This window comes from Micromonospora sp. CA-248260 (genome assembly GCF_050942205.1).
GTDB classification, from domain to species: domain Bacteria; phylum Actinomycetota; class Actinomycetes; order Mycobacteriales; family Micromonosporaceae; genus Micromonospora; species Micromonospora antibiotica.
Genome location: NZ_CP192021.1, coordinates 3,193,240 through 3,248,363 on the forward strand (window position 1 = coordinate 3,193,240; position 55,124 = coordinate 3,248,363).

General features: G+C 72.5%; 59 protein-coding genes and 1 riboswitch (1 of these 60 running past the window's edge). Of the genes, 43 read left to right on the forward strand and 16 right to left on the reverse strand.

Going from position 1 to position 55,124, the window contains the following annotated elements; genetic code table 11:
• The 3 genes from ACQP2H_RS14125 to ACQP2H_RS14135 all read left to right on the forward strand — a co-directional run.
• Window positions 1-87, forward strand: the end of a protein-coding gene (locus ACQP2H_RS14125; protein WP_308290713.1) for a site-2 protease family protein. The gene continues 1,068 nt to the left of window position 1, outside the view; only the last 87 of its 1,155 coding nucleotides appear in the window; its start codon lies beyond the left edge, outside the window; it ends in the stop codon at window positions 85-87.
• A 65-nt stretch (window positions 88-152) separates the two neighbouring features.
• Window positions 153-1,106 carry a tRNA (adenine-N1)-methyltransferase gene (locus tag ACQP2H_RS14130; protein ID WP_219469942.1) on the forward strand — a complete coding sequence of 318 codons (954 nt, stop codon included), beginning with the start codon at window positions 153-155 and terminating at the stop codon, window positions 1,104-1,106.
• Between the two features lie 81 nt (window positions 1,107-1,187).
• Window positions 1,188-1,760 carry a hypothetical protein gene (locus ACQP2H_RS14135; RefSeq protein WP_091239677.1) on the forward strand — a complete coding sequence of 191 codons (573 nt, stop codon included), beginning with the start codon at window positions 1,188-1,190 and terminating at the stop codon, window positions 1,758-1,760.
• A 109-nt stretch (window positions 1,761-1,869) separates the two neighbouring features.
• Here the strand turns inward: ACQP2H_RS14135 and ACQP2H_RS14140 are convergent, their stop codons facing one another.
• Entirely contained in the window at window positions 1,870-2,166 is a 297-nt protein-coding gene (locus ACQP2H_RS14140) for a ferredoxin (RefSeq protein ID WP_208566160.1), read from the reverse strand.
• A 177-nt stretch (window positions 2,167-2,343) separates the two neighbouring features.
• Here ACQP2H_RS14140 and arc point away from each other — a divergent pair, with 177 nt between their 5' ends.
• The 7 genes from arc to prcA all read left to right on the forward strand — a co-directional run bounded on the left by arc (window position 2,344) and on the right by prcA (window position 10,607).
• Entirely contained in the window at window positions 2,344-4,125 is a 1,782-nt protein-coding gene (gene arc, locus ACQP2H_RS14145; RefSeq protein ID WP_208566159.1) for a proteasome ATPase, read from the forward strand.
• Between the two features lie 151 nt (window positions 4,126-4,276).
• Complete coding sequence (locus ACQP2H_RS14150) at window positions 4,277-6,346, forward strand: hypothetical protein (RefSeq protein ID WP_357533677.1); 2,070 nt, start codon at window positions 4,277-4,279, stop codon at window positions 6,344-6,346.
• Between the two features lie 58 nt (window positions 6,347-6,404).
• Entirely contained in the window at window positions 6,405-7,922 is a 1,518-nt protein-coding gene (gene dop, locus ACQP2H_RS14155; protein WP_357017429.1) for a depupylase/deamidase Dop, read from the forward strand.
• Between the two features lie 110 nt (window positions 7,923-8,032).
• The gene (locus ACQP2H_RS14160) at window positions 8,033-8,245 is read left to right on the forward strand and encodes a ubiquitin-like protein Pup (RefSeq protein ID WP_204924405.1); all 213 of its coding nucleotides are present in this window, start codon (window positions 8,033-8,035) and stop codon (window positions 8,243-8,245) included.
• 226 nt (window positions 8,246-8,471) lie between these two features.
• Window positions 8,472-8,954, forward strand: coding sequence for an endonuclease VII domain-containing protein (locus ACQP2H_RS14165; RefSeq protein WP_433233538.1), 483 nt, complete (start codon window positions 8,472-8,474; stop codon window positions 8,952-8,954).
• Entirely contained in the window at window positions 8,873-9,712 is an 840-nt protein-coding gene (gene prcB, locus ACQP2H_RS14170; RefSeq protein ID WP_219461492.1) for a proteasome subunit beta, read from the forward strand. The genes ACQP2H_RS14165 and prcB overlap by 82 nt, the downstream gene beginning before the upstream one ends.
• Window positions 9,713-9,773: 61 nt before the next feature.
• Complete coding sequence (gene prcA / locus ACQP2H_RS14175; protein ID WP_363819292.1) at window positions 9,774-10,607, forward strand: proteasome subunit alpha; 834 nt, start codon at window positions 9,774-9,776, stop codon at window positions 10,605-10,607.
• A 119-nt stretch (window positions 10,608-10,726) separates the two neighbouring features.
• Here prcA and ACQP2H_RS14180 read toward each other — a convergent pair whose 3' ends face one another.
• Genes ACQP2H_RS14180 through rfbB form a run of 6 tightly spaced genes read right to left on the reverse strand, consistent with a single transcriptional unit; the run spans window position 10,727 to window position 16,049 of the window.
• The gene (locus tag ACQP2H_RS14180; protein WP_208566154.1) at window positions 10,727-11,755 is read right to left on the reverse strand and encodes a glycosyltransferase family 2 protein; all 1,029 of its coding nucleotides are present in this window, start codon (window positions 11,753-11,755) and stop codon (window positions 10,727-10,729) included.
• Window positions 11,756-13,066 carry a lipopolysaccharide biosynthesis protein gene (locus ACQP2H_RS14185; RefSeq protein ID WP_357533667.1) on the reverse strand — a complete coding sequence of 437 codons (1,311 nt, stop codon included), beginning with the start codon at window positions 13,064-13,066 and terminating at the stop codon, window positions 11,756-11,758.
• Window positions 13,066-13,767 (reverse strand): glycosyltransferase family 2 protein, encoded by a 702-nt coding sequence (locus ACQP2H_RS14190; protein WP_145920205.1) that lies wholly within the window; start codon window positions 13,765-13,767, stop codon window positions 13,066-13,068. The genes ACQP2H_RS14185 and ACQP2H_RS14190 overlap by 1 nt, the downstream gene beginning before the upstream one ends.
• Window positions 13,760-14,167 carry a DUF2304 domain-containing protein gene (locus tag ACQP2H_RS14195; protein WP_244251851.1) on the reverse strand — a complete coding sequence of 136 codons (408 nt, stop codon included), beginning with the start codon at window positions 14,165-14,167 and terminating at the stop codon, window positions 13,760-13,762. Before ACQP2H_RS14195 ends, ACQP2H_RS14190 begins: the two co-directional genes overlap by 8 nt.
• Window positions 14,164-15,051, reverse strand: coding sequence for a dTDP-4-dehydrorhamnose reductase (gene rfbD / locus ACQP2H_RS14200; RefSeq protein ID WP_433233127.1), 888 nt, complete (start codon window positions 15,049-15,051; stop codon window positions 14,164-14,166). The genes ACQP2H_RS14195 and rfbD overlap by 4 nt, the downstream gene beginning before the upstream one ends.
• A complete protein-coding gene (gene rfbB / locus ACQP2H_RS14205; protein WP_208566151.1) occupies window positions 15,048-16,049 on the reverse strand; it encodes a dTDP-glucose 4,6-dehydratase in 1,002 nt (333 codons plus the stop codon). The genes rfbD and rfbB overlap by 4 nt, the downstream gene beginning before the upstream one ends.
• 88 nt (window positions 16,050-16,137) lie before the next feature.
• On the opposite strand from rfbB, the gene rfbA reads away from it, so the two are divergent.
• The 17 genes from rfbA (at window position 16,138) to ACQP2H_RS14290 (ending at window position 33,839) form a co-directional block, all read left to right on the forward strand.
• A complete protein-coding gene (gene rfbA, locus ACQP2H_RS14210; RefSeq protein WP_208566150.1) occupies window positions 16,138-17,055 on the forward strand; it encodes a glucose-1-phosphate thymidylyltransferase RfbA in 918 nt (305 codons plus the stop codon).
• Window positions 17,052-17,675, forward strand: coding sequence for a dTDP-4-dehydrorhamnose 3,5-epimerase (gene rfbC / locus ACQP2H_RS14215; RefSeq protein WP_208566149.1), 624 nt, complete (start codon window positions 17,052-17,054; stop codon window positions 17,673-17,675). The genes rfbA and rfbC overlap by 4 nt, the downstream gene beginning before the upstream one ends.
• 68 nt (window positions 17,676-17,743) lie before the next feature.
• On the forward strand, window positions 17,744-19,102 hold the full coding sequence (pafA, locus tag ACQP2H_RS14220) for a Pup--protein ligase (protein WP_208566148.1): 1,359 nt from the start codon (window positions 17,744-17,746) through the stop codon (window positions 19,100-19,102).
• A gap of 58 nt (window positions 19,103-19,160) precedes the next feature.
• Entirely contained in the window at window positions 19,161-19,358 is a 198-nt protein-coding gene (locus ACQP2H_RS14225) for a hypothetical protein (protein WP_208566147.1), read from the forward strand.
• Window positions 19,359-19,491: 133 nt separating this feature from the next.
• Window positions 19,492-20,037 carry a carboxymuconolactone decarboxylase family protein gene (locus ACQP2H_RS14230; protein WP_219461514.1) on the forward strand — a complete coding sequence of 182 codons (546 nt, stop codon included), beginning with the start codon at window positions 19,492-19,494 and terminating at the stop codon, window positions 20,035-20,037.
• A 291-nt stretch (window positions 20,038-20,328) separates the two neighbouring features.
• Window positions 20,329-20,916 (forward strand): hypothetical protein, encoded by a 588-nt coding sequence (locus ACQP2H_RS14235; RefSeq protein ID WP_219461518.1) that lies wholly within the window; start codon window positions 20,329-20,331, stop codon window positions 20,914-20,916.
• Window positions 20,913-22,205, forward strand: coding sequence for a ThiF family adenylyltransferase (locus ACQP2H_RS14240; protein ID WP_433233131.1), 1,293 nt, complete (start codon window positions 20,913-20,915; stop codon window positions 22,203-22,205). Before ACQP2H_RS14235 ends, ACQP2H_RS14240 begins: the two co-directional genes overlap by 4 nt.
• A gap of 1 nt (window position 22,206) precedes the next feature.
• Window positions 22,207-22,875 (forward strand): ubiquitin-conjugating enzyme E2, encoded by a 669-nt coding sequence (locus tag ACQP2H_RS14245; protein ID WP_219461526.1) that lies wholly within the window; start codon window positions 22,207-22,209, stop codon window positions 22,873-22,875.
• Window positions 22,862-23,419, forward strand: a complete 558-nt coding sequence (locus tag ACQP2H_RS14250) for a hypothetical protein (RefSeq protein ID WP_219461529.1) — start codon at window positions 22,862-22,864, stop codon at window positions 23,417-23,419. The genes ACQP2H_RS14245 and ACQP2H_RS14250 overlap by 14 nt, the downstream gene beginning before the upstream one ends.
• Window positions 23,416-23,730 carry a hypothetical protein gene (locus tag ACQP2H_RS14255; protein ID WP_219461533.1) on the forward strand — a complete coding sequence of 105 codons (315 nt, stop codon included), beginning with the start codon at window positions 23,416-23,418 and terminating at the stop codon, window positions 23,728-23,730. Before ACQP2H_RS14250 ends, ACQP2H_RS14255 begins: the two co-directional genes overlap by 4 nt.
• The gene (locus ACQP2H_RS14260; RefSeq protein ID WP_219461546.1) at window positions 23,730-25,379 is read left to right on the forward strand and encodes a Mov34/MPN/PAD-1 family protein; all 1,650 of its coding nucleotides are present in this window, start codon (window positions 23,730-23,732) and stop codon (window positions 25,377-25,379) included. Before ACQP2H_RS14255 ends, ACQP2H_RS14260 begins: the two co-directional genes overlap by 1 nt.
• Window positions 25,380-25,381: 2 nt before the next feature.
• Window positions 25,382-27,880, forward strand: coding sequence for a hypothetical protein (locus ACQP2H_RS14265; protein ID WP_219461549.1), 2,499 nt, complete (start codon window positions 25,382-25,384; stop codon window positions 27,878-27,880).
• On the forward strand, window positions 27,880-29,574 hold the full coding sequence (locus ACQP2H_RS14270) for an AAA family ATPase (protein WP_219461551.1): 1,695 nt from the start codon (window positions 27,880-27,882) through the stop codon (window positions 29,572-29,574). The genes ACQP2H_RS14265 and ACQP2H_RS14270 overlap by 1 nt, the downstream gene beginning before the upstream one ends.
• A gap of 2 nt (window positions 29,575-29,576) precedes the next feature.
• Complete coding sequence (locus tag ACQP2H_RS14275) at window positions 29,577-30,389, forward strand: SIR2 family protein (protein ID WP_208566137.1); 813 nt, start codon at window positions 29,577-29,579, stop codon at window positions 30,387-30,389.
• Window positions 30,386-32,173, forward strand: coding sequence for a hypothetical protein (locus ACQP2H_RS14280; RefSeq protein ID WP_219461554.1), 1,788 nt, complete (start codon window positions 30,386-30,388; stop codon window positions 32,171-32,173). Before ACQP2H_RS14275 ends, ACQP2H_RS14280 begins: the two co-directional genes overlap by 4 nt.
• Window positions 32,170-32,964, forward strand: coding sequence for a hypothetical protein (locus ACQP2H_RS14285; RefSeq protein ID WP_219461557.1), 795 nt, complete (start codon window positions 32,170-32,172; stop codon window positions 32,962-32,964). The genes ACQP2H_RS14280 and ACQP2H_RS14285 overlap by 4 nt, the downstream gene beginning before the upstream one ends.
• 86 nt (window positions 32,965-33,050) lie before the next feature.
• A complete protein-coding gene (locus ACQP2H_RS14290; protein ID WP_433233135.1) occupies window positions 33,051-33,839 on the forward strand; it encodes a hypothetical protein in 789 nt (262 codons plus the stop codon).
• Between the two features lie 167 nt (window positions 33,840-34,006).
• On the opposite strand, the gene ACQP2H_RS14295 is transcribed toward ACQP2H_RS14290, so the two are convergent.
• Window positions 34,007-35,104 (reverse strand): DUF3866 family protein, encoded by a 1,098-nt coding sequence (locus ACQP2H_RS14295; protein ID WP_433233137.1) that lies wholly within the window; start codon window positions 35,102-35,104, stop codon window positions 34,007-34,009.
• A 204-nt stretch (window positions 35,105-35,308) separates the two neighbouring features.
• Window positions 35,309-36,361, reverse strand: coding sequence for a cation diffusion facilitator family transporter (locus tag ACQP2H_RS14300; protein WP_433233139.1), 1,053 nt, complete (start codon window positions 36,359-36,361; stop codon window positions 35,309-35,311).
• A 220-nt stretch (window positions 36,362-36,581) separates the two neighbouring features.
• Between ACQP2H_RS14300 and ACQP2H_RS14305 the strand changes: the two genes are divergently transcribed.
• From ACQP2H_RS14305 to tatC, 5 genes are all read left to right on the forward strand, one after another.
• A complete protein-coding gene (locus tag ACQP2H_RS14305; protein WP_219461573.1) occupies window positions 36,582-37,580 on the forward strand; it encodes a helix-turn-helix transcriptional regulator in 999 nt (332 codons plus the stop codon).
• Complete coding sequence (locus tag ACQP2H_RS14310) at window positions 37,577-38,575, forward strand: helix-turn-helix transcriptional regulator (RefSeq protein WP_219461576.1); 999 nt, start codon at window positions 37,577-37,579, stop codon at window positions 38,573-38,575. Before ACQP2H_RS14305 ends, ACQP2H_RS14310 begins: the two co-directional genes overlap by 4 nt.
• Window positions 38,576-38,585: 10 nt before the next feature.
• Window positions 38,586-38,834, forward strand: a complete 249-nt coding sequence (locus ACQP2H_RS14315; RefSeq protein WP_357533646.1) for a hypothetical protein — start codon at window positions 38,586-38,588, stop codon at window positions 38,832-38,834.
• Window positions 38,835-39,072: 238 nt separating this feature from the next.
• Window positions 39,073-39,417, forward strand: coding sequence for a Sec-independent protein translocase subunit TatA (gene tatA / locus ACQP2H_RS14320; RefSeq protein ID WP_208566128.1), 345 nt, complete (start codon window positions 39,073-39,075; stop codon window positions 39,415-39,417).
• Between the two features lie 18 nt (window positions 39,418-39,435).
• On the forward strand, window positions 39,436-40,389 hold the full coding sequence (gene tatC / locus ACQP2H_RS14325; RefSeq protein ID WP_219461582.1) for a twin-arginine translocase subunit TatC: 954 nt from the start codon (window positions 39,436-39,438) through the stop codon (window positions 40,387-40,389).
• Window positions 40,390-40,465: 76 nt separating this feature from the next.
• Here tatC and ACQP2H_RS14330 read toward each other — a convergent pair whose 3' ends face one another.
• The 5 genes from ACQP2H_RS14330 to ACQP2H_RS14350 form a co-directional block, all read right to left on the reverse strand.
• A complete protein-coding gene (locus tag ACQP2H_RS14330; RefSeq protein ID WP_219461586.1) occupies window positions 40,466-41,215 on the reverse strand; it encodes an amino acid ABC transporter ATP-binding protein in 750 nt (249 codons plus the stop codon).
• Window positions 41,212-42,009 (reverse strand): amino acid ABC transporter permease, encoded by a 798-nt coding sequence (locus ACQP2H_RS14335; protein WP_433233143.1) that lies wholly within the window; start codon window positions 42,007-42,009, stop codon window positions 41,212-41,214. The genes ACQP2H_RS14330 and ACQP2H_RS14335 overlap by 4 nt, the downstream gene beginning before the upstream one ends.
• A gap of 41 nt (window positions 42,010-42,050) precedes the next feature.
• Complete coding sequence (locus ACQP2H_RS14340) at window positions 42,051-42,950, reverse strand: ABC transporter substrate-binding protein (RefSeq protein WP_433233145.1); 900 nt, start codon at window positions 42,948-42,950, stop codon at window positions 42,051-42,053.
• 96 nt (window positions 42,951-43,046) lie between these two features.
• Complete coding sequence (locus tag ACQP2H_RS14345) at window positions 43,047-43,190, reverse strand: hypothetical protein (RefSeq protein WP_433233147.1); 144 nt, start codon at window positions 43,188-43,190, stop codon at window positions 43,047-43,049.
• A gap of 35 nt (window positions 43,191-43,225) precedes the next feature.
• Window positions 43,226-43,337, reverse strand: a riboswitch (SAM riboswitch).
• Window positions 43,338-43,404: 67 nt separating this feature from the next.
• A complete protein-coding gene (locus ACQP2H_RS14350; RefSeq protein ID WP_433233149.1) occupies window positions 43,405-43,821 on the reverse strand; it encodes a winged helix-turn-helix transcriptional regulator in 417 nt (138 codons plus the stop codon).
• Window positions 43,822-43,940: 119 nt separating this feature from the next.
• Here ACQP2H_RS14350 and ACQP2H_RS14355 point away from each other — a divergent pair, with 119 nt between their 5' ends.
• The 3 genes from ACQP2H_RS14355 to ACQP2H_RS14365 all read left to right on the forward strand — a co-directional run bounded on the left by ACQP2H_RS14355 (window position 43,941) and on the right by ACQP2H_RS14365 (window position 46,344).
• Window positions 43,941-44,789, forward strand: a complete 849-nt coding sequence (locus tag ACQP2H_RS14355; protein WP_433233151.1) for an SDR family oxidoreductase — start codon at window positions 43,941-43,943, stop codon at window positions 44,787-44,789.
• 91 nt (window positions 44,790-44,880) lie between these two features.
• Window positions 44,881-45,417, forward strand: coding sequence for an RNA 2'-phosphotransferase (locus ACQP2H_RS14360; RefSeq protein WP_363819249.1), 537 nt, complete (start codon window positions 44,881-44,883; stop codon window positions 45,415-45,417).
• A 198-nt stretch (window positions 45,418-45,615) separates the two neighbouring features.
• Window positions 45,616-46,344: a GAF and ANTAR domain-containing protein gene (locus ACQP2H_RS14365; RefSeq protein WP_219461604.1), complete on the forward strand. Its 729-nt coding sequence runs from the start codon at window positions 45,616-45,618 to the stop codon at window positions 46,342-46,344.
• Here ACQP2H_RS14365 and ACQP2H_RS14370 read toward each other — a convergent pair.
• Entirely contained in the window at window positions 46,338-47,069 is a 732-nt protein-coding gene (locus tag ACQP2H_RS14370) for a GAF and ANTAR domain-containing protein (protein ID WP_219461607.1), read from the reverse strand. The genes ACQP2H_RS14365 and ACQP2H_RS14370 overlap by 7 nt on opposite strands.
• Before the next feature lie 287 nt (window positions 47,070-47,356).
• Here ACQP2H_RS14370 and ACQP2H_RS14375 point away from each other — a divergent pair, with 287 nt between their 5' ends.
• The 7 genes from ACQP2H_RS14375 to ACQP2H_RS14405 all read left to right on the forward strand — a co-directional run bounded on the left by ACQP2H_RS14375 (window position 47,357) and on the right by ACQP2H_RS14405 (window position 52,945).
• Window positions 47,357-47,989: an SGNH/GDSL hydrolase family protein gene (locus ACQP2H_RS14375; RefSeq protein ID WP_357533634.1), complete on the forward strand. Its 633-nt coding sequence runs from the start codon at window positions 47,357-47,359 to the stop codon at window positions 47,987-47,989.
• A gap of 258 nt (window positions 47,990-48,247) precedes the next feature.
• Window positions 48,248-48,550, forward strand: coding sequence for an urease subunit gamma (locus ACQP2H_RS14380; RefSeq protein WP_208566118.1), 303 nt, complete (start codon window positions 48,248-48,250; stop codon window positions 48,548-48,550).
• Window positions 48,547-48,906 (forward strand): urease subunit beta, encoded by a 360-nt coding sequence (locus ACQP2H_RS14385; protein ID WP_219461627.1) that lies wholly within the window; start codon window positions 48,547-48,549, stop codon window positions 48,904-48,906. Before ACQP2H_RS14380 ends, ACQP2H_RS14385 begins: the two co-directional genes overlap by 4 nt.
• Window positions 48,903-50,606 carry an urease subunit alpha gene (locus ACQP2H_RS14390; RefSeq protein WP_219461631.1) on the forward strand — a complete coding sequence of 568 codons (1,704 nt, stop codon included), beginning with the start codon at window positions 48,903-48,905 and terminating at the stop codon, window positions 50,604-50,606. The genes ACQP2H_RS14385 and ACQP2H_RS14390 overlap by 4 nt, the downstream gene beginning before the upstream one ends.
• A complete protein-coding gene (locus ACQP2H_RS14395; protein WP_433233155.1) occupies window positions 50,606-51,289 on the forward strand; it encodes an urease accessory protein UreF in 684 nt (227 codons plus the stop codon). Before ACQP2H_RS14390 ends, ACQP2H_RS14395 begins: the two co-directional genes overlap by 1 nt.
• Window positions 51,279-52,016: an urease accessory protein UreG gene (ureG, locus tag ACQP2H_RS14400; protein WP_219461638.1), complete on the forward strand. Its 738-nt coding sequence runs from the start codon at window positions 51,279-51,281 to the stop codon at window positions 52,014-52,016. The genes ACQP2H_RS14395 and ureG overlap by 11 nt, the downstream gene beginning before the upstream one ends.
• Complete coding sequence (locus tag ACQP2H_RS14405) at window positions 52,016-52,945, forward strand: urease accessory protein UreD (RefSeq protein WP_357533627.1); 930 nt, start codon at window positions 52,016-52,018, stop codon at window positions 52,943-52,945. The genes ureG and ACQP2H_RS14405 overlap by 1 nt, the downstream gene beginning before the upstream one ends.
• 110 nt (window positions 52,946-53,055) lie before the next feature.
• Here ACQP2H_RS14405 and ACQP2H_RS14410 read toward each other — a convergent pair whose 3' ends face one another.
• A complete protein-coding gene (locus ACQP2H_RS14410; protein WP_219461640.1) occupies window positions 53,056-53,496 on the reverse strand; it encodes a MarR family winged helix-turn-helix transcriptional regulator in 441 nt (146 codons plus the stop codon).
• A 95-nt stretch (window positions 53,497-53,591) separates the two neighbouring features.
• On the opposite strand from ACQP2H_RS14410, the gene ACQP2H_RS14415 reads away from it, so the two are divergent.
• The gene (locus tag ACQP2H_RS14415) at window positions 53,592-54,731 is read left to right on the forward strand and encodes a substrate-binding domain-containing protein (protein ID WP_433233158.1); all 1,140 of its coding nucleotides are present in this window, start codon (window positions 53,592-53,594) and stop codon (window positions 54,729-54,731) included.
• Window positions 54,732-55,124: the final 393 nt, after the last annotated feature.

Consider the following 55,124-nt stretch of genomic DNA (forward strand, 5'->3'; position numbering starts at 1 on the left):
GTGACGGCAGGCGAAGATGTGGTCGGCGTTCTGCACACCGCGGATCTCGCCCAGGTCCTCGAACCCACACGGAAGATGAACAGGTGACCGCAGCACATCCCCCCACCCTCCCGGCCCGCAACGGCACACCGACGCCCACCGCCCCAGCGGAGCTGCCCCCGGTGCACCGGGGACCGTTCCGCCCCGGTGACCGGGTGCAGCTGACCGACCCGAAGGGGAGGATGCACACCGTCACCCTGGAGCCCGGCAAGGAGTTCCACACCCACCGGGGCATCCTGGCGCACGACGCGTTGATCGGGCAGCCCGACGGCAGCGTGGTCAGCACCGCCGGCGGCGGGACGGCGTTCCTGGCGCTGCGTCCCCTGCTCTCGGACTACGTGCTGTCCATGCCGCGCGGCGCCCAGGTGATCTACCCGAAGGACTCGGCGCAGATCGTCGCCATGGGCGACGTCTTCCCCGGTGCCAAGGTGCTGGAGGCCGGTGCCGGCTCCGGGGCGCTGAGCTGCTCGCTGCTGCGCGCCGTCGGCACCGGCGGCGAGCTGCACTCCTACGAGGTGCGCGACGACTTCGCCCAGATCGCCCGGCGCAACGTGGAGGCGTTCTTCGGTGCGCCGCACCCGGCCTGGCGGTTGCACGTCGGCGACGTCGCCGACTGCCCGGAGACCGGGTTCGACCGGATCATCCTGGACATGCTCACCCCGTGGGAGACCCTGGACATGGTCGAGCGGGCGCTGCTGCCCGGCGGCGTGTTCATCGGCTACGTGGCGACCACCCCGCAGCTGTCCGAGCTGGTCGAGGCGCTGCGCGAGCGGGGCGGCTGGACCGAGCCGCGGGCCTGGGAGTCGCTGGTGCGCGACTGGCACGCCGAAGGGCTCGCCGTCCGCCCCGACCACCGGATGATCGCGCACACCGCGTTCCTGGTCTCCGCGCGTAAACTCGCTCCGGGTGTCACCGCCCCGCCGCGTCGCCGCAAGCCCAGCAAGGGCGCGGAGGCGTACGCCGAGCGCAAGCAGGCGCTGCGCGAGGCAGCGGCGGCCCGGGAGGCGGCGGCGCAGGCCACCGCAGCCGCGTCGGCCGCCGGAGCCGACGAGGTGGACCGGCCGTGACGGCGGAGCGGAGCAGCTGGGCGTGAACGGGCAGAACCCGACGGCCGGTGCGGGCCGACGGTGCGACCGCAGGGAGTGGGCATGAGTCGGCCGGGGTTCGGCGGCGGTGAACTGCCGGCCGTGTTCCCGGACTGGTCGCCGTACCAGGACCTGGAGTCGGCGGCGCGGGCCTACCTGCGTGACCCGGACATCGCCCTGGAGGCGCTCGGCGGGGTGCTGCGCGGCGCCTCGGTGCTCGGCTTCACCCTGGAACGCTTCGTCAACGAGGTCAACGGGGTATGGCAGGAGGTCGTCGTCTGCGACGGCAGCCGGCTGGTGCTCTGGCACGGCGAGGACGTGCCGCCGGGGGAGGGTCCCCCCGGGTCGATGACCTCGTCGCTGCGGGTGGTGCCGGTCTCCACCGTCACGGAGGTCGGCTGCCGACGCCGCTTGACCCGGGCCGACAACGGTGAGGTACGGGTCGACAGCATCGACGTCTACCTGCTGCTCACCTCACTGGACGAGGCCCCACCCGGCGACGAGATGGTCGGTGCGCCCCGGCACGACGCGCTGCGTTTCGGCAAGACCCTCGACGACGGCGGTGCCGGTCAGATCGCCCGGTTGGAGGAGTTCGCCCGCCTGGTCGCCTCGGTGGTCGGCCGTCCGCTGCTGTGACACCACCGCCGGGCCGGGGCGACGGTCGCCCGCCCCGGCCGCTCCGCCGACCGGCCCGCCCCGCCGGGTGTCGGCTGGCCGGGTGGCGGTGCGTTCTGTCGGGAAGTGGTCAGTCGTCCGCGGCCTCGGGGCCGGCCACCTCGACGCCGTCGCTGCCGCGTACCACGTGGATGCAGTCACCCGGGCACTCCTTCGCGGAGTCGATCACTTCCAGCCGCAGGTGTTCCGGCACGTCGACCCGGCTGCCGGGGGCCAGCCGCAGCTCACCGTCGGTGCCCTTGACGTACGCCAGGCCGTCGACGTCGAACTCGAAGACCTCCGGCGCGTACTGCACGCAGAGCCCGTCACCCGTGCAGAGATCCTGGTCCACCCAGACCTGCAACTGGTCGGTCGCGACGTCACTCACCCGGCACCCCCCATGTTCTCCCGTCCCACCCCACGACGGTACCCGAACGGCCGGACCTGCCCCTCAGGCGTACCTTGGCGATCAAGGTTCAGTGACGAGGGCGTTGCGTGGGACCGAATCGGCCTCATAGCGGCTAGTGTTAGGGCAGAACGTTCAAGCCCCCCGGGGAGGTGGGACGTGGCACGCAGCGACGACGCGGACTCGCGCGCCGCACGGTGGGAGAAGGAGGCCCACGATCTCTCCACGCAGGTCGCGTTCCTTCAAGAGGAACTCGCTCTGGTGCGGCGCAAGTTGACCGAAAGCCCCCGACACGTCCGGCAGCTCGAAGAGCGGCTGGCGGCCACCCAGGCACAGTTGGCGCGGCTCACCGAGAACAACGACCGGCTCGTGAGCACCCTCAAAGAGGCTCGCGCGCAGATCGTGACGCTCAAGGAGGAGATCGACCGGCTGGCGCAGCCGCCGTCCGGCTACGGTGTCTTCCTCGCGCGACACGACGACGGCACGGTGGACATCTTCACCGGCGGACGCAAGCTCCGAGTAGCCGTCTCACCCTCACTGGACGCCGAGGAATTGCGGCGTGGCCAGGAGGTCCTGCTCAACGACGCGCTCAACATCGTCGACGCGTTCGGCTACGAGCGGGTCGGCGAGGTGGTGATGCTCAAGGAGATCCTCGCGGGTCCCGAGGGCAGCCCGGGCGACCGGGCGCTGGTGGTCTCGCACTCCGACGAGGAGCGCATCGTCCACCTGGCCGACACCCTGATCGGCACCGCGATCAGGGCCGGCGACTCGCTCATGATCGAGCCCCGCTCGGCGTACGCCTACGAGCGGATCCCGAAGAGCGAGGTCGAGGAGTTGGTGCTGGAGGAGGTGCCCGACGTCGACTACACCGACATCGGCGGCCTCCAGTCGCAGATCGAGCAGATCCGCGACGCGGTGGAGCTGCCCTTCCTGCACGCCGACCTGTTCCGCGAGCACCAGCTCCGGCCGCCGAAGGGCATCCTGCTCTACGGTCCGCCGGGCTGTGGCAAGACGCTCATCGCCAAGGCGGTGGCCAACTCGTTGGCCAAAAAGATCGCCGAGCGGCTGGGCAAGGACCGGCACACCAGCTTCTTCCTCAACATCAAGGGTCCGGAGCTGCTCAACAAGTACGTCGGTGAGACCGAGCGGCACATCCGGCTGATCTTCCAGCGGGCCCGGGAGAAGGCCGGGGAGGGCACCCCGGTCATCGTGTTCTTCGACGAGATGGACTCGATCTTCCGGACCCGTGGCTCCGGTGTCTCCTCCGACGTGGAGAACACCATCGTCCCGCAGCTGCTCAGCGAGATCGACGGTGTCGAGGGCCTGGAGAACGTCATCGTGATCGGCGCCTCCAACCGGGAGGACATGATCGATCCGGCCATCCTGCGCCCCGGCCGGCTCGACGTGAAGATCAAGATCGAGCGTCCGGACGCCGAGGCGGCCAAGGACATCTTCTCCAAGTACATCCTCGTCGGCCTGCCCCTGCACGCCGACGACCTGGCCGAGCACGGCGGCGAGCCCCAGGCCACCGTGGCCGCCATGATCGACGCGGTCGTGCTGCGGATGTACTCGGAAACCGAGGAGAACCGCTTCCTCGAGGTGACCTACGCCAACGGTGACAAGGAAGTCCTCTACTTCAAGGACTTCAACTCCGGCGCGATGATCCAGAACATCGTCGACCGGGGAAAGAAGATGGCGATCAAGGAGTTCCTCACCTCGGGGCGCAAGGGGCTGCGGTTGCAGCACCTGCTCGACGCCTGCGTCGACGAGTTCCGGGAGAACGAGGACCTGCCCAACACCACGAACCCGGACGACTGGGCCCGCATCTCCGGCAAGAAGGGCGAGCGGATCGTCTACATCCGCACGCTCGTCTCCGGCGGCAAGGGCACCGAGGCCGGCCGCTCCATCGAAACCGCCAGCAACACCGGCCAGTACCTCTGACCGGCCGACCGGACGGGCCCGCGACGCGACGCGTCGCGGGCCCGCTCGTGTACGTCACCCACTGTTAACCGCACCACCCCGCGTCGGGTGGGTGGAATGCCGGCCGCGTCGCTAGACTTCCCCGACCGCGTAGTCGACTCCGAGGAACCGCGTGCCGCCCGAGCTCACCGTCGCCGATCCGCCGCTGTCCCCGGCGGTGGATCAGACACCCCCCACCGTCGCGCCGCGCCGGCCGGCCCGCCGTTGGCGGTGGATCCCGCTCCTGCTCGCCGCGCTGGTCGCCGCATGGGCCGTACCCCTCGCCGGACACGCCCTGCACCGGGACTGGCTCCTGCCCCCGGTCGTGCTGATCGCCACGGCCAGCCTGCTGCGCGGCGGCCGTACCCTGCTCGACCGGCTGATGCTCGCCCTGGGCCTGCTGCTCGGCCTGACCGCGATCGGTGGCCTGGTCTTCCCGGTCTGGCCCTGGGGGATGCGGCCGGTGCCGCTCACCGGGACCGCCCTCACCGGGCTCGTCCTCGCCGCCGCCGTGCTACGCCGCCGCCCCCGGTTGCCCCGGCCCGGCTGGGCCGACCTGTTCCCGCTGGCCGGCGCCGCCGCCATGGTGGTCTACCTGCGGCAACCCTGGCAGCGAGCCACCGACCTCGCCGACCGGCTCACCGTCCTCGGCGCGGGCGAGGACAACTGGCGGCACCTGGCGCTGTTCGACGCCATGGGCCGCCTCGACGGCTACACCTTCGTCGACCCGGCCGCCGCCCGGGAGCAGATCACCGCCCAGCTCATCTACTATCCGCAGGGCTGGCACCTGGTCACCGCCCTGCTCGACGGCTTCCTGACCCCCACCGGGCCGCGCGTCGACGCCCTCGTCGCCCACTACTTCGGCTGGACCATCGCCGGCTTCGGACTGTTCACCCTCGTGCTGATCTGGGCAGCCCAACGGCTGGCCGGCCCGATCCACCTGCTGCACCGCACGGTGCTGACCGTGGTCGTCGGCGCGCTGGTGCTCGGCACCCAGCTGCCCCGCCTGCTCAACGCCGGCTACCCCACCGAGGTGCTCGGGCTGACCCTGACCGTCCTGATCGCCACCCTGGTCGCCCGGCCCGTCCCCGGCACCCGGGAGCAGGTCGTGCTGCTGTGCGCCCTGCTCGCCGCCGTCGGGTTCACCTACTACCTCTTCCTGCCCGCCGCCGCCGTGCTGGTCCTGTGCTGGGTGCTCACCCACTGGCGGGAGGCACTGCGCCGGTGGTTCACCGTGCTGACCGTCGGCCTGGCCGGCGCCGCTCTCGCCCTGATCGCCCCGCTGCTCGGCGTGCTGCGGGCCGGGCAGACCGAGGCGCTGGTCATCGGCTCGTCCCAGGCCGTCGAGGGCTGGCGGGCGCTGATCTGGCTCGGCGGCATCGTCGGGGTGGCCCTGCTCGTCCAGGTCGCCCGCGCCGATCCGGCCTGGCGGCGCTGGCTGCTGGTCTGCGTCGTCGGCGCGGCCCTGCCGCTGACCATCGCGCAGATCAACACCGACGCCGGGGTGACCCCGGGCTACTACTTCGTCAAGGGCACCCACCTGGCCACCGCGTTGCTCATCGTCGGCACCGCCGGGGTGGTCCGGTTACTGCCGGTGCCCCGGCCCGCCCTGAGTTGGCGGGGGGCCGGCAGCACCACGGCGGGGGTGCTGGCCGCCGCACTCACCATGACGGTCGCGGTGGCGCTCTGCGGGGTCACCGGCTGGCACCGCAGCCTGCTCGTGGTCGACGAGCAGACCTGGGCGCAGCGGTGGGTCCACCAGGACCTCGCCCTGCCGTCCAGAGTGGCCTGGGTGTGCGCCGACGCCCAACAGCGCTATCCCGAGGTGCCGGGCACCACCACCCTGGTCATCGACCGGGGGCCGATGCGGTCCTACCTGATCTCGCTGTGCCTGTCGGCCCTGCACGGCACCACGGCGGCCACCGATCCGGGCATCTACAGCCTGCCGTTCCTCGAACCGGACCGCACCGACATCATCGTCCGCCGGGTGGCCGGCCCCGTCCGGTTCATCACCTCCGACCCCAAGGGCGAACGTCGGGTACACCGGATGCTGCGCGACGAGCCCGCCTTGCGGCACCGGCTCAGCTGGGTGCCGTTGACGGTCCCCGAGTGCGACGTGGCCCCCTCCGACGAGCCGCCCCCGCCCACCCTGGAGACCGCCACTCCCGACCCGGCCGAAGCGGCGTGCCCCCTTCCCCGGTGAGGCGGACTACGCTCGACATGACGGCGGACCGGGTGAGGCGAGCGAAGCGGGTAGGTCGATGAGCGTCAGAAGGATCATGGGCACCGAGGTCGAGTACGGGATCTCCGTGCCCGGCCAGGCCGGAGCCAACCCGATGGTCACCTCGTCCCAGGTGGTCAACGCGTACGGCGCGCGCCCGGAACTCAACCGTGGCGGCCGGGCCCGCTGGGACTACGAGGAGGAGTCGCCGCTGCGCGACGCCCGGGGGTTCACCTACTCCGGGGCCGCCTACGACCCGGCGGAGGCGCTCGCCGACGAGGACCTCGGCCTGGCCAACGTGATACTCACCAACGGCGCCCGGCTCTACGTCGACCACGCACACCCGGAATACTCCACCCCCGAGGTGACCAACCCCCTCGACGTGGTGCGGTGGGACAAGGCGGGGGAGCGGGTGATGGCCGAGGCGGCCCGGCGGGCGGCCACCATCCCCGGCACCCAGCCGATCCACCTCTACAAGAACAACACCGACAACAAGGGCGCCAGCTACGGCGCGCACGAGAACTACCTGATGCGGCGGCAGACCCCCTTCGCCGACATCGTGGCGTACCTGACGCCGTTCTTCGTCACCCGGCAGATCGTCTGCGGCGCGGGCCGGGTCGGCATCGGGCAGGACGGCGGCCAGAGCGGCTTCCAGATCTCCCAGCGGGCGGACTTCTTCGAGGTCGAGGTGGGGTTGGAGACCACCCTCAAGCGGCCGATCATCAACACCCGCGACGAGCCGCACGCCGACGCCGACAAGTACCGCCGATTGCACGTCATCATCGGCGACGCCAACCTGTCGGAGATCTCCACCTACCTCAAGGTGGGCACCACCGCGCTGATCCTGACCATGATCGAGGAGAAGGCGCTCGGTGCCGACCTGGGCATCGCCGACCCGGTCGCCGAGCTGCGCGCGGTCAGCCACGACCCGTCGCTGACCCACCGGATGCGGTTGCGCGACGGCCGTCGGCTGACCGCCCTGGACCTGCAGTGGGCCTACTACGAGCGGGTGCGTTCCTTCGTGGAGGAGCGGTACGGCGCGGACGCCGACGCGCAGACCCTGGACGTGCTGGAGCGCTGGGAGCAGGTGCTGGACCGGCTGGGCCGCGACGTGTTCCTCTGCGCCGACGAGCTGGACTGGGTGGCCAAGCTGCGGCTGCTGGAGGGTTACCGGGAGCGGGAGAAGCTGGGCTGGGGCTCGCACAAGCTTCAGCTGGTCGACCTGCAGTATTCCGACGTCCGGCCGGAGAAGGGTCTCTACCACCGGCTGGTGACCCGGGGCTCGATGAAGACCCTGCTGGACGACGAGCAGACCCGCCGGGCGATGACCGAGCCGCCGGAGGACACCCGGGCCTACTTCCGGGGCCGCTGCCTGGCCCAGTACGCCTCCGAGGTGGTGGCGGCGAGCTGGGACTCGGTGATCTTCGACGTGGGTCGGGAGTCGCTGGTGCGGGTGCCGATGATGGAGCCGGAGCGGGGCACCCGCCAGCACGTCGGAGCGCTGTTCGACAGGTGCGACACCGCCAAGGATCTGCTGGAGACGCTGACCGGCGGCTGAGTCGACGCGGTGACGGCGGCCCGTCGTGCGTCGGATGCCGGCGCGCGACGGGCTTTTCGTCGTCTCCGCGAGGTAAGTTCATCGCAGACGATCGTGGAGGAGGCAGCGAGATGGCTTCACAAGAGGGCGGTCAGACCCAGTCGGGCAAGTCGCACCAGGCCGAGGAGATCGACGACGTCACCACCGAGGTCAATCCCGAGGTCGCCGAGCGGCACGCCGAGATCACCGAGGACGTCGACGACCTGCTCGACGAGATCGACTCGGTCCTGGAGGAGAACGCCGAGGAATTTGTCAGGGGTTATGTGCAGAAAGGGGGCGAATAGGGCATAAACGTTTAAATCGGACATGCCTGATCCGCTCGATGATCGAGAGGGATACCGTCGTTGCCGGGACTGCGATGAGTGGAAGCCGCTCGATGAGTTCTGCGCGAACAGCCGTCGGCCAGATGGCCGGGGTAGCTATTGCAAGCCTTGCTTCAACCTGCGTTCCAAGGTGAGCTATGCCAAGCGGACGAGAGAGAAGCATGGCCGGGAGGTTCGCCAACCACCTATGGTTCCGGATGGCCACCGTCGCTGCCCGACGTGTGGTGAGACGAAGGCGCTCGACGACTTTCCCCGTAACCGGTCGGGGCGTGGCGGCTACGGCCGATACTGCAAGCCCTGCCACAACGAGAAGGGTAAAGAGAGCAAGCTCCGGTTGCACGGCGGGTCTCGCGAGTACCACCTACGTCGCCGCTACGGGATCGGCGAGAAGGAGTTCCAGGAGCTGCTCGCCGAGCAGGGCGGCGTCTGTGCCGTCTGCGGGGTGGAAGATCCTCAACATGTGGACCACGATCACCGCACCGGATGGGTGCGCGGGATACTCTGCTTCAACTGCAACGGTGGTCTTGGCCAGTTCCGTGACAGTCCCACGAGGCTGGCCAGGGCGATCACGTACCTGAGAGGAACCACGTGGCAGCGGGCTTTGATCCATCCGGGCGTCTACCAGATGTGTTCACCAACGCGGGGACGTCCTCCTTCACGACCTTCCTGAGTCGGGTGGCCCCCGAGATGCTGCCCGGCCGACGGCCGCTACCGCCGGGCATGGCCGCCGACCTGGCGCCGCACGCCACCACCATCGTGGCCATCTCGGCCGTCGGTGGTGTGGTGCTGGCCGGCGACCGACGGGCCACCATGGGCAACCTGATCGCGCAGCGCGACATCGAGAAGGTGCACCCCGCCGACGCGTACTCGCTGGTCGGCATCGCCGGCACGGCGGGCATCGGCATCGAGCTGATGCGACTGTTCCAGGTGGAGCTGGAGCACTACGAGAAGATCGAGGGCGCGATGCTCTCCCTCGACGGCAAGGCCAACCGGCTCGCCTCGATGATCCGGGGCAACCTCGGCGCGGCCATGCAGGGGCTGGCGGTCGTGCCGCTCTTCGCCGGCTTCGACCTGGCCGCCCGGGACCCGGCCCGCGCCGGGCGGATCTTCAGCTTCGACGTCACCGGCGGCCCCTACGAGGAGACCGGCTACGACGCGATCGGCTCCGGTTCGCTCTTCGCCAAGTCCGCGCTCAAGAAGCGGTACCGCACCGGCGTGTCGATCGACGACGCGACCCGGCTCGCCGTCGAGGCGCTCTACGACGCCGCCGACGACGACACGGCCACCGGCGGGCCGGACCTGACCCGGCGGATCTACCCGGTGGTGATGACGGCGACCGCCGAGGGCACCCGCCGGCTCACCGAGGCCGAGACGGCCACCATCGCCGAGGCCGTCGTCGCCGGGCGGATGGAGAACCCGGGCGGCTGACGCCGTCCCACCCCCCACCAGCCCCAGTCGTCAGCACAGTGCCAGAAGGAGAACCGCCGCCGTGGCCATGCAGTTCTACGCCTCGCCCGAGCAGATCATGCGCGACCGCTCCGAGCTGGCCCGCAAGGGCATCGCCCGGGGGCGCAGCGCGGTGGTCCTGAGTTACACCGGCGGGGTGCTCTTCGTCGCGGAGAACCTCTCCAGCGCCCTGCACAAGGTCAGTGAGATCTACGACCGGATCGGCTTCGCCGCCGTCGGCCGGTACAACGAGTTCGAGAACCTGCGCCGCGCCGGGGTGCGGATGGCCGACCTCAACGGCCTGAGCTACGACCGGCGTGACGTGACCGGCCGGGCCCTGGCCAACGCGTTCGCGCAGACCCTGGGCGCGATCTTCACCGAGCAGTCCAAGCCGTTCGAGGTGGAGATCTGCGTGGCGCAGGTCGGTGCCACGGTCGAGGAGGACGAGCTGTACCGGCTCACCTACGACGGTTCGGTCAACGACGAGCCGGGCCGGATGGCGATGGGCGGTCAGGCCGAGGCGATCACCGGCGTGCTCAAGGCCGAGCACCGCCCCGACCTGTCGCTCAGCGAGGCGGTCAGGGTGGCGATGAAGGCGCTGAGCAGCGTCGGCGGCGAGGGCGGCGCGGCCCGGACGATCGCCCCCAACCAGCTCGAGGTGGCGGTCCTGGACCGTGCCCGGGTGGGGCGTACCTTCCGACGGATCACCGGCGCGGCGCTGACCGCGCTGCTGGAGGGTGACGCGGCGGGTGACGCCGCGCCGGCCGACAGCCAGGCCAAGACCCCGACGGTGCCGACCGAGGAGGCGCACAAGCCCACCACGTCGGCGGGCTCGGCCGACCTGGAGGGCCAGCCCCAGGAGAAGCCGGAAGCGTGACGGCGACACGCGCAGGGGCCGGGGTGCACACCCCGGCCCCTGCGCGTGGGTGCCATCCGCCGCAGTCCGTGTCGACCCACCCGCCGCCGGTGCCCTGCGGCACGGCGGCGGCGTGACGGTCAGGCCCTGCGCAGCAGCGGCCTGGCCAGGGCCCAGTAGCCGGCGGCGATGACGTTGAAGATGCTCATCCCGGGCGGCGACTCGACGTTCGACGGGTCGACCTTGGCGGTCATCAGCTCGGCGATGACGCCGTCGGGGACCATCCGCTCCTGCTGGAGCTGGCGACGCCGGGCCCGCACCCAGGCCCGGTTGGTCCACAGCCAACCCCAGCCGCGCGCCTTCTCCCGGCTCCAGCCGCCGAGCAGCGCGGCCACCAGCATCGCCGCCTCGGTCAGCAGCAGCATCGGGGCGAGCACCACCAGCGTCCGCGTCTCGTACGCGGTGAGCAGCGAGATCAGGCGGTTGCGTTCCAGCAGGTAGTGCTTGAGCTTGTTGCGGGAGAACTCGTAGTGGTGCACCACCACGGCGTCCGGGACGTACTCCTGGCGTAGTCCGCGCTGCCACAACCGCAGGCTGATCTCGGTGTCCTCGTGGTAGGCGAAGTACTCGGCGGCGAAGCCGTCCAGCTCCCGCCAGAGCGCCCGGTTGATCACGAAGCAGCAGCCGCTGATCGACGGCACCGTGGTCCGCCGGGCGTGCGCGCTGGCGGGCTGGCCGTTGCCGCCGGCCCAGGACAGCCCGATGTAGTGCAGCGGGTTGCCGGAGGTGTTGATCAGGTCGGGGTTCTCGGCGAGCCGGATCGAGGCCATCACCGCGCCCACGCCCGGCTCACCGGCCACCGCCACCGTCCGGGCCAGCGCGTCGGGGGCGACGACGGCGTCGGAGTTGACGAAGGCCAGCCACTCACCGGTGGCCTCGGCGGCGCCGACCCGGCAGCCGCCGGAGTAGCCGGTGTTCTCCTCCGGCCGGACCACCCGTACCCCGGCGAAGCCCTTGACCACGTCGATGCCGTCACCGGTGCAGCCGTTGTCGACCACGATCAGCTCGATCTCGACGTCGGTGCTGGCCAGCACGGCGCGGGCGGCGTCGACCAGGTAGGGCTCGGCACCGTAGGCGAGCATCACCGCGGACACCTGGGGGCGGGACATCTACAGACCTCCGGAGACGCCGGTGGCCACCACGTCGTCGAGCGGCCGGCCGGGGGTGGGGGTGGCCGGGCGGGCACCCCGGCGCAGCAGCAGGACGGCCATGGTGGCGGCCACCACGACGGAGCCGACGGCGTAGGCCAGTTCGACGCGGAGCGCGACGGGGGCCGGGACGGCCGTGACGGCGAGCAGGGCGGCCACCCCGATCGTCCACGACACGGCCTGGGCGCGGTGCCGGTCGAGGGCGAGCAGCGCCTGCCCGAGCACCATCGCCCACAGGTAGGCGAGGGTGCCGACGGCCAGCCAGGCGAAGTCGCCGTGGCCGAGCACGCCGGGGGCGTCGAAGAGCCGGTGCACCAGCCACGGGCCGAGCGCCACCGCGCCGATCGCCCCGGCGACACCGAGGGCGGTGACCACGCCGAGCGCCCGGCGCAGCAGGCGGTGGAAAGCGACCACGTCGCCGGTGGTGGCGGTGGTGGCCAGGCCGGGCAGCAGCGACGCCTGCATCGAGCCGAAGACGAACAGCGGGATCCGGACCAGCACCAGGGCGGAGAGCAGCGCACCGGCGGTCGCCACGTCGGCCGGGTCGAGCAGCCGGACGTTGATCACGCCGATGTTGACCACGACCTGGGAGAGCAGGCTGGAGACGGTGAGCAGGCCGAGGCCGCGCAGCAGGGTGCCCCAGGCCACCGGGAGGCCGCCGCCGACGGCCCGCAGTACCGGCGGGAGGGTCACCAGCACCGACAGCAGCGGGGCGACGACCAGCACCGCGCCGTACCAGACCGGGTCGGTGACGCCGCTGACGCCGAGGCCGGCGACCAGCGCGATGCGTACCCCGCCGTCGACGCCGAGCTGGGTGCCGTACCAGGGGAAGAGTTGAAGGCCGGACAGCACGCCCCGGGTGGTGTACGCGACGGCCATCGCGACCAGCGCGCCGATCAGCACGGCGACCATCGTGTCGTCGCCGGCGAAGAGCCGGTCGGTGAGCGCCTGGCGCCCGACGAGGGTGGCCACGACCAGCACCGCCAGCACGGCGGCGGCGACGGTGGCTCCCCGGGCCAGCACCGGGCCGGGGGGCAGCCCCTGGCTGCGGCGGGCGGCGACGACCCGGGCCACCTCCTGCTCGACGGGGATGAACACGCCGATGCCGAGGGTGAACACGATCGACCAGAGCACCGACAGTGAGGAGTAGTCGGCGCGGTCGAGGGCGTGTCCGGCGACCGCGAGGTGCACGTAGGAGGCGAGCCCGAGCAGGGCGAGCCCGCCTCCGACGGCGACGGTGCCGGGCGGGACGAGATGGAGCAGCCGCCGCATCACCGGCGGATGAGCGCCAGCGTGAGCACCGCGAAGGCCCGACCCAGGTAGATCATCGCCTTGGCGGGGGAGTGGCTGGGGGTGCCGGCCATCCGTTTGCGCATGGCCACCGGCACCTGACGGATGCGGTAGCCGCGCCGGGCGGTGTGCACCAGGGTCTCCACCGTGTCGCCGAGGTACTCCGCCGGGTACCAGCCGGCGAACATCTCGATGACCCGCCGGTTGGCGGCCCGGAACCCGGACGTGGTGTCGGTCAGCCGGGTCTTGGCCACCCGGGAGAGCACCCCGGACAGCATGACCATCGCCCAGCGGCGGGGCCCGCGCACCGAGTAGTCGCCCTCACCGGCGAACCGGGCGCCGATGACCAGGTCGTTGTCGTCGAGCAGGTCGACCAGCTTGGGCACGTACCGGGGGTCGTGCTGGCCGTCGGCGTCGATCTGGATCGCCACGTCGTAGTCGTTGTCCCGGGCGTAGCGGTAGCCGAGCCGCATCGCCCCGCCCACCCCGAGGTTGTACGGCAGCTTCGCGACCCGGGCCCCGGCGGCGGCGGCCACGGCGGCGGTGCGGTCGGTGGAGCCGTCGTCGACCACCAGCACGTCGACGCCGGGCAGTTCGCCCCGGACCTCGCCGACCACGTCGGCGATCGACCCGGACTCGTTGAGCGCCGGGATGATGATCAGGACACGCTTGCCGTTAACCATCGTGGGACACCAGTTCGTCTCGGTTGGCTGCGGTGAGCTGCGCGTCCTGGGCGAGCCGGGCGGCGCGTTCCGCGTCGATCTGCGCGCGGAGCAGGGCGAAGTCCTCGGCCAGGGTGCGGGTCTCCTCCTCCAGCGCGCTGACCTCCCAGCTCAGGTGCACGCAGACCAGCAGCAGGAAGACGATGCCGAGGAACAGCACGAGGCTGACGCCGGAGACCACGCCGAAGAAGCCGGCCACGTTGTCGAGCAACCGGGGGAACAGCGACAACGGGATGACGATGACCAGCACGCCGAGCCAGAGCATGCCGTACTTCTCGCGGAGCTGCCGGCGGCGCAGCAGCTCGACGATGGTGGCGAGCAGGATCAGGCCGGTCAGACCGGTGACGAGGGTGAGCTTCATGCGACCTTCCACGGGGTGGGTGCAGTCGGGGAGGCGAAGGCGTCGGACAGCGCGTCGTGCCAGTCCGGCAGCGGGGGCAGGCCGGCCGCGGCCCACCGGTCGTGCCCTAGCACACTGTACGCGGGTCGCGCGGCCGGACGCGGAAACCGGTCGCTGGTGGTGGGTCGGACCCGGTCGGGGTCGAGCCCGGCCAGCGTGAAGGCGGCGCGGGCCAGCCCGTACCAGGTGGTCTGGCCGGTGCAGGTGCCGTGGTAGGTGCCGGCGGGGGCCCGGTCGGCCAGGGCCGCGTCGGCGAGTGCGACCAGCCGGGTGGCCAGCGCGTACGACCAGGTGGGTTGGCCGTGCTGGTCGTCGACCACGTCGAGGTGTTCCCGGGTGGCGGCCAGGCCGAGCATGGTGGTGACGAAGTTGCGCCCGTGTGCCCCGTAGAGCCAGGCGGTCCGCACCAGGTAGCCGGTTTCGGGGAGGAATCGGACCACTGCCCGCTCCCCGGCGAGCTTGCTGCGGCCGTACGCGTTGATCGGGTCGGTGGGGGCGTCCTCGGCGTAGGGGGTGTCGGCGTCACCGGCGAAGACGTAGTCGGTGGAGACGTGCAGCAGCCGCGCGCCGTGCCCGGCGCAGGCGCGGGCCAGGTGGGCCACCCCGTCGCCGTTGATCGCGGTGGCCGCCGCCTCGTCTCGCTCGGCGCCGTCGACGTCGGTCCACGCGGCGGCGTTGAGCACCACGTCGTGCCCGGCGACCGCGGCCCGGACCGCCTCGGCGTCGGTGATGTCGAGGTCGGTGCGGGTGGCGGCGGTCACCTTGAGGTCGCTGCGGGTGGCCAGCACGGTGAGCAGGTCCCGGCCGAGCATGCCGCCCGCGCCGGTGACGAGTACCCGGGTCATGCGGCAGGCGCCGTCTTCAGCGGCTCCCACCAGGCCCGGTTGTCCCGGTACCAGGCGACGGTCTGGGCCAGGCCCTCGTCGAGGCCGATGCTCGGGGCGTACCCCAGCTCGGTGTTGATCTTGCTGATGTCCAGCGAGTAGCGGCGGTCGTGGCCCTTGCGGTCGGTCACCGGGACGACCCGGTCCCAGCCGGCGTCGCACGCCTCCAGCAGCCGCCCGGTCAGCTCCTTGTTGCTCAGCTCGGTGCCGCCGCCGATGTGGTAGACCTCACCGGCGCGGCCGGCGTGCGCCACCATCGCGATGCCCCGGCAGTGGTCGTGCACGTGCAGCCAGTCACGCACGTTGCCGCCGTCGCCGTAGAGCGGCACCGTGCCGCCGTCGAGCAGGTTGGTCACGAACAACGGGACGACCTTCTCCGGGAACTGGTACGGCCCGTAGTTGTTGGAGCAGCGGGTCACCACCACGTCCATCCCGTGGGTCCGGTGGTAGGCCAGCGCCAGCAGGTCGGACCCGGCCTTCGAGGCCGAGTACGGCGAGTTCGGGGCCAGCGGCCAGGTCTCCGTCCAGGAGCCGGAGTCGATCGAGCCGTACACCTCGTCGGTGGAGACGTGCACGAACCGGCCGGTGCCGTGCCGCAGCGCGGCGTCCAGCAGGGTCTGGGTGCCCAGCACGTTGGTGGTGACGAACGGGGCGGCCCCGGCGATCGACCGGTCGACGTGCGACTCGGCGGCGAAGTGCACGATCACGTCCTGGCCGGCGACGACCTCGTCGACCGTCGCCGGGTCGCAGATGTCGCCCCGGACGAACCGCAGCCGGGGGTCCTCGCGCACCGGGGCGAGGTTGTCCAGGTTGCCGGAGTAGGTCAGCTTGTCCAGCACGGTCACCGTCGCGGGTTCGACCGCGGGCACGCCGGACGCGTCACCGCCGGGCACACCCAGCAGCATCCGTACGTACTCCGACCCGATGAATCCGGCTCCGCCGGTGACGAGAATCCTCACGGGGACGGAAGTGTACGCGCATCGGCCCGCCGACCCGGGGACCGTGACCCCGGTGTCCGGTTCGCGCCGGTCCCGGTAGGCTCCCCCGGTGCGTGGAATCCTTCTCGCTGGTGGCACCGGGTCCCGGCTGTGGCCGATCACCCGCGCGGTGTCCAAGCAACTGATGCCGATCTTCGACAAGCCGATGGTCTACTACCCGCTGTCGACGCTGGTGATGTCCGGGGTACGGGAGATCCTGGTGATCACCACCCCGGAGGACCAGGACCAGTTCCAGCGGCTGCTCGGCGACGGCAGCCAGTGGGGGCTGCGGCTGGAGTACGTCGCCCAGGCCCGCCCGGACGGCATCGCGCAGGCGTTCGTGCTCGGCGCGGACTTCATCGGCGACGACTCGGTGGCGCTGGTGCTGGGCGACAACATCTTCCACGGCGTCGGCCTCGGCCGGCAGTTGGCCGACAACGGCGACCTGGTCGGCGGGCGGGTCTTCGCCTACCCGGTCGCCAACCCCGAGGCGTACGGGGTGGTCGACTTCGACGCCGACGGCCGGGTGCTGTCGATCGAGGAGAAGCCGGCCCGGCCGAAGTCCCGCTACGCGGTGCCGGGCCTGTACTTCTACGACAACCGGGTGGTCGAGATCGCCGGCAACCTCACCCCGAGCGCCCGGGGCGAGTTGGAGATCACCGCGGTCAACGAGGCGTACCGGCGGGCCGGTGAGCTGTCGGTGACCGTGCTGGACCGGGGCACCGCCTGGCTGGACACCGGCACCTTCACCTCGATGATGCAGGCCGGCGAGTTCGTCCGGGTGATCGAGGAACGGCAGGGTATGAAGATCGGCTGCGTCGAGGAGGTCTGCTGGCGGGCCGGCCTGCTCGACGACGAGCAGCTGCGCGCCCTGGCCGAGCCGCTGACCAAGAGCGGCTACGGTGACTACCTGCTGGGCCTGCTGGCCGACAAGCACGACGAGGCGGTGCTGCGCGCGGCCCAGTCGGTAACGGAGGGGGTGCGGTGAAGATTCGCCCGCTGAGCATCGAGGGCGCCTGGGAGGTCACCCCGCAGCAGCACGGTGACCCGCGCGGCCTGTTCATGGAGTGGTACCGGTTCGACCAGCTCGCCGAGGCGGTGGGGCACCCGCTGCGGCTGGCCCAGGCCAACCTGTCGATCTCCGGCCGGGGTGTGGTGCGCGGCATCCACTTCGCCGACGTCCCGCCCGGCCAGGCCAAGTACGTCACCTGCGTCCGGGGCGCGGTGCTCGACGTGGTGGTGGACCTGCGCACCGGTTCGCCGACCTTCGGCCGCTGGGAGGGCGTCCGGTTGGACGACACCGACCGGCGGGCGGTCTATCTGGCCGAGGGGCTGGGGCACGGTTTCTGCGCGTTGAGCGACGACGCGACCCTGACCTACCTCTGCTCGACCACCTACAACCCGACCGGGGAACACGCCGTGCACCCGCTCGACCCGGAGTTGGGCATCGAGTGGCCGGCCGAGGTGCCGCAACTGTCCGCCCGCGACGCGGCGGCGCCGACGTTGGCGCAGGTCCGCGCGGCGGGGACGCTGCCGGACTACGCCGCCTGCCGGGCGTTCGTGGCCGGGCTGGGGCCGGACGGAATGTCGTACTCGGACGGGATCTGAGCGACCGAAGCACACTACCTGTGCTGTGACAGTGACGAACCGACCCTCCGGGCGGCTAGTGTCACATCATGGAGCGGCGAATCTTCGGCCTCGAGACCGAGTACGGCGTCACCTGCACCTATCGCGGGCAGCGGCGGCTGTCCCCCGACGAGGTCGCCCGGTATCTGTTTCGTCGGGTGGTGTCCTGGGGGCGGTCGAGCAACGTGTTCCTGCGCAACGGGGCCCGGCTCTACCTGGACGTCGGGTCGCACCCGGAGTACGCCACTCCGGAGTGCGACTCGGTCACCGACCTGGTCGCCCACGACCGGGCCGGTGAACGGATCCTGGAGGGCCTGCTCGTCGATGCGGAGAAGCGGCTGCACGACGAGGGCATCGCGGGTGAGATCTACCTGTTCAAGAACAACACCGACTCGGCCGGCAACTCGTACGGCTGCCACGAGAACTACCTGGTGTCCCGGCACGGTGAGTTCGGCCGGCTGGCCGACGTGCTCATCCCGTTCCTGGTCACCCGGCAGCTGATCTGCGGGGCGGGCAAGGTGTTGCAGACCCCGCGCGGGGCGGTCTACTGCCTGTCCCAGCGGGCCGAGCACATCTGGGAGGGCGTCTCCTCGGCGACCACCCGCAGCCGGCCGATCATCAACACCCGCGACGAGCCGCACGCCGACGCCGAGCGCTACCGGCGGCTGCACGTCATCGTCGGCGACTCCAACATGAACGAGGTCACCACGCTGCTCAAGGTCGGCTCGGCCGACATCGTGCTGCGGATGATCGAGGCCGGCGTGGTGATGCGTGACCTGTCGCTGGAGAACCCGATCCGGGCCATCCGGGAGGTGTCACACGACATCACCGGCCGGCGCAAGGTGCGGCTCGCCTCCGGCAAGGAGGTCAGCGCGCTGGAGATCCAACAGGAATACCTGGCGCGGGCCACCGAGTTCGTCGAGCGCCGCGGTGGCGACCAGACCGCCAAGCGGGTGGTGGAGCTGTGGGGCCGGGTGCTCAACGCGGTGGAGGACGGCAACCTCGACCCGGTGGCCCGGGAGATCGACTGGGTGAGCAAGCTCCGGTTGATCGAGCGTTACCAGCGCAAGCACGACCTGCCGCTGTCGCACCCCCGGGTGGCGCAGATGGACCTGGCCTATCACGACCTGCGCCGGGGCCGGGGCCTGTACGGGCTGCTGGAGCGGCGCGGTCAGGTGGACCGGGTGGCCACCGACCCGGAGATCTTCGAGGCCAAGGAGACGCCGCCGCAGACCACCCGGGCCCGGCTGCGCGGCGAGTTCATCAGGCACGCCCAGGAGAAGCGGCGTGACTTCACCGTCGACTGGGTGCACCTGAAGCTCAACGACCAGGCGCAGCGCACCGTGCTCTGCAAGGACCCGTTCCGCGCGTACGACGAGCGGGTCGAACGCCTGATCGCCAGCATGTGACCCGGTGGGGTCGACGGCCGGCACCGACCGTCGACCCCACCGGTACGCTGGCGGGGCGATGAACACTTCCGAACCCGCCGACCGCGAGAGCGGCGACACCCAGCGGCTCAACTGGATCGATCGTCGCCGGGCGAAGATCCGCGACGAGATCGCCCGCAACCGCCGGGGCGAGTACACGGTGCCGACCTGGGTGCTGACCGTGGCGTTGGTCGTCATCGTGGTGGGTTGGCTCGCGGTGATCTTCCTGGTCGGCTGACCTCTTCCGGTCGGGCCACCGTCGGCGCCGGTCGGTCCGGTCGAGCACTCCGGAAGATGAGCGGGGGCCGCGGAGCTGGCACCCTGGTGCGACGGCAGCCCGCCCGGGGCGGCCGACGAGTCAGGAGGTGCCGGTGGCGCACATCGATCTGGGTCTCGACGAGAAGGCGTTTCCGGGGATCACCGGGCCGATGCGGTACCGGCCGGAGACCGCGAAGCCGCTGAACGAGCTGGCCGAGGTGTTGTTGCGCACCCCGCACCCGACGTTGACGCCGGGTGAGCGGGAGCTGATCGCCGCCTACGTCTCGGGGCTCAACGAGTGCCGGTTCTGCTGCGCCTCCCACTCGGCGTTCGCCGCCGCCCAGCTGCCCACCGGGATGACCCTGGTCGACCAGGTGCGGGCCGACCTGGACACCGCGCCGGTCAGCGCGAAGCTGCGCGCCCTGCTGCGGATCGCGGCGGCGGTGCAGGCCGGTGGCCGGCAGGTCACCACCGAGCTGGTCGAGGCGGCCCGCGCCGAGGGCGGCACCGACCTGGAGATCCACGACACGGTGCTGATCGCCGCCGCGTTCTGCATGTTCAACCGGTACGTCGACGGCCTGGGCACCTTCGCCCCCGAGGGGGAGGGTTACGAGGAGACCGCCGCGCGGATCGTGACGCACGGCTACACGGCGGACTGACGCTGATCCGACAGTGCCCCCGCCGACCGGTCAGTCGGCGGGGGACGGGTGGTGCGGTCCGCCGGCCGAGAGCCCCCGCCCATGCCGATCCAGCAGGTCCGGGCCGCCGTACCGCCGCCGGGTCGGTCGCCTTGCCGGCCCGCTGCGGCCGGCCCGCCGCCGGGAAACTGCCGTCGGGTCACCCGCCCGGGCTGTGTCGACAGTCCTCACTGGACCATCGGTCGATCCCCGCACTTGCATCCTCATAGAACACTGGGTCTCCCTACGCACACCGTGCGTGAGGTGCTCCGGGTGGCACGGATCCACCGGCCCCCGGTCACCGCCGCGCGGGTGCTGCTCCGGAACCGGTCGTGGAGGGTGCTGATGATCGAGATCCCCGCCGTCGGTCCGTACCTCGACTTCGACGACTTCACCGTGCAGCTGCCCCAACGGGGGACGCACGGCTACCTGCCGTGCGCGGGACTGCCCACCGCCGAGCTGCGGGACACCGCGGGAGACGGCGCGGGGGTCTGGCTCGCCCGGTCCCGGGCGGGCCACTCGTTGATCATTCCGGACGGGGTGGACGTCGTCCGCAACGGTCGACGGATCATCGGACTCGCCGTCCTGCACCACGGTGACCGGGTGGCCTTCGCCGGTCAGTTGGCGTGGTTCTCCGAGGTCCGTCAGCTGCGACTGCCCACCGGGCACGTGCTGGTCGGGCACCGTTGCCAGCAGTGCCACACCACCTTCACCGTCGACGCGGAGGTGGTGCTCTGCCCCCTGTGCGGTGAGGGCTACTGCGAGGACTGCTGGGAGTACCTGCGTGGCGCGCGGTGTTACTCGCGCGACTGCCACATGGTTCCGGTTCCGGTGCCGGTGGGTCGGGTGGTGACCACATGACCCAGGACCGCTACTCCCGGCTGGCCGACATCGAGTGGTGGGACCAGGACGAGGTACGTGGCGCGCACGCCGTGGTCGCCGGCGCGGGTGCCCTCGGCAACGAGGTGCTGAAGAACCTCCTCCTGCTCGGCTGGGGCACGATCACCGTCGTCGACCTCGACACGGTCGAGGTCGGCAACCTCTCCCGGTCGGTGCTCTACCGACCGTCCGACGTCGGCGCCGCCAAGGTGGACGCCGTCGTACGGGCCGCCGGTGAACTCAACCCGGACTGTCAGGTCGACGTGATCGCCGACGACCTGCGCACGGGTCTCGGGGCCGGTCTGCTCCACCGCGCCGACGTGGTGCTCGGCTGTCTGGACAACGTGGCCGCCCGGGTGGCGCTCGGCCAACTCGCCGGGCAGGCCGGTGTCCTGCTGATCGACGGCGGCCTCACCACCTGGGAGGGCGCGGTGCGCCTCTACCTGCCGCCGGACGGCCCGTGCTACGTCTGCGGGCTGACCGACGAGGACCTGCGGGACCTCGCCCTGCGCCACTCCTGCCTGGCCTACCGGGTCCGTGCCGAGACGGCCCGGGGGGTGCCCACCACCCCGACCGTCGCCGCCACCGTCGGGGCGGCGATGGCGCAGCAGGCGATGCGGTGGCTCAGCCGTGACCGGCACGACATGACCGTGCCGATCGGCCACGAACTGCGCTTCGACCTCGCCTACGACCGGTTCTGGCAGGTCGGCATCCCGGTGAACCCGGACTGCCTGCTGCACCCGACCCCGGCGGTGCCGACCGGGAGCCCCGGCTCGTGGGCCACCGACCGGTGGGTCGACATCCTCGAGCGGTGGCGGACGGCGCGGGCCGACGACGAGGTGGTGCTGCGCCTGCCGCTGACGGTGTTGCGCGGCTGGAGCTGCCTCGGTTGCGGCCGGCAGGACGAGGTCCACCGGGTCCACCCGGGGGACCGCCCGGTCCGGTGCCCGACCTGCGCCGCCGAGGTGGCCCTCGACCTGGTCGACCAGATCGACGGGACGCAGCCGTGGCACCTGCTGTCGCCGCACGAGACGGGTTTTCCCCGTTGGAGCTGGGTCGAGGCGCACGGCAGCGGGGGGACCGTGGTCTTCGAACTGGCCGAACCGGTGGGCTCCGACGGAGGTCGGGGCGGCGCCGGTGGTGCGCCGCCCCGGGTGCCGCCGGACCCGCCGGACGGTGGTCCGCAGGACCCGGCGCCTCGTGGTCCGCAGGACCCGGCGCCTCGTGGTCCGCAGGCCCCGGCGGCGCGTACCGGCAGAGGCAGGAGCTGACATGGCGATGACGCCCCGCGACCGGCGGCTGGACACCGAGTACACCGACATGCGGCAGTTGGTCAGGGCCAGCTCGATGGTGACCTTCACCGCGCACGGGCTTCCACCGACCCGGTACGACGTGGTGCTCACCTGCCGTGGCCTGGTGTTCAACCAGGAGGAGCTGGGCCTGTCGTCGCACCACGAGTTCACCCTCACCCTGGGCGGCAGCTTCCCGCTGCTGCCCCCGGAGATCGTGTGGAAGACACCGATCTTCCACCCGAACATCCGGCCGCCCCGGGTCTGCACCGGCGACATCTGGTACCCCGGCATGTCCGTGGCCGAACTCTGCGTCCAGTTGTGCGAGTTGGTCCAGTACAAGTCGTTCAACATCTACGACCCGCTGGACCGCGGCGCGGCCCGGTGGCTCGGGATCAACCTGGAGGCCGACGAACCGGTGGTGCCGATCGATCCGACACCCGTGCGTGACCTGGCCTTCGACCTCGACCTGCGACCGCGAGCGAGCCCGCCGCCGGCCGGCCCCGACCTGCCGTCGATGGAGCCGGGTCAGCCGTCGGCCGGCCCCGACCTGCCGTCGACCGGGCCGGGTCAGCCGTCGGTCGAACCCGGCCTGCCGGCGGTCGAGCCGGACTCGACCGGACGGGAAGGGGGCCCGGATGAGCAGGCCTGACGGTAAGGCCATCGCCGCCCTGTTCGCGCAGATCGGCTGGACCTGCGAGGTCGTCGACGAGAACACCGTCGTCACCGGCTACCGCTGCCCGGTGCCCGGCTACCACTACCCGCTGCTGATCGAGGTGAAGTCGACGCCGCACTGGGTCTACCTGCGCGCCCTGCTGCAACGGGAGGTCGGTCTCGCCGCCCGGGGACCCGTGCTGCGGCTGGTGTCGGAGTGGAACGTCCACAGCCGACAGGCGAAGTTCCTGCTGGTGCAGGGGTGCGTGCTCATCCAGGCCGAGGTGCCGGCGGTGCAGTGGCATGCGGGGACGTTCCAGGACCTGTTGCAGACGGTGTGCCGCCTCGGCACCTACACCGGCGTGGAGATCGCCCTCATCGCCACGGACCTGACCGTCGGCGCCCTGTTCGAGGCGGTCCATCGGCGGGCGGAGGAGACCTCCGCCCACACCCTGCTCGGCCAGCCGGAGCAGGATCTCGACTTCGACATCTCGGTGAACCGCATCCAGGAATGGTCCACACCGGCAGAAGGTGACGCATGACGAATCCGCCGCTCGAATCGATCCCGGTCATCCTGGCCACCACCATGTTGACCGAGAAGTGGGACGTCAGCCTCCCGCTCGACATTCCCGTGCAGGGGATCATCGCCAAGATCGTGGCGAACCCGGCCCTGCCCTTCCCCCAACAGGACCAGACGGGCAACGTGATCCCGTACCGGCTGATGTGGCAGGAACGCAACCGCTTCCTCGGGGTGTCCGAGACCCTGCGGTCGGCGCAGGTGGAGGCCGGCCACACCCTCATCATGACCCGGGAGGCGCGGGCGGGCGACCGGTCGGCGGGGGTGGCGACCTGATGGACGTCTCGCCGGACTTCCGCATCGAACCCGTCCGCCGCCCGCTCGCCCAGCACAACCCGGCACCGTCGAGTGAACTGTTGCGGTCCGGCCCCGCGGTCGCCCTGCACGTCGACGACACCGTACTCAGCGGCATCCGGCGGCAGTCCGCGCAGCAGGCCGGCACCGAGGTCGGCGGCATCCTGTTGGGCCGTCACTTCGTCAACGGCACCGGTTGGATCGTCACGGTCACCGACCACCTGGCGGTGCCCAGCGACAACGCCAGCGCGGTGCACTTCGAGTTCGACCAGTCGTCGATCCAGGCGATCGCCGCCCGGCTCGCCGACAGCGTCGACGAGTACATCGTCGGCTGGTACCACTCACACGTCGGCGGCAAGCCGTTCATGTCGGGGACCGACCACAAGATGCACCAGGCACACTTCAACGCGCCCTGGTACGTCTCCGCCGTGGTCGGCGCCGGCGAGTGGGGGCTCCCGGTGGGCTTCTGGCGGCTCGCCGGCACCGAACTGGAGGCGCTCGACGACTACCTGGTCCGGATGACCGGCCCCGACAGCGCCGCCGAACGACACCAGCGGTTCCTGGAGGAGTGCGTCGACCGGGACGACGACGACCGGCCGAGCCGACCAGGGCCGGCCGAGTTGCTGCCCGCACTGGGCGTGACCACGGAGTCCCGGCTGGCCACGCTGCTGACCGCGGCGGCCAGCCCCCGCCGCCGGTGGGGCACCGACGCCGGCATCGACCAGTTCCGGCTCCTGGTCGAGGTGGCCCTCACGGCCGGTGCCGACCCCGGCTGCGTCGAGGAGTTGGAGGCGGTCCAGCAGCGGCTGCGACACACCCGTGGCCGCCAGGGACGGCTGCGGCTGGCCTCCACCCGGTTCAAGGAACGGATCGCCGTACACCGGGGCGAGTGCTACTCCTACACCCCGGGTGACCTGCTGATGGAGCGCTTCGACATATCCCGGCGGCTGGTCTGGCCGGTCCGGATCGAGTCGCCGCCCGTCTCGGTGCACTACGACCAGGAGGGCATGCTCTGGGTGCTGATGGCCAACCACCACGTCCTGCGGATGGAGACCTCGGCGGCCGAGGACTCGGAGCAGGGGACCCGGTTCCGGTTCCAGTTCGCCCGACTCGGGCTGCCCCCACTGGAGGGGGATCCGCTGGAGGCCGTCGGCGACCCGGAGGCGGTCTGGGTGCGTACCGCCCGGCAGTGGCACCGGCTGCCCCTCGTCCAGGAGGGCGAGCGCACGTCGCTCGGCTCCGGCACGCGGGGGGACCTGCCGTCCGCGCAGTGTCGGCTGCTGCCCCGCTGGAAGGAGTCCGGTGGGTCGACGCCGCTGCTCGGGGCCGTGCAGGACGGCCGGCTCCGGCTCTGGCGACCCGCCGAGGACGACGGGACACCGCTGGTCGACATCGCCCTCGACCCACCCTGGGACCGGTGGCCGGTGCGGGACCTGTCCCTCGGCGGCGACACCCTCTACGCCCTGTTCGACGACGACGGCGGCAACCAGATCGCCGCCTTCGACCTGCGCACGCAACGACTGACCCAGCACATCGTCAGCGTGGCCGGGCAGGAGTCGGTGGCCACCATCTGCACCGACCACCTCGGCCGGTTGCACGGTCGCATCGACCACGTCCTGTGCCGGTTCTGAGCGTGGGGACGACCGGAGGAGGTGCGGGGGAGTTGGCCACCGGCCGGCGTGGAAAGGTCGGGGGCAACTGGCCGCGGCTGCTCGACGCGGGTGAGCGGGTGGTCGTGGCCCGCGAGTTCAGTGCGGCGGTCATGCTGGCCGTGGACCCTGCGGTGTTCGTACCGGCCGCCGACCCCGGTGACACCGTCCCGGCCGGATACGGGAAACTGCTGGCCGAACTGCACACCGGCCGGTGCGGCTGGTGGCTAGCGGTGATCCGGGGCTGGGCGGCGCTCGGTCTGCCGGGCCTGGCCCACGCGCTGCTCACGCACACCGTTCACCTGGTCGGCACCGGCCTGCGGGCGGACTGGGCCGAGCTGTCCGAGCTGGCGGCGTTGGCCCAGGAGCCGGCCCTGCGTCCGTCGGAACCGGTCCCCGTGCCGGCACCGGTGGCACCGCTGGGGGTGGAGGGCCCGGAGTCGAAGCGGGAGCGGCTCGCCGCCCTCTTCGACGGTGAGGACGACCTGTCGTACGGCGAGTCGCCGGCCACCGATCCGGAGGGTGTCGAACGGCGGCTGCTGCGCGATCTGGCCGGTCCCTACCTCGCCCGGGGCGACGTCTGGTACGGCCTGGGCGAATACCGGATCATCGTCGAGCAGCTCCTGACCATCGTCGGGGACGAGGGGCTGTCCGGCTGGCTCGAGTCCGAGGTGCGCACGGAACTGGTCTGGTGCGGGCGGGCCCTGCTCCGGCTGGGTGACCCCACCACCGCGTACGCCTGCTTCTACCTGGCCAGCGCCCTCACCGACGAGGCGGCGGTGGGGCCGGGCCCGGACCCGATGCGACCGAACCGGGTGGATCCGGTCCTCGCGGCGGCCTGGCGCTACCGCCGGATGCTGGTCGAGGAACACTCCCGGCTCGGCTCCGACCGGGAGCTGCACCGGGCCTTCGCCCACGGTCTGCGCATCGGCGACTGGATGATGCAGCGGGGTCTGGAGGCCCGGCTACCCGAACTCGTGTCACTGCTCGACGGCCGGGTGTTGCGTCACCGGCTGCCCGTGGCGGCCCGCCAGTTGCGGACGGTCGGTCGGCGCAGCGGGTGGTTCCTGCCGGCCCTGCTCGCCGACGCCGAACTGCTGCGGGAGGTGCCACCGCCTGTCGTCCCGGCGTCGGCACCGACCCGGGTGGCCGTGCCCCCGGCCAGCGGGGACCCGTTCCGCCCACCGGCCCGGTTGACCGGGCATCCGGACGCCCCGCCCGGGGTGCCGCTGCGGGTCGGCCTGGCCGACCGGGGCGGCGTCGCCAGCCTGCGGATCGGCCCGGGCGTCCGCTGCCGGCTGATCGGCACCCCGGTGACCGAAGCTCGGATCGGCGCGTGGGGGAACACGCTGTCCCGGCAGGGCTGGCCGGTGGTGTGGATCCGGGAGACGCCGGTCGGTGCGGTCCCCCGGGGCTGGCACCGGCTGCGACCCCAGTCCGACGGCCAGGGGCAGGCGGGCTGGTGGCTGGAGGAACTGGACCGGGCCCCGGCGCTGCGCGACCTGCTGGCGCAGTGTCTGCTGGCCCGGTTGCCGCACTGTGCGGACCCGGCCGCCGAGGCGGTGGTCAGGGCCATCGTCTACGCCGTCGGCCTGCGTACCAGGCGTGCCTATGCCAGTGACGACGCCGACGCGTCCCGCACGCACGCCGTGGCGATGGTCTCCGAGCGCGCCGGGCTGACGTTCCACCACACCGGTGACCTGCGCCGCGCCGCCCTCCTGCTCGACCGGGCCCTGGGCGTCGTCAGCATCCTGCGGCGGGCCGTGGCGATGACGTTCCAGCGGCCGGACTTCTCCGTCGAGCCGCTCGGCTCGGCCGGCCGGGTCCTGGCCGACCTGCCCACGGACGCCGTCGAAGCACCCGTGGCGGCGACGTTGCTGCTGGGTTCGATCGTCGACACCGTCGGGGCGATCGGGTCGGTGCCGAAGGCCACCGGTGACCGGGACTGGTCCGACTTCGAGTTGGACGTGGTGCCCCGACCGGACGAGGCCCGGCTGGAGGAGCTGGCGGCGCTGGTCAGCTCCGCCCGCGAACCCGACCCGCCGCCGGAGCGGTCCGCCCCGGCGGCCGGCGGCACGCCCCCCGACGACGACAATCCCTGGATCCGTACCGGCGTCGTGCCAACCACCGGGGTGACCGGGCCGGTGTGCGTGCTGTTCACCGGTGGCCCGGGGCCGGTGCTGGACCAGCTCCAGCGGCTGTTCGCCACGGCGGAGTTCGCCCCGCACGTCCTGGTGGCCGCGACGGCGGACACCGACCCGCGGGCGATCGGCGACTGCACCGGCTACACCGAGTTGTTCGCCGGGGGACTGACGCCGGCGGCGTACGGGACGCTGGCGGTCGCCGCCGGTGTCACCGTCGCGGACGCACTGGTCGACGGCATCGGCGCGCACGGCGGCATCCGGGTGACCGCCGGTCGGGGACGGTCCCACGTCTCCCGCTGTGTCGTGTGGCCGGTCAACGGGACGCAGGGAGGTGGCTGATGGAGCCCGAGAAGGTCTGGACGTCGGCTTACCACGAGGGTGTCGACGCACTGGGCCGGGACGACCTCCGGTCGGCCCGGGAACACTTCGCCAAGGCGATCGAACTGGGCGCGGACCAGTGGGAGCCGTACTACGGCCGGGCCTGGACCCTGCTGCGGGACGGGGACGGGCAGCCCGACCCGGCGGACCTCGCGGTGGCCGAGGCGGACCTGGCCCGTGCCCTCGACGAGTTCGGCGCCGGCTCGGACGCCGCCGCGCTGCTGGGTCACCTGCAGCACCTGCGCGGCGAGCACGAGCGGGCAGTCGGTTCGCTGCTGCGTGCCATCGGGCGCAGCACCCACCGGGAACTGGTGGCGAACAGCCTGACCGACGCGTTGTCACGGCTGCTGGCCGGGTTCGAGCAGCAACCGACGGTCGAGGCGGTGGCGGCGTGCGACCGGCTCGCCGGGCTCCTCGACGCCGCGCCGCTGCCCGGCGGGCTGGGCCGGTACCTGTCCGCCGAGGTGCTGGCCACCCGCGCGTACGTGCACCAGGAGCTGGGCCGGCCGGAGCAGTGCGCGACGGACCTGCGTCGGGTCCGGGCCCTGCAGCCGCGGCACCCCCGGCTGCCCGCGGAGGTGGACGCCGCCGAGCCGGGGTCGGGGTCCCGGCCGGTGACCGGCTCGACCGAACCGACGTTCGCGCAGGTCGGAGGGGCGGACGAGGTGGGTACGTTCACCGGGCGGCTACGCCAGCGGATCTTCGAGACCTACTTCGGGGACCTCGACAGCGAGGGCCTCGCCGACCGGCTGGCCCGCTACCACCAGTCACCCAGCAGGTCCATCCTGTTGTTCGGACCGTCGGGATGCGGCAAGACCTTCCTCATCCGGGCTTTCAGCGGCGAGTACCGACGTCGACACGGCCGGCCACTGCCGATCTTCCGGATGCGTCTCAACGACGTGTTGAACCGTTACGTCGGCGACGACGAGAAGCGGGTGTCGGAGATCTTCGACCAGGCGATCGACGCCCAACCGGCGATCCTGTTCGGAGACGAGATCGACTCGATCGGCATGTCCCGGGAGGGCGGTCAGGACTGGCGGGTGCAGCTCACCTCGCACCTGCTCCAGGAGATCGACCGGCTACGTGAGTCACAGGCCGCGGTGATCTTCTTCGGCTGCACGAACCGGCTCTGGGCGATGGACCTGGCACTGCTGCGCCGCTTCGACGAGATGATCCCCGTCGAACTGCCCGACGAGCAGGTCCGGGCGAAGATCTTCCAGGTGCACCTCGACCAGCTCGACGCCGGGGTGCGTGCCGACGACATCGACGTCGTCGAGTTGGCCCGCAGGTCGCACGGGTTGGCGCCGGGTGACATCCAGAAGGTCGTCTCGGACACCGTCATGGGGGTCATCTCGTCCACCGGCCCGCAGGGGCCGACCGGGCAGCTGACCCGGCAGCAGCTGCTGGCCGCGCTGGAGACGTACCAGCAGCCGATGCACATCCGCGACTGGGTGCGGCAGTCGGTCTCCGCGCTGCGGGAGTTGGGCCACGACGACATGGCGCGCGACGTCGAGCGCACCTACGGCCACTACGTCCAGGGCGGCGTCGCCTCCCTGCTGCCCGGCACCGGCCCGGCCTGGCGTCCCGTCTCCGAGCAGGCGTGGTCGGAGGAACCGGTGGTGGACCTGACCCTGCTCCGACACCTACGGAGGTAGCGATGACCGCGCAGGACAGTGTGCGGGAACTGGTCCGGCATCTGCGGCAGTTCCGGGATGACCAGGCGTCGGCGGAGAAGCCCTTCTTCTGGCTCGGCGCCGGCTGCTCGGTGCACGACGGGGTGCCGCTCAACGCGGAGCTGCTCGCCGCCGTGCTGGGCGACGACGTCGACACGTGGGGCAGCCCCCAGTACCGGTTCGACCTGTTCTGTGACGGGCTCGGGCCGGGGGTGGCGCGGGCCGGCCTGTTCCGGCGGTACCTGGAGCGTCCGCTCACCCCGGACTCGCCGTACCGCCAGCTGGTCGGGCTGCTCACCCGCGGGTACGCGGACATGGTGGTGACCGTCAACATCGACGATCTACTGGAGCAGGCGCTCGCCGCCGCCGGGCTGCGGGAACACCACGACTACCGGGTGATCGACGTGCCGCAGTACCGGCCCGAGGCGGCGGTGCTCCAGATCACCGCACCGGGTAGCCCCCGGATCCGGATCATCAAGCTGCACGGCGGGCTGGACCTCGGGCTGAACCTGATGACCAGCCGCGAGATCATCCGGTACGAGGAGCGCATCGAGCAGCTCGTCCGGGACGTCACCAGTCGACCGGCGGTGGTCTGCGGGTACTCCTTCTTCCACCTCAACGTGTTGCAGGCGTTCAGCCGGGACCGTTCCCCGCTCTACTACGCCAACATCGCCTTCCCCGACGCCCCGATGGTGCTGTCGCTGATGGCCCAGCGCAACTACAGCCCGAGGTTCATCGACGGGAAGCTGGGCAGCTTCGCCGGCCTGATGCGGGCCGTCACGGAGCAGTTGACGTGAAGGTCTCCGAGCTGAGGGTGGCCGACCTGGCCCAACGGATGCGGGCGAACCGGGAGAGCAATGTCTCCGCGGCCCTGGTGATCGGTCTGGACGGTGGGGCGGCGCTGCTCAACCACGCCCGACCGACCCGGTTCGTCGACGCGCTGCGCGGGGACCGGGCGCCGACCAAGAATGACGACCAGAAGATCGGCGATTTCTGGGCTTTCCGCTCCTCGTCGCTGGCCCGGGACGACTTCCTGAAGCGGTACACCACACCGACCGACGCGGCGGACGGCGACCTGACGGCGATCGCCAACCTGGCCGAGCTGATGAACCAGGGCTACTTCAACGCGGTCGTGGTGACCGACCCGGCCGAATACCTCTATCGACGCATCATCGACGCCGGCTCCATCGTGCCGCGCCACATCGAGGCGGTGGGGCACAAGCCGATCATGTTCGACCTCCGCCGGCAGGGCAGCGAACGGGCCCGCCCGGTGCTGGTCGACGCGGCGGAGATGCTGATCGCCGGGCTGGAACCGACCCGGCACGACGAGCACGGCACCCAACTCCGGGACATGCGTACCGCGCTGGTGGATTTCCTCGACGACTTCGACGTCGTCTACGGGTGGGGCTGGTGCCGGCTCAACGTCCCGCTCAGCACCCTCTACCGGAAGCCCACGCCGCTGTACCTGTTGGGCCGGTACAGCCTCACCCAGCAGTCCTGGGTGGAGGCCGGCTACCACCTGGTGGTCGGTGACGAGAGCGAGGACGACGAGGACGCGACGACCGACATCCTGAACCAGTTGGCGGAGAGCCTCGGCCTGTCCGGGGCCGCCTCGTCCGCCGCTGTGCCGCCGCCCGCGTCGCCGTCGGCCGGCTGGACGGTGCTGCGGCCCGAGGCGACCCCTCCGTTGCTCACCGTCGACCAACTGGCCGGGCTGCGGGAGTCGGCGTTCGCCGGGCCCGTCACCCTGATCGGCATCGCCGGTGAACGTACCCGCCGACGGGCGGCGGAGTGGCTGCTCGCGGGGCTCGACGAGGGTCTGTCCTCAGCCGGCCTGCGCGGCGGGGCGGACCTGACCGCGATCGGCCGGTGGCTCGGCCTGCGGGCCCGGGGCGCGGACACCGTCGTCGTCGGTGAACTGTGTGACCTGTCCTCCCCGGACCCCGGGTTCTGGGTCCGACTGACGGCGGTCATCGAGTGGTGGCGAGAATCGGTCGATCCGAACGGCTCGCACATCGTCCTGTTCTGTCCGCTGGCGGTGACCGACTGGGCGCGGGCGAACTACGGCCGTGGCGACACGGTCCGGGTGGAGGCCCTGCCGGAGCAGATGTTCGTCACGGTCGACGCGGTCGTCGAATGGATCATGCGGGAGCTGGGTCCGCTGCTGGCCTGGCTCGACGAGGACTGCGTGGCCCGACTGGGCGGGGCGATCATGCAGGTCGACGCCCTGCCGGAGTCCGACCCGGACTGGTTGCACGACGCGCTCGACATCTGGCGGCAGGAGGTGGGCCTGAGCATCTCCCGGGTGGCCGCCGACGCCGGCAGGGCCCCGGCGGACGGTGCACCGGACGCCGACGTGCCGGCGGACGGGTCGACGGGCGGCCTGTCCGTGGAGGAACTCGGCCGCCTCTGGTCGGAGGTGGTACGCCGGCTGGCGGACGCGACGGAGGCGATCCAACCGGTGTTCACCGTGGACCCCGTACCCCGGCACGACGCGGCGACGACGCCCGACCCGCAGGACGGCACACCGGACTTCCAGATCGACCCACGGCCGCACCCGCCGGACGGAGCGGACCGGTGACGGGACCCCCCGGGGACCAACTGCCCCTGCTCCGGGCGCATCCCCTGCAGGTTCCGCCGGCACGGGCGCTGGACGCGCTCAGGATGACGGTCAACCTGAAGGACGTCGACGTGTCCCTGAACCTGCCCGACGGGCCGCTCACCTCAGCGATGATCAAGGTGGAGGTGCCGGATCTCGACCCGGTCGAGATCTCCTACTCGGTGCAGGCCGGTTTCACCGAGGAACTGGCCCGGATCAGCAAGCAGTACGCGGGTCCCACCTCGCTGGTCGATCCCACCTCGCTGGTCGGTCCGGACGAGTCGGCGGCGAGCGATCCGACGGCGGACACCGGGTCCGCCCCGTTCGACACCGAGTCGGACGACAAGCGCCTGCAGGACATCATCACCGGGCTGTTGCGTTGGCAGCAGGCGTTGGAGGTGGCCGGCGCCCTCAGCGAGTCGGCGGACCTGCAGAGCCTCGGCAAGGCGCACCACGCCCTGGTGGAGAGCCTGCGCGTCAAGTACGTCGACCGGATGGGCAAGCTCCGGACCGAACTGCTCAACCAGCGCGACGCCGTGCCGATCCTGCGCAAGTGGTTGCAGTCGGGCAACGACGCCCTGATCAACCTGGCGATCCGGGTGGCCGGGGAGCCGGCGCTGCGTACGGCGGTGCAGGACGACCTCGCCCGGATCGCCGGGGACGAGGGGATGTCGCCGCAGACCCGTCGACGGGCCCGGGCGTATCTGCGCCGGTGGCGTCGACGGGAGATCGCCGGGACACGCCCCGAGGGAGCCGCCGAGTCGCCGGACTGAACCGGCGGGGGAGCAGCCCAGCCACCCGGCGGAGGCGACCGGCCCCGACGCGGTGCCATCGACGACCGAGACGACAGGAGGGGCGGATGGCCGGGACGGTGCGCAGGATCGGACACGACGTGCGGCGGGGACGCAATCTGGAGGCGTACGCGGTGACCCTGGTCGCCGCGGCGCTCGCCGTCGTCTCCGCCTTCGGTGACCTGGTGCCGGTGGAGGTGCTGTGGAGCGTCCTGCTCGCCGGCATCGCGCTGCTGGTGTACCGGATCACCGTCCCCGACGAGCGGGCGGGCACGTTGGACGCCTTCCTCGACGACCGGGTGGCGTTCGACGCCCGGCCGTTCCCGGAGCGGCTGCGTACCGCCCAGGAGGTGTGGGTCTATGCGCCGTCGGCGGTCAACATCCTGTCGCCGGCCCACTGCGACGCACTGCGCACGTCGGTGCTCGCCCGGCCCGGTGGGGTCGTCCGGGTGGTGCTGCTGGATCCGGCGTCACCGGCGGTGGAGCAGGCCGTACGGCAGCTCGACGACGCGGTCGACTTCGCGTTGCAGCGGCTCCGGCCGTCCATCACCACCACCCGTGGCCGGTTGGCCGCGATGGCCGGTTGGCCGGTCCCCGGCGTCGTCGAGCATCGGGTGCTCGACTTCAACCCCGGGTTCAGCCTGGTGGCGATCGACCCGCAGAGCCGGCACGGCCGGGTGATCGTGGAGCTGCACGGTTTCCACAACGAGTCCACCTCGGGCCGGATGCACCTGGAGTTCCACCGGAGCGACAGCGAACGCTGGTACGCCTACTGGATCGACCAGTTCCGCCACATCTGGGCGGCGGCCCGACCGGTCGACGCCGACGGCCGGCCCGGGGACCAGCCGGGCGACTGAACGGGGCGGGCCACGACGCCCACCGCCTGTCCGGCACCGGACCCGCGCCGCCCGCCCCCCGGATCCGCCGCCGACTCCAGCCGACCGGTGCCGCCGCGTCGGATCGGTGCCGCCGCGTCGACCGGGGTGCCGCCGCGCCGGGCGGGCGGGTCAGCACGCCGGACGGGTCAGCTGGCCGGCGTGTCGGCCAGCGCGGCGGCGTGCCGGCCGGCGGCGGCCGCCGCCAGGAAGTAGGCGTGGTCGGCGTCCAGCCCACGCCCCATCGTGGACAGCCGCACCGGCAGGGCGCGCAGCGCGGCGTCCAGACCGTCGGTGTCGACCCGGACCACCCGGTGCCGGTCGGCCAGCGGGGCCAACGCGGCATCCACCCGGGTCGCCAGCTCCACCGGCAGGCCGTCCGGCACCACCAGCTCCGCCGGGGCCAGCGCCACCCGGCCGTACGCGGTGAGGCTGTGGTGCGACACCCCCTGGTGCCGGGGGCGGGCGTCGGCGTCGGAGATCCGCAGCGAACCGACCGGCCGACCGCCCAGCACGGCCACCGCGTTGACCGCCTCGCCGACGGCGACGCCGGAGAACCCCCACCGGGTGCCGGTGCCCAGGTTACCGGGCCCCTGCGCGACGATCGCCACGTCGGCGCGGAGCACGTGCCGGGCGGCCAGCAGGCCCGTGTGCAGGGTGGCCGCCTCCAGGTCCCCGCCGAACGCCTGCCCGACGCTGACCGTGCCGACCAGTGCGTCGCGCAGCCCGTCGAGGGTGCGGGAGAACCAGGCCGGCAGGGCGCCACCGTCGGTGAGCAGGTAGGCCACCCGGGCCTGCGGGGCGTCGGCGTGGATGCCGGCGAGGATGGCCGGCAGGGCGGAGTGCAGGTCGGCCGTGACCGCCGGCATCCCGTCCAGGCTGTCGACGGTGGCGAGCAGCGAGTGGTGCGGCGACGCTTCCTCGTCGACCCCCAGCATGATCGGCTGCAACGGGGTGTACCGGGCCTTGACCAGGTGACCGGCGTCGCGGGTGTCCCCGGCCTGCGGCGGGTCGGCGGGCAGCCGGTCGGGCAGGGCGACCACCAGGGCGTACCCGCCGGTGCCGAGGCCCATCAGCAGCGCACCGGCGTTGAGCAGCACCCGGTCGCCGGGGGCCGGGTCACCGACCAGCTCCGGGTAGGCCAGCGCACGCAGGGTGTCCCCGTCGGGCAGGGCGACGTCGAGTTCCACCGCACCGGCCCACCGCCGTCGTACCGCCGTGACCGTCCCGGACCGCCATCGCACCATGCCCGGCACGCTATCGCCGGCCGGCCGGGTGACCGCGTGCGGGTCCGCCGCCGCCCGGTCCGGCCCGCCGCGGTGCCGGTCGGACCGGACCCACCTCGGCCGCCGGCCCACCGGCAGGCCCGGTCACCCCGGTCGGCCCGGTCACCCCGGTCGGCCCGGTCGGGTCGGTCACGCCGGTCACGGCGGTTACGTCGGTCGGGCCGGTTACGCCGGTCGGTCGGGCCGCCCGGGGGCGTCGGTTGCCGGGTCGGGTCCGCCCCGGGTGACCCGGGCGTCGGTCACCGGGCCCTGCTCGTCCTGGGTACGCCGGGCGCGGCGGCCGGCGACACCGGGCAGCGACCGGGTGGGGTCGAGGAAGACGTACCCGATCTCCGGATAGCGGGCGGTGAGCCGTCGCTCGGCCTCGTCGGCGTCGGCCTCGATGTCGCCCCCGGTCGCGTCGTCCCGGAAGTCGACCTTGGCGGCCACCAGGATGTCCGCCGGGCCGAGCTGCATGGTCAGCAGGGTGTCGATCCGGTCCACCGTCGGCAGGCCGGCCAGCTCCCGTTCGATCTCCCGGTGCAGCCGTTCGGGCACCGCCCGGCCGACCAGCAGCGAGAGGTTGCTGCGGGCGAGGACGGTGGCGACGACGAGTAGCAGCAGGCCGATCAGGATCGAGGCGAGACCGTCCCACAGCTCGTCACCGGTCCACTCGGACAGGCCCACCCCGACGCCCGCGATGAGCAACCCGACCAGGGCGGCGCTGTCCTCCAGGAACACCGCCTTGACGGTGGTGTCGGCAGTCAGCCGCAGGAACCGGCGCGGGGTGGTCCGCCACCGGCGGGACTCGCTGCGCACCTGGCGTACCGCGCGGGTCAGCGACACCGACTCGATGACGAAGGAGACCGCCAGCACCACGTACGAGATCAGGTAGTCGCCGCTGTGTTCGTGGACCAGGATGGTCGTCACGCCGTGGGTGATGGCGAAGCCGGCCCCCGCGACGAAGGTGAACAACGCGGCGAGGAACGCCCAGACGTAGCTCTCCTTGCCGTACCCGAAGGGGTGCCGGACGTCGGCGGGCCGGGCGCCCCGGCGCAACGCCAGGTAGAGCAGCACCTCGGTGGTGGTGTCGGCGAGCGAGTGGGCGGCCTCGGAGAGCATCGCCGCCGAGCCGGAGGCGACCCCGGCGACCAGTTTCGCCACCGCGATGGCGAGGTTGGCCACCCCCGCCACCACGACCGTGCCGACGCTCTCGGTCTTGACTTCACCTTCCGACATGCGGTCACCGTAAGTCTGTTGTCCCGGCTCCGCCCGGAGAGCCGGCCGGGTTCTGCCCCCGGTGATCAAGAGCGTTACGTCAAATTGATCTCTACGGATGACGCAAACCTCTTGATCACCGCAGAAGGGTGGGGTCGTGGCGGGGGATGGGGGGTTGGGTGGGGGTGGGGGTCCGGCGTGGGTGCACGGGTTTCGCGGGTGGGCTGCTAGCGTTCACCCCGTGTCGCGGAGTCGTACCGAACGCCTGGTCAACCTGGTGATCTGTCTGCTGTCCACCAGGCGGTTCCTGACCGCCGCGCAGATCGCCGCGACCGTTCCCGGCTACGAACACGATCCGGACGACGCCCGGGAGCACGAGGCGTTCCAGCGCAAGTTCGAACGGGACAAGGCGGAACTGCGCGAGCTGGGGGTGCCGCTGGAGACCGGGACGGCCAGCGTGTTCGACGCCGAGCCCGGTTACCGGATCGCCCACCGCGAGTACGCCCTGCCCGACATCCCGCTCGAACCGGACGAGGCCGCCGCGGTGGGCATCGCCGCCCGGTTGTGGCAGCACGCCGGACTGGCCGCCGCCGCCTCGTCCGGGCTGGCCAAGCTGCGCGCGGCCGGCGTCGACGTCGACCCGCAGGCCACCCTGGGCCTGGAGCCGATGGTCACCGTCGACCCGTCGTTCGCCCCGCTCACCGCCGCCGCCCGGGACCGCCGCGAGGTCACCTTCGACTACCGGGTGCCGGACCGGGACGCGCCGACCCGACGCCGGTTGCAGCCGTGGGGCGTGGTCTGCTGGCGGGGCCGCTGGTACGTCGTCGGCCACGACCGGGACCGGGCGGCGACCCGCTGCTTCCGGCTGTCCCGGGTGGTGGGCGCGGTCCGGGCCACCGGTGCGCCGGGCGGCTACGAACCACCCGCCGGCCTCGACCTGATCTCGCACGTCGCCACCTGGTCCGGGCCGGTCGAGCGGACCGGCCGGGCCACCGTGCTGGCCGCGCCCGGGCGGGCCGCCGGGCTGCGCCGGTGGGCGGTGCAGAGCGTGCCCGGCCCCGACGGCGACCACCTGGTGCTGCCCTACGCCGATCCGGAGTCGCTGGCCGGGCAGCTCGTCGGCTACGGCCCGGACGTCCGGGTCGTGGACCCTCCCGAGGTACGCGACGCGGTGATCCAACGACTCAAGGAGATCGCCGCCCGGCACGACGAGCTGGCCGTGGCCGGGGGTGCCCGATGAACCGCCCCGCCGCGCGCACCTCCGCCGACCGGCTGGCCCGGCTGCTGAACCTGGTGCCCTACCTGCTGGCCCGACCGGGCATCGAGATCGCTGAGGCCGCCGGTGACCTGGGCGTCAGCGAACGGCAGCTCCGCGAGGACCTGGAGCTGCTCTGGGTGTGCGGGCTGCCCGGTTACGGCCCGGGTGACCTGATCGACATGGCCTTCGACGGCGACCGGGTGACCATCACCTACGACGCCGGCATCGACCGGCCGCTGCGGCTCACCCCGGACGAGGCGCTGGCCCTGGTGGTGGCGCTGCGGATGCTCGCCGAGACGCCCGGGGTGGCCAACCGGGAGGCCGTCGAGCGGGCCCTCGCCAAGATCGAAAATGCGGCCGGTGACCTGGTCGGAGCCCCGGTGGCCGTCCGGCTGCCCGGCGAGAGCCAGCGGGTGCAGGAGCTGCGGGCCGCGGTGGAGCGGCACCGGGCGCTGCGGATCACCTACTACACCGCAGCCCGGGACGAGAGCACCGAGCGCGTCATCGACCCGCTGCGGATGCTGATGGTCGACGGTCGGGCCTACGTCGAGGCGTGGTGCCGCCGCGCCGAGGCGGTCCGGTTGTTCCGGGCCGACCGGATCGACGCGGTCGTCGAGCTGGACGAGCCCGCCGTGGTGCCGCCGCAGGCCCGCCCGCACGACCTGCGCCAGGGGGTGTTCCAGCCGTCCCCGGACCTGCCCCTGATCACCCTGCGCATCGGCCGGGGCGAGCGGTGGATCACCGAGTACTACCCGTGTGAGCGGGTCGAGGTCGACGGTGACCGGTGGGTGGTGTCGCTGCGGGTGACCGATCTCGGCTGGGCACGCCGCTTCGTGCTCGGGTTGGGTCCCGACGTCACCGTCCTCGCCCCGGTCGAGCTGGCTGCCCAGGTCCGTGCCCAGGCCACCGCCGCCCTGGAGGCGTACGCCACCCCGGTGCTCCCGGCCGGCCCGGCGGGTCCGCCGACCGACCGGTAGGCTTCCCGCCGTGGTGAAGTGGATCGTTCTCGCGGTGCTGCTGTTCGCGCTGGTCGTGTTGGCCCTGGCGGTCCGTCCGGTGCTGGTGCGGCTGCCCCGGTTGCGCCGCGCGGCGGTGGCGTTGCAGCGTCGCCAGGCCGACGCGGAGGCGCTGCGGCACAGCGCCGAGGCGCTCCAGGAACGGGTCGAGGCGCTCCAGCGGCAGGGCGAGACGACCCAGCAGCGGCTGGAACTGATCAAGGCCAAGCGCGGCAACTGATCGACATCCGGCGCGGGAACTGATCGACACTGGTCGGTGAACCGCGCGTCCGCCGCCCACCCGGCGTCCGATTCACGCAGCTCTGCACCCGTACAGGTGGTTGACGGGACACTCAGCGGTGGTCAAGACTTCACCGGCCGGGCCGCATCAGCGGTGGCCCGGCGGGTGGCAGCAGCCCGTCTCGCACGTACGATGGGCAGCGACCCCACCCTTCGACACAGAGCGACTGGAGCTTCCCATGGGTGCCCTCAAGCCGTGGCACATCGCCGTACTCGTGGTCGTGCTGATCCTGCTCTTCGGCGCGAAGCGGCTTCCCGACGCGGCCCGCTCGCTCGGCCGTTCGTTGCGGATCATCAAGGCGGAGACCAAGAGCCTGGCCGACGACGACCGCGACCTGGCCGAGAAGGCCGACGCGCAGGCCGGCTACCAGCCGCTGCCGCCCCAGCAGCAGCCCGTGCAGCAGCAGCCGTACGCGCCGCAGCCCCAGCAGCAGTACGCCCAGCCGCAGTACGCCCCGCAGCAGGCTCCGCAGCAGCCGGTCGCCCCGCCGGTCGACCCGGTGCAGCGCGTCCGCGACAACTGACCGAAGGGCCCCACCACCGTGGCCTTCGCGCTCCGTAAACGCGGCCCCAGCACCTTCGAACGGGCCTCCGACGGTTCCATGACCCTGATGGAGCATGTCCGCGAGCTGCGGAACCGGCTGTTCCGCGCCTCGCTGGCGATCGTGGTGGGGTTCGGGCTGGGTATCTGGCTGGCCGGCCCGGTGCTGCACCTGCTGCAGCAGCCCTACTGCGACCTGCCCAAGGCCCGGCTGGCCAACGGCACCTGCAACTTCGTCCAGTTGGGGCCGGCCGACCTGTTCCTGCTCCAACTGAAGGTGGGGCTCTGGGTCGGTCTGATCGTCGCCGCCCCGGTCTGGCTCTACCAGGTCTGGGCGTTCATCGCCCCCGGCCTGCACCGGCACGAGCGGCGCTACGCGTACATCTTCACCGCGCTCGCGGCACCGTTGTTCGCCGCCGGTGCGGTGCTTGCCTACTTCGTCACCTCCAAGGGGCTGGAGTTCCTGCTCAACGTCTCCGGCGGCGGGGACATCACCACCACCCTGGACATCACCCGCTACATCTCGTTCATCACCAACCTGATCCTGCTGTTCGGGGTGGCGTTCGAGTTCCCGCTGCTGGTGCTGATGCTCAACTTCGTCGGGCTGGCCAGTGCCCGCAAGCTGCTGAGCTGGTGGCGGGTGGCGATCTTCGTGTTCTTCGCCTTCTCCGCCGTGGTGACGCCCACCCCCGACCCGTTCGGCATGACCGCGCTGGCGCTCTGCCTCTCCGCGCTCTACTTCGCCGCGGTCGGGGTGGCCTTCATCAACGACCGGCGCAAGGGTCGGGGCAAGGCGTCCTACGCGGGACTGAGCGACGACGAGGTGTCGCCGTTGGAGTTGGACGACGACCCGGTGGTGGCCACGCCGGAGCTGGAGTTGTCCGAGCCGGTGCACGCCTCCGAGCCGGTGGCCCCGCCCAAACCGATCGACCGCCGCTACGACGACATGACCTGACCGTCAGGTCATCCGCACCACCCGACGCCGCTCCCGCCCTGCCGGGAGCGGCGTCGCTCGTCCGGCCCCGGCGGGCTCAGAGCACCTGGGACAGGAAGCGGCGCAGCCGGGGGTGCTGCGGTGTCTCGAAGACCGCCTCCGGTGCGCCGGCCTCCAGCACCACCCCGTGGTCCATGAACGCGACGGTGTCGGCGACCGAGCGGGCGAAGCCCATCTCGTGGGTGACCACCACCATCGTCATGCCCCCGGCGGACAGCTCGGCCATCACCCCGAGCACCCCCTTGACCAGCTCCGGGTCGAGCGCCGAGGTGGCCTCGTCGAAGAGCATCACCTCAGGTTGCAGGGCCAGCGCCCGGGCGATGGCGACCCGCTGCTGCTGACCGCCGGAGAGGTGGGCGGGCCGGGAGTCGGCCTTGCCGGCGAGGCCGACCAGCGCCAACTGGGTCCGGGCCAGCGCGACCGCCTCGTCCTCGGGCAGCTTCTTGAGCCGGCGCAACGCCAGGGTGATGTTGCGCAGCACGGTCATGTGCGGAAACAGGTTGAACTGCTGGAAGACCATGCCGATCCGCTGCCGCAGGGCGTCCGGGTCGTCGCGCAGCACGCTGCACCCGTCGAGCAGGACGTCACCGGCGTCCGGCTCGATCAGCCGGTTGACGGTGCGCAGCAGGGTGGACTTGCCGGAACCGGACGGCCCGATGACGCAGGCCGTCGCGCCCCGGGCGACGTCCAGGTCGACGCCGCGCAGCACCCGGTTGGCCCCGAAGGCCAGGTGTACGTCGCGGACGGCGAGGCTGACCGAGGTGGTGGTCGCGGTGCCGGCGGTCATCGGGGGTCCTCCCGGGGGGTACGCGGTTGCGGTAGGGCGGTCTCGCCGGCCAGGGCCAGCCCGCCGTCGTCGTCGGGGTCGACGGTGACCGTCCGGCCCCGGCGCAACCGGCGGTCGATGGCGTTGACGGCGTGCGTCAGCGGCACGGTCAGCAGCAGGTAGCACAGGCCGGCCAGCAGCAGCGCCGACTGGTTGCCGGTGTTGGCGGCGTAGTCCTGCCCGATCCGGAACAACTCCCGCTGGCTGGCCAGCAGGCCGAGGAAGTAGACCAGGCTGGAGTCCTTGATCAGCGCGATCAGCTGGTTGACCCAGGCCGGCAGCACCCGGCGTACCCCCTGCGGGACGATGACCAGGCGCATCGCCTCACCCCAGGAGAAGCCCAGCGCGCGGGCCCCCTCCAGCTGCGCCGCCTCCACGCTCTGGATGCCGGAGCGGAAGATCTCCCCGATGTACGCGGCGGCGATCAGCGACAGCGCCAGGATGCCCAGCGGGTAGGGGTTGGGACCCCACACCTGCATGCCGAGCGGGGCCAGGCCGACACCGATCAGCAGGATGGTGGCGGCGGCCGGCAGCCCCCGGAACACGTCGGTGTAGACCCGGGCCGGCCAGCGCAACCATCGGGTCCGGGAGAGGCCCGCCACGGCCAGCGCCATGCCCAGCACCGAGCCGAGCAGGGCGGCGGAGACCGCCAGGATCAGCGTGTTGGGCAGCCCGACGGTCAGCATCTCGGGCAGCGCCTCGCGCATGGATTCCCCGTCGAAGAAGGTCTCCCACAGGGTGCTCAACGGATCCATCGGTTTCTCCTACCGCCCCGCTCGCTGGTCTGGTCGTACCGTCAGGAGGTGGCCGACGCCGACGGCGCCGCCGCGCCGGGGGCGGCGACGTCGCCGCTGCCGGGCGTGAAGCCGGCGGGGATCGCCCGGCCCGGGTAGTACTGCTGCTGGAGCCGGGTCCAGGTGCCGTCGGCGATGACCTCGTCGAGGCCCCTGTCCAGCGCCTCGCGCAGCGCGTCGTTGCCCTTGGCGAAGGCGTACGCGGTGGGGGTCGGGCTCAACTCCGTGGCCGCCACCGTGATCTTGCCGTTGCTGTCGGCGGCCGACTTCTCGCCGATCTCGGCGGGGGCGATCCAGGCGTCGGCGGTGCCGGCCTTGAGCTGGTTGATCGCCCCGTTGTAGTCGGGCACCCGCACCGGGTCGAGCTTGCGCGAGGTGGCGTAGTCGTCCTGCACGGTGCCCTGCACGACCACCACCCGCTTGCCGGCGAGCTGGTCGAAGCCGGTCAGCGGGGAGCCGGCGGGCACGTCGAGGCCGAAGTAGCCGAAGTCGTAGCCGTTGCCGAAGTCGACTGTCTTCTTCCGGGCCTCGGTGATGGTGATCGAGGAGCTGCCGATGTCGAACTTGCGGTTGTTGACCTGGGAGAGCAGCGCCGAGAAGTCGGTGCCGACGAACTCGACCTTCAGCCCCACCTTGCCGGCGGCCGCGACGAGCAGGTCGTTGTCGAAGCCGGTGAAGGTGCCGTCCTTGAGGTAGACGTTCGGTGGGGCGTCGGTGAGCGTGCCGGCGCGCAGCACCCCCGGCTGGAGCAGGCCGTACGGGTTGTCGGCCGGGTCGGCGGAGTCGCCGCCGCAGGCGGTCAGCGCGGTGGCGGCGAGCAGGGCGGCGACGCCGAGCGCGGCGGCCCTGGTGAGGGCGGGCCGGGGCCGCCGGGTCGTGGGCAGGGCAGGAAGGAAGCGCACGGGTGTCTCCAGAGTTGATCGGGCGACGGCGGGCGCGCGTCGCCGACGGGGTGCCCGCCGGGCACGCCGCTGAGGTGGTACGGGAGGAGGGGCCGACTACCGGGGGCGACAGGAGTCGCTGTGGACCCGCATCAGGTCGACGTGTCGCCGTCTGACCAGCCGGACGCCGCTGGTCCGGACGCCGGCCCGGGACACGGGGGCGACGCCGTCGGTGGGCGGGGCGGGTGCGGGGGCGGACATGGCTTCTCCCGGGGTCGGAGTTGACCTGGGAAACCAGGCCACGCTTGCACCGGTGGTCTACCGGTGCCTGGTCCTCACCCGGAGCACCCCACCGTGGCGGAGGGTTGCCGGCCAGCGAGCCGGGGCTTGACGCTGGCGCTCATGACCTGCCCGAAGGCTAGCAGCCGGGACCGGGCGATCGTCCACCCGTTATGACGGCCCTCACGTCCGCTCCTTACCGCCGGGCGGGACGGGTGAGACGGGTGGGTCGCGCGGTGCCGGTGGGCGCGCGGTGGGGCAGGTCGGCGTCGTAGCGGACCCGGGCCGCCTGCACCTCGGCGAGGTGGGTGGTGGCCCAGGTCTCCAGTCCGGAGACCAGGTCGAGCAGGCTGCGGCCCAGGTCGGTGAGGGCGTAGTCGACCCGGGGCGGGACGCTGGCGTGCACCGTCCGGGTGACCAGGCCGTCGCGCTCCAGCCCGCGCAGGGTCTGGGTGAGCATCTTCTGGCTGATCCCGTCGATGTGCTCGGCCAGCTCGCCGTAGCGCCGGTCGCCGTCGGCGAGGGTCAGCACGACCAGCACGCTCCACCGGTCGCCGATCCGGTCGATGACCTGCCGGCTGCCGCAGTTGCGCTGGAACGGGTCGGGTCGCATCAGTTTACTCTCCATCAGTGCGTCACAAACTTCAAGATGCCTACTCTCCGATGGGAAGTATCGCGGTTCACCTGGGTGTTTGCCAGTACGACTGAAGTAGCCACCCGAAGGAGAACGCCATGTCCGTCGTCGTCACCGGAGCCACCGGCCACCTGGGTCGCCTGATCGTCGAATCCCTGCTGCGCCGGGGCGTACCCGCCGGGAAGATCGTGGCGCTGGGGCGGGACACCGGCCGGCTCACCGACCTCGCCGACCGGGGGGTCGAGGTCCGGCCGGCCGACTACACCGACCCCGACTCGCTCCGCGCCGCCTTCGCCGACGCCGAGAAGCTGATGTTCGTCTCCGGCAGCGAGGTCGGCCAGCGGGTGCCGCAGCACCACAACGTCATCGACGCCGCCCGCGAGGCCGGTGTCGGCCTGGTCGTCTACACCAGCATCGCCCACGCCGACACCTCCGACCTGCTGCTGGCCGCCGAGCACCGGGCCACCGAGGAGGAACTGCGCGCCTCCGGCCTGCCGTACGTGCTGCTGCGCAACAGCTGGTACCTGGAGAACTACACCGGCCAACTCGACGGCTACCTGGCCCACGGGGTCGCCGGTTCCGCAGGTGACGGCCAGGTCAGCGCCGCCACCCGCGCCGACTACGCCGAGGCCGCCGCCGAGGTGCTCACCACCGAGGGACACGCCGGTCAGGTCTACGAGCTGGGCGGTGAGGCGTTCACCATGACCGAACTGGCAGCCGAGGTGTCCCGCCAGAGTGGACACGACGTCCGCTACACCGACCTGCCGGTGCCGGCGTACACCGACCTGCTCGTCTCCGCCGGGCTGCCCGAGCCGTACGCCGCCACCCTGGCCGACGCCGACCGGGGCATCGCCCAGGGTGCGCTGTACGTGCCCGTGGACGACCTGGAGAAGCTGCTCGGCCGCCGGCCCACCAGCCTCGCCGAGGCGCTCCGCGCCGCCCGCTGACCCGACCCGCCCGCCCCGGGGTGTCGCCGGGGCGGGCGGCGCGGGGATAACCGGTGGAACGTCGCCACCGCCCCACCCGACAATGCTCGCCATGGATCACCAGACGCTGGTACGGGTCAGCAGGCGGATGTCGCTCGCCCTGCGCCACCAGCCCGCCCGGTTCGGCCTCACCCCCGACCCGGGCGGCTGGGTGTCCGTCGTCGACCTGCTGGCCGCCCTGCGGATCGACCGGGCCGACCTCGACACGGTGGTCGGCGGCAACGACAAGCAGCGCTTCGCGGTGACCCGGGACGCCGACGGGACCGAACGGATCCGGGCCAACCAGGGCCACTCGTACCCGGTGGACCTGGGGCTGACCGCCGAACCGCCGCCGCCGCGGCTCTTCCACGGCACCGGGGCCGCCGCACTCGGCTCGATCCGGGCCACCGGACTGCACCGGGGCGGTCGGCACCACGTACACCTGTCGTCGGACATGGCGACGGCCCGGCGGGTCGGGGCCCGCCGGGGTGGCGCGGTGGTGGTGCTGACCGTCGACGCGGCGGCGATGGCCCGCGACGGGCACGCCTTCTACCGCAGCGTCAACGGCGTGTGGCTCACCGACGCGGTGCCGCCGGCCTATCTGACCTGATCACCTCGGTCGCGGCTGCCACGACGCCAGCGGGTACCCCGGGCGGTTCACTCCGGCGGCGGGTAAGGTGCGGATGTCGTGCCTCGGGCGGCCCGGCGAGCCGAACCCAGAACGCCGTGGCCGAGGGCCGACACCGCTGCCGCCACCACGCGTCCCCCGCCGCAGCGCGAGGGACGCCCGCCGGGAAGGGACCGCGCGATGGCACCGCTCCCGCTGAGCCCGCAGGACGCCCTGGTCGAACTCAGCCGGATCCGACTCGACGAGGTCGGCCTGGACGAGGTGCTGCAGCTGATCGCCGACCTGGCCCGGCGCAGCCTGCGCGGGGTGGCCGAGGTGTCGGTGACCCTGCTGCGTGGTGGCAGCCCGCAGAGCGTCGCCGTCACCGGCGACATCGCGCTCCTGCTCGACGAGTGGCAGTACCGGCAGGGCCACGGGCCGTGTCTGGACGCCGCCATCACCGGCGACACCCTGCTCGTGTCCGACACCGCCACCGAGGAACGCTGGCCGGTCTGGGCGGCCCGGGCGGTCGACGGGGGCATCGGCAGTACGCTCGCCATCGGTCTGCCGATCCAGGAGGCGGTGGTCGGCGCCCTCAACCTCTACGGGCCCGCCCCGCGCGCCTTCGACGCCGACACGGTCGAACTGGCCCGGACCTTCGCCGCGTACGCCGCAGTGGCCCTGGCCAACGCCCATCTCTACGCCAGCACCGCCTCGCTGGCCGAGCAGATGCGGGCGGCGATGGAGAGCCGGGCCGTGATCGAGCAGGCCAAGGGCATCATCATGGGCCAACGCCGGTGCACGGCCGACGAGGCCTTCGGCATTCTCGCCCGGCTCTCCCAGGACACCCACCGCAGGCTGCGGGACGTCGCCGCCGCCCTCGTCGGCCGGGCCAGCAGCCCGACGCACTCAGGTTCCGCGAGTCACTGATCCGGCCGGGTGGGCTGACCGGACGCCGGTTCGACGACCTGGTGGACCAGGGCCTCCGCCACGTCCCGCAGCTTACGGTTGGAGTTCTGCGACACCCGGGCCAGCAGGGCGAACGCCTCGTCGGCCGTGCACCGTCGCTGGCCCATGATGATGCCCTTGGCCTGCTCGATCACGGCGCGGTTGCGCATGGCCTCCTGCATCTGCTCGGCCAGTGAGGCGGTGCTGTCGTAGAGATGGGCGTTGGCCAGGGCCACCGCGGCGTGGCCGGCGAACGTCCGGGCGGGCTCGGCCACCTGGCTGAAGGCGTCCGGCCGGGTGCCGTAGACGTTGAGCGCGCCGACCATCGCCTCCTGGATCGGCAGGCCGAGGGACATCGAGGAGCGCACCCCGGTCGTGCGGGCCCGCGCCGCCCACTCCGGCCAGCGACGCTCGTCGGTCATGTCCGCGACGATCAGCACGGTGCCCGTGGTGGCCGCGTCCAGGCACGGGCCGCGACCCTGCTCGTACTGCCACTGGTCGAGGCGGAGCGCGAGGTCACCGGTGTGGGCCGCGGTGTGCGCCTCGGTGCCGTGCACCAGTGTCACCGAGACCTCGGCGGCTCCCGGGATGCTGTCCCTGGCCACCTCGGCGATCCGGGACAGGACGGCGTCGAGGTCCATCTCGGCGTGGCGGATGGAGCCCAGCCGGAGGACAGCCTCGGTGATGTCCAGTGGTGACTGCGTCATGTCGTCTGACGTCCTTGCGAACCGGCGCAAACCTACCGGAGGAACCGGCAGCGCGTGACGAGCGGTCGTTGCCAGGGACCGCAGGTGCGGCTGCCCGGGGCGGACCGGGGACCGCGCCGCTGCTTGACGCTCGCTCGCGACACCCCATGGGACGTCGAATGCGGAGCATCACCTTACCGGTCCGCCGGGGGTGACTGGCGAGGACACCACCGAGCGCCCAATTCCGGGTGGTGTCCTGGCCGGACACCGGGGATGATGGCGGGCGACGACGACAGGGGAGCGGGCGGATGACGGTGGAGTTGCCCCGCGCGGGGCGGGTGTTGTTCATCGGCGACAGCATCACCGATGCCGGGCGCGACCGTGCCGACGAGGCCGACCTGGGGGTGGGCTGGGCGATGATGGCCGCCGCCTGGTTCACCGCCCGGCATCCGGGTCACCGGGTGACCTTCCGCAACCGGGGCGTCGGCGGTGACCGGGTACGCGACCTGCGGGCCCGTTGGACGGACGACTGCCTGGCGCTGGCCCCACAGGTGGTGTCGGTGCTGATCGGGATCAACGACACCTGGCGGCGGTACAGCAGCGACGAGGTGACCACGGTCGAGGAGTTCACCACCGACTACCGGCACCTGCTCGCCACCACCCGGGAGGCGCTACCGGACGTCCGGCTGGTGCTGATGGAACCGTTCCTCATCCCGGTCGACGACGCCCAGCGGCGCTGGCGCGACGACCTGGACCCGAAGGTCGACGCGGTACGCAAGCTCGCCGCCGAGTTCGACGCGACGCTGGTCGCGGTGGAGGCGGTGTTCCACCGCGCCGAGGTCGACGACCGGGTGTGGACCGACGACGGGGTGCACCTGACCCCGTCCGGTCACGCGGTGCTGGCCCAGCAGTGGCTGGCGGCGGTCACCCCGGCCACCTGAGCCCGCCCGGTCGGGCCCCGGGCGTTGCCACGGCCCGGGGTGATCCTCTACGGTCGGTCCAGCGGTTGGCGGTGCGGTCCTTCCCAACCACCACCGCCGAGCGGCCCTGTGGCGGGCCGGGGCCGGTGGGGCCCCGGGATGACCTGCCCGGTGCCGGCGGCGGTCCCGTGTGTCGTCCTGCCCCCTCGCCGGTCTGCGCCCTTTGTCGCGTTCGGAGTCGGTACGGTGGGAAACACGCCGAGCCGCCCGGGAGATCCCGTGTTCCTCACGCCCCACGAGCAGGACCGCCTGCTCGTCCACGTCGCTGCGGACGTCGCCCGACGACGACGCGAGCGCGGACTGCGCCTCAACTATCCCGAGGCCGTCGCCATGATCACCGCGTTCCTCCTCGAGGGCGCCCGGGACGGCCGGACGGTCACCGACCTCATGGCCGCCGGCCGGACCGTGCTCACCCGCGACGACGTGCTCGACGGAATCCCCGAGATGCTGGGGGAGGTGCAGGTGGAGGCGACGTTCCCGGACGGCACCAAGTTGGTGACGGTGCACCACCCGATCCCGTGATCCCCGGGGAGATCCTGCCCGGCGACGGGCCGGTCGAGATCAACGCGGGTCGCCCGGTGACCACCCTGCTGGTGGTCAACACCGCCGATCGGCCGATCCAGGTCGGCTCGCACTACCACTTCGCCGAGACCAACCCGGGGCTGCGCTTCGACCGCGCCGCCGCGTACGGGCAGCGGCTCGCCGTGCCGGCGGGGACGTCGGTGCGGTTCGAGCCGGGTGTCAGCCGCACCGTCGACCTGGTGCCGCTGGGCGGGGCCAGGGTCGTGCCGGGGCTGCGCGGCGAGGTCGCCGGCCCTCTCGACCGGGGGCCGAATGCCGACGGGGCCGGCCCGCGCGACGCGGAGGCGGGACGATGAGCGCGGTGGACCGGCGACGCTACGCCGACCTGTACGGCCCGACCACCGGCGACCGCATCCGGCTGGCCGACACCGACCTGCTGATCGAGGTGGAGGTCGACCACTGCGTCGGCGGTGACGAGGCGGTGTTCGGCGGGGGCAAGGTGATCCGCGAGTCGATGGGCCAGTCCCGGGCCACCCGGGCCGAGGGTGCGCTGGACACGGTGATCACCGGCGCGGTGGTGCTGGACCACTGGGGGGTGGTGAAGGCCGACGTCGGGCTGCGCGACGGCCGGATCGTGGCGCTGGGGCGGGCCGGCAACCCGGACACCATGCCCGGGGTGCACCCGGACCTGGTGATCGGCCCGTCGACCGAGGTGATCGCCGGCAACGGGCGCATCCTCACCGCCGGGGCGGTGGACACCCACGTGCACTTCATCTGCCCGCAGATCGTCACCGAGGCGCTCACCTCGGGCATCACCACCCTGGTCGGCGGGGGCACCGGCCCGGCCGAGGGCACCCGGGCCACCACGGTCACCCCGAACGCCTGGCACCTGGCCCGGATGCACGAGGCGCTGGACACCTTCCCGGTGAACGTGCTGCTGCTGGGCAAGGGCAACACGGTCTCCACCGAGGCGCTGTGGGAGCAGTTGCGGGCCGGGGCGGGTGGCTTCAAGCTGCACGAGGACTGGGGGACCACCCCGGCGGCGATCGACGCCTGCCTGCGGGTGGCCGACGCGTCCGGGGTGCAGGTGTCCATCCACACCGACACCCTCAACGAGGCCGGGTTCGTGGCGGACACGCTGCGCGCCATCGCCGGCCGGGCGATCCACTCTTACCACACCGAGGGGGCGGGGGGTGGGCACGCGCCGGACATCATCACGGTGGCCGGGGAGCCGAACGTGCTGCCGTCGTCGACGAACCCGACCCGGCCGTACACCCGCAACACCCTCGCCGAGCACCTCGACATGCTGATGGTCTGCCACCACCTCAACCCGTCGGTGCCGGAGGACCTGGCGTTCGCCGAGAGCCGGATCCGGCCGTCCACGATGGCCGCCGAGGATCTGCTGCACGACCTCGGGGCGATCTCCATCATCGGCTCCGACTCGCAGGCGATGGGCCGGGTCGGCGAGGTGATCACCCGGACCTGGCAGAGCGCGCACGTGATGAAGCGGCGGGTGGGCGCGCTGCCCGGTGACGGCCCGGCCGACAACCACCGGGCCCGCCGCTACGTGGCGAAATACACCATCTGCGCGGCGATGGCCAACGGGCTGGAACGGGAGATCGGCTCGGTGGAACCGGGCAAGCTCGCCGACCTGGTGCTCTGGGACCCGGCGTTCTTCGGAGTCCGGCCCCACCTGGTGATCAAGGGCGGGATGATCGCGTACGCGCAGATGGGCGACGCGAACGCGTCCATCCCCACCCCGCAACCGATGCTGCCGAGGCCGATGTTCGGCGCGTACGGCGTGGTGCCGGCCGCGACCAGCGTGGCGTTCGTCGCGCCGGCCGCGCTGGAGGCGGGCCTGCGGCTGGACGTGCGCCGCCCGCTGGTCCCGGTGGCCGACGTGCGCTCGCGGGGCAAGGCCGACCTGCCGTGCAACGGCGCGTTGCCGCGCATCGAGGTCGACCCGGACACCTTCACCGTCCGCATCGACGGGGTGGTGGTCGACCCGGAACCGGTCACCGAACTGCCCATGGCCCAGCGGTACCACCTGTTCTGATGACCCCGTCGAGCATGGTGCTGCTGCTGGCCGACGGTAGGTTCCCCGCCGGGGCGCACGCCCACTCCGGCGGGCTGGAGGCGGCGGTGGCGGCCGGGCTGGTCACCGACCCGGCCACCCTGGCCGGGTTCCTGCGCGGCCGGTTGGCCACCGGCGGGCTGGTCGCCGCCGCGTTCGCGGTGGCGGCGCACCGGGCCGCCGCAGCCACCGACCGGCGGGCGACGCTGGCCCGGCTGGACGCCGAACTGGACGCCCGTACCGCCGCCCCGGCGCTGCGGGCCGTTTCCCGCCGGCAGGGTCGGGCGCTGCTGCGGGCCGGTCGGGAGATCTGGCCCGACGGCGGGTTCGACGCCCTGCCCGCCGGTGTGCCGGGGCCGCACCAGCCGCTGGTGCTCGGTCTGGTCGCCGCCGCCGCCGGCCTGGACCCGGTGGCGGCGGCGACCGTCGCCGCGTACGGGTCGGTGACCGGCCCGGCCAGCGCGGGGGTACGGCTGCTCGGCCTCGACCCGTACCGGGTGCACGCGGTGCTGGCGGCGCTGGCCGTCGACTGCGACGCCACGGCCGCCCGCGCGGTCGCCACCGCCGACGATCCGCCCGAGCTGCTGCCGGCCCCGGCCGCTCCGCTCACCGACATCCACGCCGAAGTCCACACCACCTGGGAGGTGCGTCTCTTTGCGTCCTGAAACCGTTTCGCCGACCCCGCACGCGTCGATCCCGCACGACGAGACCGTGCCGCACACCCACCCCGAGCCGGGGGTCGACCCGCACGCCCCGCTGCCGTCCACCGTCCGCCCGCTGCGGGTGGGCATCGGCGGGCCGGTGGGTTCGGGTAAGACCGCGTTGGTCGCGGCGCTGTGCCGGGCCTTCGCCGACGAGCTGCGCCTGGGCGTGGTCACCAACGACATCTACACCACCGAGGACGCGGACTTCCTGCGCCGGGCCGGGGTGCTCGACCCGGAGCGGATCCGGGCGGTGGAGACCGGTTGCTGCCCGCACACCGCGATCCGCGACGACATCGGCGCGAACCTCGACGCGATCGACGAGCTGGTCGACGGGGTCGGACCGCTGGACCTGGTGCTGGTGGAGAGCGGTGGGGACAACCTCACCGCCACGTTCAGCCGGGGGCTGGTCGACCGGCAGATCTTCGTGGTCGACGTCGCCGGGGGCGACAAGGTGCCCCGCAAGGGTGGGCCCGGGGTGACCGCCGCCGACCTGCTGGTCATCAACAAGACCGACCTGGCCCCGTTGGTCCGGGCCGACCTGTCGGTGATGGACCGCGACGCCCGCGCCCGGCGGGGGGACCTGCCGACGGTGTTCCTGTCCATCGTGGGCGATCCGCTGGCCACCGGGGTGGCCGACTGGGTCCGTCACGAGCTGGCCCACCACCGTGGCCGGCTGGCCGTCGCCTGATGCGCGCGGTCGCCCGGGTGGTGGCGGTGGTCGACCGTCGGGGCCGCACCGTGCTGCGCGAGCTGCGGGGCGAGTCACCGCTGCTGCTGCGCCAGGCCGCCACCGAGGAGGGCGTCCCCACGGTGTACGTCGTCGGCGGCGCGGCCGGTCCGCTGGCCGGTGACGACCTGCGGTTGAGCGTCGAGGTGGGGCCGGAGGCGGCGGTGCGGGTGCGTACCGTCGCCGCCTCGGTGGCCCTGCCCGGCCGGCCGGGGGCGGTCTCCCGGATGCGGGTCGACGCGGTGGTGCACGACGGCGGCACCCTGCACTGGCTGCCGGAGCAGCTGGTCGCGGCGGCCGGCTGCGACCATGTCGCCGAGTCCCGGGTGACCCTCGCCGAGGGGGCCCGGCTGCTGTGGCGCGAGGAACTCGTCTGCGGCCGGCACGGCGAACCCGCCGGCGACGTCGTGGTGGCGACCTCGGTCGACCACGCCGGTCGGCCGCTGCTGCGGCAGTCCCTGGCGGTCGGCCCGGCCGCACCCGGTTGGGCCGGGCCGGCGGTGCTGGGCGGGGCGACAGCGACCGGTTCGTTGCTGGTGGTCGGTCCCGCCGCCGCGTCGGGACCGGCCACCGTGGACGCCGCCGGCGGCCAGCCCCGGGGCCGGGTGCTGCCCACCGGCCCCGGGGCGTCCGCCGCCTGGCTGCCGCTGGCCGGTGGCCCGGCGGCCCTGCTCACCGCCACCGCCCCCGACGCCCACACCCTGCGTACCCTGCTCACCCCGGCCGGTGACCCGGCTGGCGTGGCGGCGATCGGCCCGCCCACCCCGGCGACGGCCACCGGTCCGACTCCGGCCGCCCCGGCCGTCAGCGCGGCTGCTGCCGGGGCCGGTGGCGGAGTTCCGGGCGCGGCGGGGGAGACCGGGTGGGTGACGGCTGCCGGTCTCCGCTGACGGCCGGCCGAGTGCCGGTGACGGCAGGCCGGAGGGACGGCCGGCCCGTGGGGCTGCCGGGCAGTCGGCCTGCATCGGCAGCCGGTCGGTCGGTCCGCTGCGGTTGCCGGTCAGCTGGCGCGGACCGGCTGCCGGCGGGGGTCGAGCCGGGCGACGAGTTCGACGAGCTGGCCGGTCAGCGTCGCGTCGTCGATGATCCCGGCCAGCTCGGCCCGGACGAGGGCATCGATGCGCTCGTGTTCGCGCCGGCCCCGGGGCGTCAGGTAGGCCCGGATGCGTCGCCGGTCGAACGGGTCGATCCGGCGGTGTACCAGGTTCTGGTCGACGAGCTGATCGACGATCTTCGTCAGGGTGCCCGGCGGCAACGACTCCTCGGTGGAGACTTCGCTCATCGGGTGACCCTGCCCGTCGGCGAGTCGGCAGAGCACCCGCCACGCCTCGACGGTGAGCCCCTCGGCGGTGAGCACCACACCGACCCGACGGGCGAGCAGCCGTTCGGCGCGGGTGAGCGCGCGCATCAGGTCGACGGGCGTGGTGGGATCGTCGGCCATGTCTCTCCCCGTTCGGTGGCTTGCCATGTTACCGAAGCGTCCCGGTTTCCGGTCGGGTCTGGTGGCCCGCCAGGGTTGCCGGCAATCATGTCAGCATGTCCGTGCCGGTGCCCGGCTCCCCCGGCCTGCCGGAGCCGCTGTCCCGCCCGGGCGGCACGGCCGGTGCGGCCCCTTGGCTGACCGTCGACCGGTCGGTGGTCAGCGTCGCGTTGGTCTTCCCGATGCGCGGCCCGGCCGGCATGTTCGGCCCCACCTGTGAGCTGTGCGCCCAGTTGGCGGTGGAGGAGGTCAACCGGGCCGGCGGGGTGCTCGGTCGGGAGCTGCGGCTGGTGCCGGTCGACGGCGGTGCGCCACCGGCCGAGGTCGCGGCCGAGGTGGAGGCGCTGGTGTCGACCGGTGCGGTGCAGGGGGTGACCGGTTGGCACATCTCGTCGGTCCGGCAGGCGGTGGCGCCGAGGATCGCGCACCGGGTGCCGTACGTCTACACCGCCCTGTACGAGGGCGGGGAGCGTACCGAGGGGGTGTTCCTGACCAGCGAGACACCCGACGCCCAGCTCCGGCCGGCGATGCGGCTGCTCGCCCGGGAGCAGGGCGTACGCCGCTGGTATGTGGTGGGCAACGACTACGTCTGGCCACGCCGGACCGCGCAGGCCGCCCAGCGCTACGCCCGCGACGACGGGGCGCGGGTGTGCGGGCGGGACTTCCTGCCGTTGGGCACCGAGGACTTCGGGCCGGTGCTGCGGGCGGTCGAGCGGACCGAGGCCGATGCGGTGCTGATGCTGCTCGTCGGTGCCGACGCCGTCCGGTTCAACCGGGCCTTCGGCCGGTCCGCACTGGACCAGCGGTGCCTGCGGTTGAGCACCCTGATGGACGAGAACATGCTGATGGCCAGCGGCGTCGGCGGCACCCGCCGGCTGTTCAGCACCGCCGGGTTCTTCGCCGGCCTGGTCACCCGGGAGAACCTCGACTTCCACGGCGCGTTCGCCCGCCGGTTCGGGGTGGACGCGCCGCCGCTGGGCAGCCTGGGGGAGTCCTGCTACGAGGGCGTGATGCTGCTCGCCGCCCTGATCACCCGGGCCCGCACTCTGGACGTACGGGCGATCGGCGCGGCTGCGGAGGCCGTCACTTACCACGGCCCCCGGGGTGAGCTGCACCTGCGCCACCGCCACGTCCGCCAACGCATCTACCTCGCCGAGGCCGACGGCCTCGACTTCACCGTCCTCTCCCAACTCTGACCCCCACCCCCACCCCCACCCCACCCCCACCCCACCCGGCCTCACCCACCCCCAGACCCCGGTGATCAAGAGGTTTGCGTCATCCGTCGGCCGTTTGGTGACGCAAACCTCTTGATCACCGGGGAGATGCGGGGCGGGGCGGCGTGGGGGAGGGGGGAGGGCGTGGGGTGGGGCGTGGGGGTGGTGGTTGACAGGGGGGTGGGTGGGGGCTCTAGGATGCTTCCTGCGTGAAGTAATCGCCATTCCTGCCATTGTGGGGCGTGCGGCCGGGTTTTTGGTCGGGTGCCTGTGCCGGTGGTGGCGGATGCTATTTCGCGGATTCTATTGAGGTCATCGTCGGTTTGCGGCGGTGGCCTTTTCTTATGCGCCGAGATCGATTGGTGAAACAGCCAA

What these genes read in the sequence shown, in the direction of transcription:
- ACQP2H_RS14395 (WP_433233155.1), top strand. Translation starts at nt 50,606, where the DNA reads ATGACCCCGTCGAGCATGGTGCTGCTGCTGGCCGACGGTAGGTTCCCC.
- ACQP2H_RS14275 (WP_208566137.1), top strand. Translation starts at nt 29,577, where the DNA reads ATGACCGCGCAGGACAGTGTGCGGGAACTGGTCCGGCATCTGCGGCAG.
- ACQP2H_RS14355 (WP_433233151.1), top strand. Translation starts at nt 43,941, where the DNA reads ATGTCCGTCGTCGTCACCGGAGCCACCGGCCACCTGGGTCGCCTGATC.
- ACQP2H_RS14135 (WP_091239677.1), top strand. Translation starts at nt 1,188, where the DNA reads ATGAGTCGGCCGGGGTTCGGCGGCGGTGAACTGCCGGCCGTGTTCCCG.
- ACQP2H_RS14295 (WP_433233137.1), bottom strand. Translation starts at nt 35,104, where the DNA reads ATGGTGCGATGGCGGTCCGGGACGGTCACGGCGGTACGACGGCGGTGG.
- dop (WP_357017429.1), top strand. Translation starts at nt 6,405, where the DNA reads ATGAGCGTCAGAAGGATCATGGGCACCGAGGTCGAGTACGGGATCTCC.
- pafA (WP_208566148.1), top strand. Translation starts at nt 17,744, where the DNA reads ATGGAGCGGCGAATCTTCGGCCTCGAGACCGAGTACGGCGTCACCTGC.
- ACQP2H_RS14270 (WP_219461551.1), top strand. Translation starts at nt 27,880, where the DNA reads ATGGAGCCCGAGAAGGTCTGGACGTCGGCTTACCACGAGGGTGTCGAC.
- ACQP2H_RS14190 (WP_145920205.1), bottom strand. Translation starts at nt 13,767, where the DNA reads ATGGTTAACGGCAAGCGTGTCCTGATCATCATCCCGGCGCTCAACGAG.
- ACQP2H_RS14245 (WP_219461526.1), top strand. Translation starts at nt 22,207, where the DNA reads ATGGCGATGACGCCCCGCGACCGGCGGCTGGACACCGAGTACACCGAC.
- ACQP2H_RS14160 (WP_204924405.1), top strand. Translation starts at nt 8,033, where the DNA reads ATGGCTTCACAAGAGGGCGGTCAGACCCAGTCGGGCAAGTCGCACCAG.
- ACQP2H_RS14240 (WP_433233131.1), top strand. Translation starts at nt 20,913, where the DNA reads ATGACCCAGGACCGCTACTCCCGGCTGGCCGACATCGAGTGGTGGGAC.
- ACQP2H_RS14345 (WP_433233147.1), bottom strand. Translation starts at nt 43,190, where the DNA reads ATGTCCGCCCCCGCACCCGCCCCGCCCACCGACGGCGTCGCCCCCGTG.
- ACQP2H_RS14290 (WP_433233135.1), top strand. Translation starts at nt 33,051, where the DNA reads ATGGCCGGGACGGTGCGCAGGATCGGACACGACGTGCGGCGGGGACGC.
- ACQP2H_RS14195 (WP_244251851.1), bottom strand. Translation starts at nt 14,167, where the DNA reads ATGAAGCTCACCCTCGTCACCGGTCTGACCGGCCTGATCCTGCTCGCC.
- ACQP2H_RS14260 (WP_219461546.1), top strand. Translation starts at nt 23,730, where the DNA reads ATGGACGTCTCGCCGGACTTCCGCATCGAACCCGTCCGCCGCCCGCTC.
- ACQP2H_RS14390 (WP_219461631.1), top strand. Translation starts at nt 48,903, where the DNA reads ATGAGCGCGGTGGACCGGCGACGCTACGCCGACCTGTACGGCCCGACC.
- ACQP2H_RS14335 (WP_433233143.1), bottom strand. Translation starts at nt 42,009, where the DNA reads ATGGATCCGTTGAGCACCCTGTGGGAGACCTTCTTCGACGGGGAATCC.
- ACQP2H_RS14405 (WP_357533627.1), top strand. Translation starts at nt 52,016, where the DNA reads ATGCGCGCGGTCGCCCGGGTGGTGGCGGTGGTCGACCGTCGGGGCCGC.
- ACQP2H_RS14250 (WP_219461529.1), top strand. Translation starts at nt 22,862, where the DNA reads ATGAGCAGGCCTGACGGTAAGGCCATCGCCGCCCTGTTCGCGCAGATC.
- ACQP2H_RS14225 (WP_208566147.1), top strand. Translation starts at nt 19,161, where the DNA reads ATGAACACTTCCGAACCCGCCGACCGCGAGAGCGGCGACACCCAGCGG.
- ACQP2H_RS14300 (WP_433233139.1), bottom strand. Translation starts at nt 36,361, where the DNA reads ATGTCGGAAGGTGAAGTCAAGACCGAGAGCGTCGGCACGGTCGTGGTG.
- ACQP2H_RS14415 (WP_433233158.1), top strand. Translation starts at nt 53,592, where the DNA reads ATGTCCGTGCCGGTGCCCGGCTCCCCCGGCCTGCCGGAGCCGCTGTCC.
- ACQP2H_RS14370 (WP_219461607.1), bottom strand. Translation starts at nt 47,069, where the DNA reads ATGACGCAGTCACCACTGGACATCACCGAGGCTGTCCTCCGGCTGGGC.
- ACQP2H_RS14360 (WP_363819249.1), top strand. Translation starts at nt 44,881, where the DNA reads ATGGATCACCAGACGCTGGTACGGGTCAGCAGGCGGATGTCGCTCGCC.
- ACQP2H_RS14165 (WP_433233538.1), top strand. Translation starts at nt 8,472, where the DNA reads ATGGTTCCGGATGGCCACCGTCGCTGCCCGACGTGTGGTGAGACGAAG.
- ACQP2H_RS14375 (WP_357533634.1), top strand. Translation starts at nt 47,357, where the DNA reads ATGACGGTGGAGTTGCCCCGCGCGGGGCGGGTGTTGTTCATCGGCGAC.
- ACQP2H_RS14185 (WP_357533667.1), bottom strand. Translation starts at nt 13,066, where the DNA reads ATGCGGCGGCTGCTCCATCTCGTCCCGCCCGGCACCGTCGCCGTCGGA.
- ACQP2H_RS14255 (WP_219461533.1), top strand. Translation starts at nt 23,416, where the DNA reads ATGACGAATCCGCCGCTCGAATCGATCCCGGTCATCCTGGCCACCACC.
- ACQP2H_RS14350 (WP_433233149.1), bottom strand. Translation starts at nt 43,821, where the DNA reads ATGCGACCCGACCCGTTCCAGCGCAACTGCGGCAGCCGGCAGGTCATC.
- ACQP2H_RS14180 (WP_208566154.1), bottom strand. Translation starts at nt 11,755, where the DNA reads ATGTCCCGCCCCCAGGTGTCCGCGGTGATGCTCGCCTACGGTGCCGAG.
- ACQP2H_RS14330 (WP_219461586.1), bottom strand. Translation starts at nt 41,215, where the DNA reads ATGACCGCCGGCACCGCGACCACCACCTCGGTCAGCCTCGCCGTCCGC.
- rfbD (WP_433233127.1), bottom strand. Translation starts at nt 15,051, where the DNA reads ATGACCCGGGTACTCGTCACCGGCGCGGGCGGCATGCTCGGCCGGGAC.
- ACQP2H_RS14410 (WP_219461640.1), bottom strand. Translation starts at nt 53,496, where the DNA reads ATGGCCGACGATCCCACCACGCCCGTCGACCTGATGCGCGCGCTCACC.
- ACQP2H_RS14365 (WP_219461604.1), top strand. Translation starts at nt 45,616, where the DNA reads ATGGCACCGCTCCCGCTGAGCCCGCAGGACGCCCTGGTCGAACTCAGC.
- ACQP2H_RS14310 (WP_219461576.1), top strand. Translation starts at nt 37,577, where the DNA reads ATGAACCGCCCCGCCGCGCGCACCTCCGCCGACCGGCTGGCCCGGCTG.
- tatA (WP_208566128.1), top strand. Translation starts at nt 39,073, where the DNA reads ATGGGTGCCCTCAAGCCGTGGCACATCGCCGTACTCGTGGTCGTGCTG.